The 57,671-nt window shown below is 64.6% G+C and carries 47 protein-coding genes and 1 riboswitch (1 of these 48 running past the window's edge); of the genes, 28 read left to right on the top strand and 19 right to left on the bottom strand.

Translation table 11 applies throughout. The features are described from left to right. The 7 genes from FJ471_RS11590 to ftsH form a co-directional block, all read left to right on the top strand. Nucleotides 1-1,147 carry the 3' portion of an energy transducer TonB gene (locus tag FJ471_RS11590; protein ID WP_140803288.1) on the top strand. 8 nt of this gene lie to the left of the window's left edge, so the window shows 1,147 of its 1,155 coding nt (coding positions 9-1,155); its start codon lies off the left edge, out of view; it ends in the stop codon at nucleotides 1,145-1,147. A 39-nt stretch (nucleotides 1,148-1,186) separates the two neighbouring features. After that, nucleotides 1,187-2,500, top strand: a complete 1,314-nt coding sequence (gene tolB, locus FJ471_RS11585) for a Tol-Pal system beta propeller repeat protein TolB (protein WP_140803287.1) — start codon at nucleotides 1,187-1,189, stop codon at nucleotides 2,498-2,500. A gap of 26 nt (nucleotides 2,501-2,526) precedes the next feature. Continuing rightward, the gene (locus FJ471_RS11580; protein ID WP_140803286.1) at nucleotides 2,527-2,904 is read left to right on the top strand and encodes a four helix bundle protein; all 378 of its coding nucleotides are present in this window, start codon (nucleotides 2,527-2,529) and stop codon (nucleotides 2,902-2,904) included. Between the two features lie 223 nt (nucleotides 2,905-3,127). Next, a complete protein-coding gene (pal, locus tag FJ471_RS11575; RefSeq protein WP_140803285.1) occupies nucleotides 3,128-3,634 on the top strand; it encodes a peptidoglycan-associated lipoprotein Pal in 507 nt (168 codons plus the stop codon). 210 nt (nucleotides 3,635-3,844) lie between these two features. Beyond that, the gene (gene ybgF, locus FJ471_RS11570; protein ID WP_140803284.1) at nucleotides 3,845-4,981 is read left to right on the top strand and encodes a tol-pal system protein YbgF; all 1,137 of its coding nucleotides are present in this window, start codon (nucleotides 3,845-3,847) and stop codon (nucleotides 4,979-4,981) included. A gap of 74 nt (nucleotides 4,982-5,055) precedes the next feature. Further along, on the top strand, nucleotides 5,056-6,369 hold the full coding sequence (tilS, locus tag FJ471_RS11565) for a tRNA lysidine(34) synthetase TilS (RefSeq protein WP_246684691.1): 1,314 nt from the start codon (nucleotides 5,056-5,058) through the stop codon (nucleotides 6,367-6,369). A 104-nt stretch (nucleotides 6,370-6,473) separates the two neighbouring features. Beyond that, entirely contained in the window at nucleotides 6,474-8,408 is a 1,935-nt protein-coding gene (gene ftsH / locus FJ471_RS11560) for an ATP-dependent zinc metalloprotease FtsH (protein WP_140803283.1), read from the top strand. 201 nt (nucleotides 8,409-8,609) lie between these two features. Here ftsH and FJ471_RS11555 read toward each other — a convergent pair whose 3' ends face one another. Next, nucleotides 8,610-9,068, bottom strand: coding sequence for a hypothetical protein (locus FJ471_RS11555; protein ID WP_140803282.1), 459 nt, complete (start codon nucleotides 9,066-9,068; stop codon nucleotides 8,610-8,612). Between the two features lie 239 nt (nucleotides 9,069-9,307). Beyond that, on the bottom strand, nucleotides 9,308-9,988 hold the full coding sequence (locus tag FJ471_RS11550; protein ID WP_140803281.1) for a hypothetical protein: 681 nt from the start codon (nucleotides 9,986-9,988) through the stop codon (nucleotides 9,308-9,310). A 373-nt stretch (nucleotides 9,989-10,361) separates the two neighbouring features. Between FJ471_RS11550 and glmM the strand changes: the two genes are divergently transcribed. The 5 genes from glmM (at nucleotide 10,362) to serA (ending at nucleotide 16,803) form a co-directional block, all read left to right on the top strand. Continuing rightward, nucleotides 10,362-11,714, top strand: coding sequence for a phosphoglucosamine mutase (gene glmM / locus FJ471_RS11545; protein ID WP_140803280.1), 1,353 nt, complete (start codon nucleotides 10,362-10,364; stop codon nucleotides 11,712-11,714). Between the two features lie 218 nt (nucleotides 11,715-11,932). Next, on the top strand, nucleotides 11,933-12,778 hold the full coding sequence (locus FJ471_RS11540; RefSeq protein ID WP_140803279.1) for an outer membrane protein: 846 nt from the start codon (nucleotides 11,933-11,935) through the stop codon (nucleotides 12,776-12,778). A 201-nt stretch (nucleotides 12,779-12,979) separates the two neighbouring features. Continuing rightward, the gene (locus FJ471_RS11535) at nucleotides 12,980-13,765 is read left to right on the top strand and encodes an outer membrane protein (protein ID WP_140803278.1); all 786 of its coding nucleotides are present in this window, start codon (nucleotides 12,980-12,982) and stop codon (nucleotides 13,763-13,765) included. A 195-nt stretch (nucleotides 13,766-13,960) separates the two neighbouring features. Further along, a complete protein-coding gene (locus tag FJ471_RS11530) occupies nucleotides 13,961-15,136 on the top strand; it encodes a phosphoserine transaminase (protein WP_140803277.1) in 1,176 nt (391 codons plus the stop codon). A 65-nt stretch (nucleotides 15,137-15,201) separates the two neighbouring features. Continuing rightward, on the top strand, nucleotides 15,202-16,803 hold the full coding sequence (serA, locus tag FJ471_RS11525) for a phosphoglycerate dehydrogenase (protein ID WP_140803276.1): 1,602 nt from the start codon (nucleotides 15,202-15,204) through the stop codon (nucleotides 16,801-16,803). Between the two features lie 79 nt (nucleotides 16,804-16,882). Here serA and FJ471_RS11520 read toward each other — a convergent pair whose 3' ends face one another. Continuing rightward, entirely contained in the window at nucleotides 16,883-17,308 is a 426-nt protein-coding gene (locus FJ471_RS11520) for an SH3 domain-containing protein (protein ID WP_140803275.1), read from the bottom strand. 162 nt (nucleotides 17,309-17,470) lie between these two features. Continuing rightward, on the bottom strand, nucleotides 17,471-18,370 hold the full coding sequence (locus FJ471_RS11515; protein WP_140803274.1) for a DMT family transporter: 900 nt from the start codon (nucleotides 18,368-18,370) through the stop codon (nucleotides 17,471-17,473). A gap of 300 nt (nucleotides 18,371-18,670) precedes the next feature. Here FJ471_RS11515 and FJ471_RS11510 point away from each other — a divergent pair, with 300 nt between their 5' ends. Both FJ471_RS11510 and FJ471_RS11505 read left to right on the top strand, forming a co-directional pair. Next, the gene (locus FJ471_RS11510) at nucleotides 18,671-19,969 is read left to right on the top strand and encodes an adenylosuccinate synthase (RefSeq protein WP_140803273.1); all 1,299 of its coding nucleotides are present in this window, start codon (nucleotides 18,671-18,673) and stop codon (nucleotides 19,967-19,969) included. A 70-nt stretch (nucleotides 19,970-20,039) separates the two neighbouring features. Continuing rightward, the gene (locus FJ471_RS11505) at nucleotides 20,040-21,833 is read left to right on the top strand and encodes a hypothetical protein (RefSeq protein WP_140803272.1); all 1,794 of its coding nucleotides are present in this window, start codon (nucleotides 20,040-20,042) and stop codon (nucleotides 21,831-21,833) included. 16 nt (nucleotides 21,834-21,849) lie between these two features. Here the strand turns inward: FJ471_RS11505 and FJ471_RS11500 are convergent, their stop codons facing one another. The 4 genes from FJ471_RS11500 to FJ471_RS11485 all read right to left on the bottom strand — a co-directional run bounded on the left by FJ471_RS11500 (nucleotide 21,850) and on the right by FJ471_RS11485 (nucleotide 24,891). Beyond that, the gene (locus FJ471_RS11500) at nucleotides 21,850-22,032 is read right to left on the bottom strand and encodes a CcdB family protein (RefSeq protein ID WP_246684693.1); all 183 of its coding nucleotides are present in this window, start codon (nucleotides 22,030-22,032) and stop codon (nucleotides 21,850-21,852) included. A gap of 91 nt (nucleotides 22,033-22,123) precedes the next feature. After that, a complete protein-coding gene (locus tag FJ471_RS11495; RefSeq protein WP_140803271.1) occupies nucleotides 22,124-22,366 on the bottom strand; it encodes a type II toxin-antitoxin system CcdA family antitoxin in 243 nt (80 codons plus the stop codon). Nucleotides 22,367-22,421: 55 nt separating this feature from the next. Then, entirely contained in the window at nucleotides 22,422-24,236 is a 1,815-nt protein-coding gene (locus FJ471_RS11490) for an ABC-F family ATP-binding cassette domain-containing protein (RefSeq protein WP_140803270.1), read from the bottom strand. Nucleotides 24,237-24,246: 10 nt separating this feature from the next. Further along, nucleotides 24,247-24,891, bottom strand: a complete 645-nt coding sequence (locus FJ471_RS11485) for a thiamine diphosphokinase (protein WP_140803269.1) — start codon at nucleotides 24,889-24,891, stop codon at nucleotides 24,247-24,249. 133 nt (nucleotides 24,892-25,024) lie between these two features. Then, a riboswitch (TPP riboswitch) is annotated at nucleotides 25,025-25,130 on the top strand. 43 nt (nucleotides 25,131-25,173) lie between these two features. On the opposite strand from FJ471_RS11485, the gene thiB reads away from it, so the two are divergent. The 4 genes from thiB (at nucleotide 25,174) to FJ471_RS11460 (ending at nucleotide 30,426) form a co-directional block, all read left to right on the top strand. After that, entirely contained in the window at nucleotides 25,174-26,184 is a 1,011-nt protein-coding gene (thiB, locus tag FJ471_RS11480; protein ID WP_140803268.1) for a thiamine ABC transporter substrate binding subunit, read from the top strand. Between the two features lie 224 nt (nucleotides 26,185-26,408). Next, on the top strand, nucleotides 26,409-28,028 hold the full coding sequence (thiP, locus tag FJ471_RS11470; protein ID WP_140803267.1) for a thiamine/thiamine pyrophosphate ABC transporter permease: 1,620 nt from the start codon (nucleotides 26,409-26,411) through the stop codon (nucleotides 28,026-28,028). Next, entirely contained in the window at nucleotides 28,025-28,807 is a 783-nt protein-coding gene (gene thiQ, locus FJ471_RS11465; protein WP_140803266.1) for a thiamine ABC transporter ATP-binding protein, read from the top strand. The genes thiP and thiQ overlap by 4 nt, the downstream gene beginning before the upstream one ends. A gap of 152 nt (nucleotides 28,808-28,959) precedes the next feature. Beyond that, on the top strand, nucleotides 28,960-30,426 hold the full coding sequence (locus FJ471_RS11460) for a M48 family metalloprotease (protein ID WP_140803265.1): 1,467 nt from the start codon (nucleotides 28,960-28,962) through the stop codon (nucleotides 30,424-30,426). A 65-nt stretch (nucleotides 30,427-30,491) separates the two neighbouring features. Here the strand turns inward: FJ471_RS11460 and FJ471_RS11455 are convergent, their stop codons facing one another. Then, nucleotides 30,492-32,447 carry a caspase family protein gene (locus FJ471_RS11455; protein WP_246684690.1) on the bottom strand — a complete coding sequence of 652 codons (1,956 nt, stop codon included), beginning with the start codon at nucleotides 32,445-32,447 and terminating at the stop codon, nucleotides 30,492-30,494. 182 nt (nucleotides 32,448-32,629) lie between these two features. Beyond that, nucleotides 32,630-33,493 carry an RNA polymerase factor sigma-32 gene (locus FJ471_RS11450; protein ID WP_140803263.1) on the bottom strand — a complete coding sequence of 288 codons (864 nt, stop codon included), beginning with the start codon at nucleotides 33,491-33,493 and terminating at the stop codon, nucleotides 32,630-32,632. Between the two features lie 302 nt (nucleotides 33,494-33,795). Between FJ471_RS11450 and FJ471_RS11445 the strand changes: the two genes are divergently transcribed. From FJ471_RS11445 to FJ471_RS11435, 3 genes are all read left to right on the top strand, one after another. Beyond that, nucleotides 33,796-34,569: an amino acid ABC transporter substrate-binding protein gene (locus FJ471_RS11445; protein ID WP_140803262.1), complete on the top strand. Its 774-nt coding sequence runs from the start codon at nucleotides 33,796-33,798 to the stop codon at nucleotides 34,567-34,569. A 162-nt stretch (nucleotides 34,570-34,731) separates the two neighbouring features. Next, nucleotides 34,732-35,412: an ABC transporter permease subunit gene (locus FJ471_RS11440; protein ID WP_140803261.1), complete on the top strand. Its 681-nt coding sequence runs from the start codon at nucleotides 34,732-34,734 to the stop codon at nucleotides 35,410-35,412. Beyond that, on the top strand, nucleotides 35,409-36,185 hold the full coding sequence (locus tag FJ471_RS11435; protein ID WP_140803260.1) for an amino acid ABC transporter ATP-binding protein: 777 nt from the start codon (nucleotides 35,409-35,411) through the stop codon (nucleotides 36,183-36,185). The genes FJ471_RS11440 and FJ471_RS11435 overlap by 4 nt, the downstream gene beginning before the upstream one ends. Nucleotides 36,186-36,252: 67 nt before the next feature. Here FJ471_RS11435 and FJ471_RS11430 read toward each other — a convergent pair whose 3' ends face one another. From FJ471_RS11430 to FJ471_RS11405, 6 genes are all read right to left on the bottom strand, one after another. Further along, nucleotides 36,253-36,834 carry a CarD family transcriptional regulator gene (locus tag FJ471_RS11430; RefSeq protein WP_140803259.1) on the bottom strand — a complete coding sequence of 194 codons (582 nt, stop codon included), beginning with the start codon at nucleotides 36,832-36,834 and terminating at the stop codon, nucleotides 36,253-36,255. A 374-nt stretch (nucleotides 36,835-37,208) separates the two neighbouring features. Beyond that, nucleotides 37,209-37,547, bottom strand: a complete 339-nt coding sequence (gene fdxA, locus FJ471_RS11425) for a ferredoxin FdxA (RefSeq protein ID WP_112101550.1) — start codon at nucleotides 37,545-37,547, stop codon at nucleotides 37,209-37,211. 147 nt (nucleotides 37,548-37,694) lie between these two features. Beyond that, the gene (locus FJ471_RS11420; protein ID WP_140803258.1) at nucleotides 37,695-38,081 is read right to left on the bottom strand and encodes an RNA-binding S4 domain-containing protein; all 387 of its coding nucleotides are present in this window, start codon (nucleotides 38,079-38,081) and stop codon (nucleotides 37,695-37,697) included. Nucleotides 38,082-38,172: 91 nt separating this feature from the next. Next, entirely contained in the window at nucleotides 38,173-41,637 is a 3,465-nt protein-coding gene (locus FJ471_RS11415; protein ID WP_140803305.1) for a helicase-related protein, read from the bottom strand. Nucleotides 41,638-42,336: 699 nt separating this feature from the next. Continuing rightward, nucleotides 42,337-43,062 (bottom strand): acetoacetyl-CoA reductase, encoded by a 726-nt coding sequence (gene phbB, locus FJ471_RS11410; RefSeq protein WP_140803257.1) that lies wholly within the window; start codon nucleotides 43,060-43,062, stop codon nucleotides 42,337-42,339. Nucleotides 43,063-43,186: 124 nt separating this feature from the next. After that, a complete protein-coding gene (locus FJ471_RS11405) occupies nucleotides 43,187-44,371 on the bottom strand; it encodes an acetyl-CoA C-acetyltransferase (RefSeq protein ID WP_140803256.1) in 1,185 nt (394 codons plus the stop codon). A 306-nt stretch (nucleotides 44,372-44,677) separates the two neighbouring features. Between FJ471_RS11405 and phaR the strand changes: the two genes are divergently transcribed. Further along, complete coding sequence (gene phaR / locus FJ471_RS11400; RefSeq protein WP_140803255.1) at nucleotides 44,678-45,271, top strand: polyhydroxyalkanoate synthesis repressor PhaR; 594 nt, start codon at nucleotides 44,678-44,680, stop codon at nucleotides 45,269-45,271. A gap of 253 nt (nucleotides 45,272-45,524) precedes the next feature. Here the strand turns inward: phaR and FJ471_RS11395 are convergent, their stop codons facing one another. Further along, nucleotides 45,525-46,679 carry a citrate synthase gene (locus tag FJ471_RS11395; RefSeq protein WP_140803254.1) on the bottom strand — a complete coding sequence of 385 codons (1,155 nt, stop codon included), beginning with the start codon at nucleotides 46,677-46,679 and terminating at the stop codon, nucleotides 45,525-45,527. Nucleotides 46,680-46,768: 89 nt separating this feature from the next. Here FJ471_RS11395 and FJ471_RS11390 point away from each other — a divergent pair, with 89 nt between their 5' ends. Both FJ471_RS11390 and FJ471_RS11385 read left to right on the top strand, forming a co-directional pair. Next, nucleotides 46,769-47,854, top strand: coding sequence for a citrate synthase/methylcitrate synthase (locus FJ471_RS11390; protein ID WP_140803253.1), 1,086 nt, complete (start codon nucleotides 46,769-46,771; stop codon nucleotides 47,852-47,854). 167 nt (nucleotides 47,855-48,021) lie between these two features. Further along, entirely contained in the window at nucleotides 48,022-49,152 is a 1,131-nt protein-coding gene (locus FJ471_RS11385) for a patatin-like phospholipase family protein (RefSeq protein WP_140803252.1), read from the top strand. Between the two features lie 83 nt (nucleotides 49,153-49,235). Here the strand turns inward: FJ471_RS11385 and FJ471_RS11380 are convergent, their stop codons facing one another. Continuing rightward, complete coding sequence (locus tag FJ471_RS11380) at nucleotides 49,236-50,120, bottom strand: AraC family transcriptional regulator (RefSeq protein ID WP_140803251.1); 885 nt, start codon at nucleotides 50,118-50,120, stop codon at nucleotides 49,236-49,238. A gap of 307 nt (nucleotides 50,121-50,427) precedes the next feature. Between FJ471_RS11380 and FJ471_RS11375 the strand changes: the two genes are divergently transcribed. The 4 genes from FJ471_RS11375 (at nucleotide 50,428) to FJ471_RS11360 (ending at nucleotide 56,913) form a co-directional block, all read left to right on the top strand. After that, nucleotides 50,428-51,849, top strand: a complete 1,422-nt coding sequence (locus tag FJ471_RS11375; protein WP_140803250.1) for a coniferyl aldehyde dehydrogenase — start codon at nucleotides 50,428-50,430, stop codon at nucleotides 51,847-51,849. A 354-nt stretch (nucleotides 51,850-52,203) separates the two neighbouring features. Then, nucleotides 52,204-53,406: an efflux RND transporter periplasmic adaptor subunit gene (locus FJ471_RS11370; protein WP_140803249.1), complete on the top strand. Its 1,203-nt coding sequence runs from the start codon at nucleotides 52,204-52,206 to the stop codon at nucleotides 53,404-53,406. Between the two features lie 74 nt (nucleotides 53,407-53,480). Further along, nucleotides 53,481-56,657: an efflux RND transporter permease subunit gene (locus FJ471_RS11365; RefSeq protein WP_140803248.1), complete on the top strand. Its 3,177-nt coding sequence runs from the start codon at nucleotides 53,481-53,483 to the stop codon at nucleotides 56,655-56,657. 97 nt (nucleotides 56,658-56,754) lie between these two features. After that, entirely contained in the window at nucleotides 56,755-56,913 is a 159-nt protein-coding gene (locus tag FJ471_RS11360; protein ID WP_140803247.1) for a DUF3309 family protein, read from the top strand. Here FJ471_RS11360 and FJ471_RS11355 read toward each other — a convergent pair. Then, nucleotides 56,914-57,671: NAD-dependent epimerase/dehydratase family protein (locus FJ471_RS11355; protein ID WP_140803246.1), on the bottom strand; the 758-nt coding region annotated here is incomplete at its 5' end.

Here is a 57,671-nt window from a genome sequence, read left to right as displayed (position 1 = left end):
CGGTCTCACCTCTTCGGTGATCTTGCACGCGGTGGCGCTGGCCTTCGGGCTGTTCACGCTGTCGTCGCCGCCGGCGATGCCTGCCTCCGACGTGGAGTCGGTGGCGGTCGACATCGTGCCGATGGAGGCGATCGCACAGACGCTGCAGGGCGACAAGAAGTCGGTGATGCATGACAAGCCGGCGCCTGTTCCGACGAAGCGCCCGGATGTCGTTCCCGATGCCCAGAAAGTCGGCGAGAACACCGTCGACACCGACAAGCCGGTGACGGACGAAGCCAAGCCGAAGCCAGTCGACAAGACGGCGGCGCCGCCGCCCGCGCCGACGCCGGTCGAGAAGCCGGCGGTCGAGGACGTGCCGAAGCCGCAGGAGAAGCCGAAGCCGACCCCGGCGACCGAGGTCGCGCCGACGCCGACGCCGAAGGAAGAGGTCAAGCCCGAGCCGGTCAAGCAGACGGAGCCCAAGCCGACGCCGGCCAAGCAACCGGCGCCGACTCCGCCGAAGGACACAACCGCCGCTATCCCGAAGGAAGAGGTGAAGCCGGACGCGGTGGCCGAGGCGATCTCGCAGGATCAGCCCACGGATGAGGCGAAGCTGCCGGATTCAGCACCCGCGCCGGAAGCGCGGCCGAAGCCGCAGCCGGCCCAGGCCGAGAGCGCCAAGGCGCCGGATCGCAAGGACGCCGACAAGCCGGTAAAGGAAGCGTCTTCCAAGAAGAAATCGGACGAGAAGCAGTTCAACGCCGACGAGATAACGGCCCTGCTCGACAAGCAGAAGCCATCCGGCGGCGGCGCCAAGCGCTCGACCCAGCAGGCCTCGCTCGGCGGCGAAAAGGATCAGGGCCAGAAGCTCTCCAGGTCGGAGCAAGGAGCGCTGGAGGACCAGCTCGGTGGTTGCTGGACGCTACCGGTCGGCCTCGAAGGATCCGAGGACTTCACCGTGGTCATCCGTTTCAACCTGAACGCCTCCGGCAAGCTGGAGGGCCGCCCGACCGTCGAAAAGTCCAGCGGCAACCCTCAATTCGACGCCAGCGCGGTTCGCGCCGTGCAGAAATGCGATGTCGCCGGGCTGCAGGTTCCCGCCGGCAAGCAAGACATCTGGTCCGACGTTCGCGTCAACTTCGATCCAAGGGCGATGCTTGGCCTGTAGCCTGAGCACCCAAAAAATCAGCAAGAGAAGCGAGAAGACATGAAATCCATCCTCAAGCCGCTCCTGATGGTCGCCGCAATGGCGGTAGGCATAATTTCCGTCGCCACCTTGCCTGCTCGGGCAACCCTCGAGCTCAACGTCAACAAAGGCAATGTCGAGCCGATGCCGATCGCCATCCCCGACTTTCAGGGAGGACTTGGGCCACAGATATCGGAAATCGTAGCCGCCGATCTGAAACGGTCAGGACTGTTCGCGCCGATCGACAAGGCCGCCTTCGTCGAAAAGATCACGAATCCGGATGCCCAGCCCCGTTTCGACGACTGGAAAGTCATCAATGCGCAGGCGCTGGTCACCGGCAGCGTGAGCAAGGAGGCGGATGGCCGCATCCGCGCCCAGTACCGGCTGTGGGATATCTTTGGCAACACGCAGCTGGCCGGCGAGCAGTTTTTCGCCAACGACGCCAATCAACGCCGTGTCGCGCACATCATCGCCGATGCGATCTATGAGAAGATCACCGGCGAGAAAGGCTATTTCGATACCCGCGTCGTCTTCGTCGACGAATCCGGCGCCAAGAACGCGCGCAAGAAGCGCCTCGCCATCATGGACCAGGACGGCGCCAATGTGCGCTATCTGTCCGACGGCCGCGCTATCGTCCTGACGCCGCGCTTCTCGCCGAACCGGCAGGAAATCACCTATATGTCCTATGAGAGCGGACAGCCGAAAGTGTATCTCCTGCAGATCGAAACCGGGCAGCGCGAGCTGGTCGGCAATTTCCCGGGCATGACGTTCGCGCCGCGCTTTTCGCCCGATGGCCAGAAGGTGATCATGAGCCTGCTGCGCGACGACGGCAATTCCAACATCTTCGCGATGGACCTGAGGAGCCGGTCGACCACGCGGCTGACCGATTCGACCGCCATCGACACCTCGCCCTCCTATTCGCCGGATGGCTCGCAGGTCGTCTTCACCTCCGACCGCGGCGGCGGCAGCGGCCGCTCGCAGATCTACGTCATGGGCGCGGACGGCTCCAACCCGCACCGCATCTCCTTCGGCGACGGCGTCTATTCGACGCCGGTCTGGTCGCCGCGCGGCGACCTCATCGCCTTCACCAAGCAGAGCGGCGGCGAATTCCAGATCGGCGTCATGAAGACCGACGGCTCGGGCGAGCGCATCCTGTCCTCCGGCTTCCAGCAGGAGGGCCCGACCTGGGCGCCGAACGGCCGCGTGCTGATGTTCTTCCGCGACGCCGGCGGTGGACCCAAGCTGATCTCGGTCGATCTCACCGGCCGCAACGAGCAGCAGATCCCGACCGCGAACTACGCTTCGGATCCGGCTTGGTCGCCGCTTCTTGAGTAGGAACTGAAGAACTCGGGAACTGGGGAATGGAGAAGCCAGGGCGCTTCGTTGAGCGCGGGCGAGACTTGGAAGTCTACAAACGCGCTTACGCAGTCTCTCTCGATGTGCATAGAGCCACCCTTACTTTTCCAAAAATTGAGCAATACGCGCTAGCTGATCAATTGCGTCGCTCGAGTAAAGGCATATGTGCCAATCTGGCTGAGGGATTTGCCAAGCAAAGCCACTCCAAAGCTGAATTCGCTCGCTTCGTTTCGATGGCGATTGGATCATGCAGCGAAGCGGAGACGTGGATATCTTACGCGTTTGACCTTCAATACATCTCACGGCCCCAACTCGACGCTTGGCGACAGTCCTATGCCCAAATCCATGGGATGCTCGTGAGTCTTCGAGAGAAGCTGGCTTGATCCCCTTTTCTTCAGTTCCTCAGTTCTTCAGTTCCTCAATTCCTCTTTTTTTCATGTTTTGGCCGCATTTCCGCCTACGGTCCGCACGCAATGTGAGCCCGACAAAAACGGCCGAGGACGGCGGCTCGAAACCAAACATTAACCGTGTTTCTTGAATGCCGGTTAACCCAAACGTGGTTACTGGGTGATCAACGAAATCACTTATATGCGAAGGAGAGGCGGCATGGGCCGTATCGCAGCACTTACCAGAAACCCGGCGATGATCGCGCTCGTGGCGGCTCTCGCCATCACCGGCTGCGCGTCGAAGAAGACCCCGAACAGCGCGGCCGATCTCGGCCTCAACGGTGCCGGCGCCGCGACGCCAGGCTCGGCGCAGGACTTCACCGTCAACATCGGCGACCGCATCTTCTTCGATACCGATTCCGCGTCGATCCGCGCCGATGCGCAGACCACGCTGGGGCGCCAGGCGCAGTGGCTCAACCAGTATCGCCAGTATGCGATCGTCATCGAAGGCCATGCCGACGAACGCGGCACGCGTGAGTACAATCTGGCGCTGGGCGCCCGCCGCGCCGCCGCCACGCGCGACTTCCTGGTTTCCAAGGGCGTCCCCGCCAGTCGCCTGAAGACGATTTCCTACGGCAAGGAGCGTCCGGTCGCGGTCTGCGACGACATCTCCTGCTGGTCGCAGAACCGCCGCGCCGTCACCACGCTTTCCGGCGCCGGCTCCTGATCGATTTTCGCCAAGGGCGCCAGGCGGCCCCGGCGGCAAAAATACAACATCCCAAAATGAAAGGCGGCCTCAGGGCCGCCTTTTTCATTTGCAACGGCTTGAAACAAAATTTGGCCGAAGTCTCGCGTCCTGCTATGAGCGCGAGGGCGCTTCCTCCCACTGTTTGATTTGGAAAGGCGCATCAGGCCAACACCCACCGCGAGAGACAGAATGCATTTCAGAACGGTCCTGAGCGGCACGCTTGCGCTGCTGCTCGTATCAAGCCTCCCGAGCCTTGCCGCCTCGGCCGACAGCGCCGCGCGGGCCTCCGACGCCGGGTTCACCTTCCATCTGCCGACGCTCGGCATCTTCGGCGACAAGAAGAAGCCGGAGCAGGCGCAGCTCGCCCAGGACAGCAGCGGCGGCATGACGGGGCTGGAGGACCAGCTTCGCCAGATGAACGGCAAGATCGAGGAGCTCAACTTCCAGATCCTGCAGATGCAGGAACAGATGCGCAAGCAGCAGGAAGACAACGAGTTCCGCTTCCAGCAGCTCGAAGGTGGTTCGCAAGGCGGCGCCAAGCCGGCCGGGCAGAAGAAATCGGAGGCCGCGCCCCAGGACGGGAACGGCAATGACGGCAACACCAATCTCGGCGATGCCGGCACCGACAACAGCGTCGCCCAGGCCCCGGCGACGCAGGCGCCGGCCGACGCGGGCGGGCAAAATGGCGGCGGCAAGAGCGTCGGCGACGTCATCGTGGAATCGCAGACCGGCGATCCCGGCAAGCTGATCACCGGCGCGCCGCCGAAGGATTTCGGCACCATCACCGTCGACAAGAACGGCAATGTCGTCAATGCCGAGACCGGTTCGCAGGCCAGCGCGCCGGCGGAAGCCCCGGCGGCCACCGCAAACGCTCCTTCCGCCGAGACGCCGGCCAAGAAGAACAAGGCCGGCGACACGCAAGTCGCCGCCCTGCCGTCGACCAACGATCCCGACGAGCTCTACCGCAACTCCTACCAGTTCATCCTGTCGGGCGATTACCCGACCGCCGAACAGGGTTTTCGCGATCATATTTCGCGCTTCCCCAAGGACGCCAAGGCGGCGGATGCGCATTACTGGCTGGGCGAGTCGCTGCTCGGCCAGCAGAAATACCGTGACGCGGCCGAGATCTTCCTCGCCGCCAGCAAGGAATACCCGAAGGCCAAGAAGGCGCCCGACATGCTGCTCAAGCTCGGCGTTTCGCTGGTCGGCCTGAAGCAAAACGACGTGGCCTGCGCCACCTTCAGCGAGATCGGCAAGCGCTATCCCGACGTTTCCGGCGCGCTCAAGGAACGCATCAAGCAGGAAAAGGCGCTGGCGGCGTGCTGACGCCCGATACCAAAGCTCACTTTTCAGACCACCTTTTCTCCGACCTAGACTTTTCGACCGGCGCCGTTGCAGCCGTGTCCGGCGGCAGCGACTCGACCGCCCTGCTTATTCTCCTCAAGGATTACTTCGATCGGACCGCATCGGGCGCCAGGCTGCTCGCGGTGACCGTCGATCATGGCCTAAGGCCAGGTTCGGCCGTCGAGGCGCGGCAGGTTGCCCGTTTCTGCGCCGAGCGCGGCATCGCGCATCGCATTCTCGCCTGGCACGGCGACAAGCCCGCGACCGGTCTGCCGGCCGCCGCGCGCGAGGCGCGCTACAGGCTGCTTGCCGAAGCGGCCGATGCCGAAGGCATCAAGCTGATCCTGACCGGCCACACCGCCGACGACCAGGCCGAGACGGTGCTGATGCGGCAGGCGCGCGACGATGAAGGCCGGGGCCTCGCCGGCATAGCGCCCGCCACGCTGCACGACTGGCGAACATGGATCGTGCGGCCGCTACTCGGCATAAGGCGCGCGGCGCTGCGCGAGATGCTGCGGGCTCGCGACATTGGCTGGATCGAGGACCCGACCAATGAAGATGCCCGCTTCGAGCGGCCGCGCGTGCGGGCAAAGCTCGCGCACGGCGAGGGCGAACAGCGTATCGCCGAAGCGCTGGCGAAAGCAGGACAGGCGGCCGGTGAGCGCCACGACATCGGCCACCGCGCCGCCGTGCTCATCGACGCCTTTGCCGGCAGACCGGTTCCGGGCCTCATTCGCCTGGATCGCGAATTCTCCGCGCATGCGGATGGCGAGGCGGCCATCTATGCGCTCCGCATCCTTTTGGCCGCGGTCGGCGGCACGTCCTTTGTCGCCGACGAGGCGCGCTGCGCCGCGCTGTTTTCCCGACTGCGATCGGCGCCGCTTTGCGCCACATTGTCGCGGACGGTGGTCGATGCGCGGCGAACCGGCATTTTCCTTCGCCGCGAAAACCGCAACCTGCCCGCGCCCGCGCCACTGGTAGACGAAGAGCTTTGGGATGGCCGGCGGCGCGTCACTTTGGACGCACGCATCAATTTGAAAGACTGGCCGGGCGGCTTGGTGATCGCGCCGCTTGGGTCCGCTGCCGCTCGGCAAGCGCCCTTGAGCGAAGATATTCCACCAAGCCTGTCACGCGCGGCGCTTGCCGCGGAACCTTCGCTGTGGTCCGGCGCCGAACGCCTTGGTTTTGCTGGCGGCAATGCCGGCTTGCAATCGGTCTCGATCGTTCCGGCGGTGGCCCCTTTTGCGCGCTTCCTGCCGTCCTTCGACCTCGAGCCGGCTGCCGCCGTGGCGGCGCTTGTCGGCGCGCCGCCGTTGCCGGCGCCGCCATTCCACGGCCATGATGGCGGGCGAGGGTGGGCGAAAGCTTAACCGATACGTGCTGTTCTGCTTGGCAAGGGGAGGCGCTCTCCCTATGTTAGGCCCAAGCTTCTCCATCATCGCGGGTCCGTGCGCGGACCCCAACGGGACAATAGATGAATCCGAATTATCGCAACCTCGCGCTCTGGGCGATCATAGCGGTCCTGCTCATCGCCCTGTTCAATCTTTTCCAGACGCCCCAGACGCGCGGTGCCACGACGGATATCGCCTATTCGCAGTTCCTGCAGGACGTCGCCTCCGGCCGGGTCAAGAGCGTGACCATCGCCGGCGCCCGCATCTTCGGCAACTACACGGACAACGCCAACGGCTTCCAGACCTATTCGCCCGGCGATCCGTCGCTGGTCTCCAGGCTGCAGGACAAGAACGTCACCATCACCGCCAAGCCTGAAACCGACGGCTCCAATTCGCTGTTCGGCTACCTGATCTCGTGGCTGCCGATGATCCTGATCCTCGGCGTGTGGATATTCTTCATGCGCCAGATGCAGTCCGGTTCCGGAAGAGCGATGGGCTTCGGCAAGTCGAAGGCCAAGCTTCTGACCGAGGCGCATGGCCGCGTCACCTTCCAGGACGTCGCCGGCGTCGACGAGGCCAAGGAAGACCTCGAAGAGATCGTCGAGTTCCTGCGCGATCCGCAGAAGTTCCAGCGCCTCGGCGGCAAGATCCCGCGCGGCGTGCTCCTGGTCGGCCCGCCCGGCACCGGCAAGACGCTGCTCGCCCGCTCCGTCGCCGGCGAGGCCAACGTGCCGTTCTTCACCATTTCCGGCTCGGACTTCGTCGAGATGTTCGTCGGCGTCGGCGCAAGCCGCGTGCGCGACATGTTCGACCAGGCCAAGAAGAACGCGCCCTGCATCATCTTCATCGACGAAATCGACGCCGTCGGCCGTCATCGCGGCGCCGGCCTCGGCGGCGGCAATGACGAACGCGAGCAGACGCTGAACCAGCTGCTGGTCGAAATGGACGGTTTCGAATCCAACGAGTCGATCATCCTGATCGCCGCCACCAACCGGCCCGACGTTCTCGACCCGGCGCTGCTCAGGCCCGGCCGTTTCGACCGCCAGGTGGTGGTGCCGAACCCCGATATCGTCGGCCGCGAGAAGATCCTCAAGGTGCATGTGCGCAACGTGCCGCTGGCGCCCAATGTCGATCTCAAGGTTGTCGCGCGCGGCACGCCGGGCTTCTCCGGCGCCGACCTGATGAACCTCGTCAACGAATCCGCGCTGATGGCGGCGCGCCGCAACAAGCGCCTCGTCACCATGGCCGAGTTCGAGGACGCCAAGGACAAGATCATGATGGGCGCGGAGCGCCGCTCGTCGGCGATGACCCAGGCCGAGAAGGAGCTGACCGCCTATCACGAGGCCGGCCACGCCATCCTGGCGCTCAACGTGCCGTCGGCCGATCCGCTGCACAAGGCGACCATCATCCCGCGCGGCCGCGCGCTTGGCATGGTCATGCAGCTGCCGGAAGGCGACCGCTATTCGATGAGCTACAAATACATGGTCTCGCGGCTTGCGATCATGATGGGCGGCCGCGTCGCCGAGGAGTTCAAGTTCGGCAAGGAGAACATCACCTCGGGCGCCTCCTCCGATATCGAGCAGGCGACCAAGCTGGCGCGCGCCATGGTCACGCGCTGGGGCTTCTCCGACAAGCTCGGCCATGTCGCCTATGGCGACAACCAGGAAGAAGTCTTCCTCGGGCATTCGGTGGCGCGCACGCAGAACATCTCGGAAGAGACGGCGCAGATCATCGACGCCGAGGTGCGGCGGCTGATCGACGACGCCTATTCGACGGCGAAGGCGATCCTGACCAAGAAGAAGAAGGAGTGGATCGCGCTGGCCGAGGGGCTGCTCGAATACGAGACGCTGTCCGGTGACGAGATCAAGCAGCTGATTGCGGGCAACAAGCCCGCCCGCGATCTTGGCGACGACACTCCGCCCAGCCGCGGCTCGGCCGTGCCGAAGGCCGGCACGGGCGGCCGCCGCAAGAAGGGCTCCGAGCCTGAAGGCGGCATGGAGCCGCAGCCACAGGGCTGAGGTTGGTGCGCGGGAGACTGATCGAGAAACGCCGCGGCTTGGTCCGCGGCGTTTTTGTTTGGCAATTGGAGACAAGGCAAGACTTCCCTCGTCCCCGACGCCCAGCTATCGCCCGACCGCTGATCCTCGGACACGGCCGAGAATGATGGCTCAACGTCTGCGGGAAAAACGGTGAACGGCTCTATCCGCCGTATTCGATTTTTATGATTCAGCTTTCAGCCGCGCATTGCAGAGGCTGTAGTAACCGCCGCCCTTCTGGATCCAGCGAAGGCCGTTCAACGTACCCGCCTCCTTGTTGTCGTGGTAACCCTGCAGGCAGGTCTTCATCCGGGCCTTCGCGGGTTTTTCGGTCTTGAACTCGGCGGCGAGGATAGTCGGGAATGTCACACCCGCCGGCGCTACAGTGGGGGCGACCGCCGCACTGGTTTCCTTTTTCTGCTGCTCCTCGGTTTTGACCGTATCCGCGCTGACACTCTCCGCGGCGGACGTCGCGCATTTCTCCTTGCGGAAAGCGGCCCAGTCCATGCCGTTCAGAGTGCCGCCTTCCTTGGCTGTCCGATAGGTCTCGCCGCATTCCTTCATCGTTAGTGCGCTTGCAGGCGTGGCATTCCAAGAGACCAATGCCGTCACAGCCAACGCCGCCAATTTCAAACTGAACATAAGACCCTCCTGATTGATAATAAGTTCGATGTCTTTTTGTATACTGTTTGTTCCCTATATGTTCAACAAGAATCTTTGCAAACTACCGATAGGCCTAGTGGTGGGAGTGTGGGCGAATCGATGATGCCGACAAGTCCCGCGATATGCAGATGCGGGCAAGGCCGCGGCGTTTTCGCGCGCAACAAAAGGCCCGCGCATCTTGCGATGCGCGGGCCTTTTCTCTTCGAATAATTAGGCGATCAGCTCTTCAGCTTGGCATTGCACAGGCTATAGAAGCCGCCGCCCTTCTGGATCCACTTCAGGCCGTTCAGCGTGTTGGCATCCTTGTTGGCGTAGTACTGCTCGAGGCAGGTATGCATGCGGCCCTTGGCCGGGGTCTCGGTGGCGAATTTCGGCGAAATCGCCTTCGGGAAGCTCACGCCCTTCGGCGCGGCGACGCTCGGCTTGGCCGGTTCGCTGGTGTAGGTCGCTTCCGTCGGAGCCGGCACGGTGTCGTCATCGTCGGCGCCGGCGCCGCACTCGGCCTTGCGGAAGTCGTTCCACTTCATGCCCTTCAGCGTGCCGCCAGCTTTTGCAGCCTGGTATTTGGCGCTGCATTCCTTGGAGCTCAGGCCCTTGGCCGCGTCGTCGGTAGTGGCGGCGGCCGCCTTCGTCTTCTTGGCAGGCTTGGTGTCGGCGGCCTTCGTATCGGTCGCCGCCTTGGCATCAGTGGCGGCCTTGGTGTCGGTCGCGGCGGAAGCGTCGCTGCCGCACTGCGCCTTGCGGAACTGGTTCCAGGTCTGGCCGGAAAGCGTTCCCGCATCCTTGGCCGCGTTATACTTGGTGCTGCACTCGGCCATGGTCAGCGCGTTGGCCGGCGCCGCCAGGAACAAGGTTGCGACGGCGATCCCCGTCAAAGCTGCAAGTCTATGAATAAGCATGGCGTTTTCTCCCTTGCTGCCGCCAATAAGTGTCCCTATGCCAAATCAATAACGCTCAATGTCCGGTTGCGCCAGATGCTTCCGGCACGGGCGCCGTCACAAAGTGTGTTGCTCCCGATAAGGTGATGAATTGCTTGCCGGTTCGCTGCTACGCCGCCGAGGTTCTCCGTGCGAATGCATGACGAAAAGCTGCCCCCTGGCAGGCATACTAGCCCCACAGCGAGAAGATGTGTTAGGCCCTAGGATCATTTGCATCGCCCGCGACAATGATTTTCTAAGGATTGGTAATATATAATCATGAAATTTGATGATCGGATGCGGCCCAATTGTGGCAATACGGGCGGCTGAAAAACCGACGGGGACTGTAAGGCACATGGCAGGTCAGTATTTCGGCACCGACGGTATCCGCGGACGCGCCAACAAATTTCCGATGACGGCCGAGGTCGCCATGCGCGTCGGCATGGCCGCCGGACTCTCCTTCCAGCGCGGCAATCACCGTCATCGCGTCGTGCTCGGCAAGGACACGCGGCTTTCCGGCTACATGATCGAGAACGCCATGGTTGCGGGCCTGTGCGCCGCCGGCATGGACGTGTTCCTGCTCGGCCCCATACCGACGCCCGCCGTCGCCATGCTGGTGCGGTCGCTGCGCGCCGACATCGGCGTGATGATCTCGGCCTCGCACAATCCTTACTACGACAACGGCATCAAGCTCTTCGGTCCCGACGGCTACAAGCTTTCCGACGAGATCGAGGAACGCATCGAAGGCATGCTCGACAAGGACATCGAGCTGGCGCTTGCCGATTCCGATGGGCTCGGCCGCGCCAAGCGCGTCGACGGCGTGCATGACCGCTATATCGAATTCGCCAAGCGCACGCTGCCGCGCTCGATGTCGCTTTCGGGCCTGAGGATCGTCGTCGACTGCGCGAACGGCGCGTCCTACAAGGTGGCGCCCGAGGCGCTGTGGGAACTCGGCGCCGAGGTGGTGGCGATCAATGTCGAGCCGAACGGCTTCAACATCAACAAGGAATGCGGCTCGACCCATCCGGCCGGCCTGCAGAAGAAGGTGCACGAGGTGCGCGCCGACATCGGCATCGCGCTCGACGGCGACGCCGACCGCGTCGTCATCGTCGACGAGAACGGAGCGATCGTCGACGGCGACCAGATCATGGCGCTGATCGCCGAATCCTGGCACCAGAGCGGACGGCTGGCCGGCGGCGGCGTCGTCTCCACCGTGATGTCCAATCTCGGCCTGGAACGCTTCCTCGGCGACATGAAGCTGCAGCTGCACCGGACCAAGGTCGGCGACCGCTATGTGGTCGAGCACATGCGCGCGCACGGCTTGAATGTCGGCGGCGAGCAATCCGGCCACATCGTGCTTTCCGATTTCTCGACCACCGGCGACGGCCTGGTCTCGGCGTTGCAGGTACTGGCCTGCATCAAGCGGCAGAACCGCCCGGTCAGCGAGCTGTCGAAGAAGTTCGAGCCGGTACCGCAGCTCTTGAAGAATGTGCGCATCTCCGGCGGCAAGCCGCTGGAGGAAGCGCCGGTCAAGGCGGCGATCGAGGAAGGACGCAACCGGCTCGGCACGTCCGGCCGCCTCGTCATCCGGCCCTCCGGCACCGAGCCGCTCATCCGCGTCATGGCCGAGGGCGACGATCCGCAACTGGTCGAAGCGGTCGTCAACGACATCGTCGGCATCCTTCAGGACACCCGCAGCGCCGCCTGATCCCGTCGCCGGCGTTACGCAACGTCTTCAAGCCCGCCGCAAGGCGGGCTTTTTCGTTGCCGGACGGGCCGTCGGACAACGGCGTTCCATCTAAAATTGTATAGATTCGTGGTTAATCAGTACGGTTAAACGGCTTTTAACCTTTGCAATTCATTATCCAAACCCGAGGTCAATCAACTTCGGGCGATGTCGTCCCGAGGCTTCTTAGGGGTGACAGAATGTTCAAGACAGCAAGAATGGCATTGCTTGCCGCGCTGTTCGCGGGCTTGGCCGGACCGCTCTTCGCGGCCGACCTCCCCGAACCGCAAATCGAAGAGGCGCCGCCTCCGGTCGTCGAACAGCAGCCGATCGATGTCGGCGGCTGGTATATCCGCGGCGACATCGACTATCACAAGTCGACCGTGCGCGGCATCGACTACATGACTTACGCCATCGTTCCGGGCCCCTGCGGGGTTGGGTGCGCGGTCGAACCGGGCAGCAAGAGTTTCGATTTCGGCAAGCTGAAGGGCGGCTTCTCGCTCGGTGGCGGTGTCGGCTACAAGATCAACGACTACTTCCGCACGGACGTGACCGCCGATTACTGGTTCAGCTCGAACTTCAACGGCCAGACCTCTGATCTCGTCTCGACCTCGACCGAAGTGTCGAAGATGAGCGCGCTGCTGCTGTTGGCCAATGCCTATGTCGATATCGGCACCTGGCATGGCATCACGCCCTATGTCGGCGCCGGCATCGGCGGCGCTCACGTCAAGTGGGACACGGTCCACGATCCGAACACCACCGAGACCAATCCGGGCTCCTCCAACTGGCGCTTTGCCTACGCTCTCATGGCCGGCGCTTCCTACTGCCTGACCGACAAGGTGATCCTCGACGCCGGCTACCGCTTCAGCCACATCCAGGGCGGCCGCATGTTCGACTGGGATGCGAGCAGCGCCGGACCGGGCTTCGATCGCGGCATCAACACCCACGAGGTGCGCGGCGGCCTGCGCTACCAGTTCGGCGGCAACAATGGCTGCGCCGCGCCGGTGGCCTACCAGCCGGAACCGGAACCGATCTACACCAAGTAATTGCCTTCATTATCCCGAAATTCGTCAGCCGCCCGGCGCCAGCCGGGCGGTTTTCATTTATGCGGCGTCGGTAAATATCGATCGAAATCAATTCGGTAACCGGCTGTTATCCTTAACCGCCACTTAACCACTATGGTTAACAATGGCTCCTTGAAACGGCGCCCGCGTTCGCGGCTGCGCCAATCTCGGGAGCCGGGGACCATGACATCCAGATCGCGTATCGCGTCAGCGCTTGCCGCAACCATCCTGTTGCCGATGACGCCGGCGCTGGCGGCGGACTACGATCCGCCGGTCTATGCCGACCAGGCGCCGGACTACCAGCCGGTCGAGGTCGGCTCGGGCTGGTACCTGCGCGGCGATGTCTCCTATCTGGCGCAGAAGAGCTTCAAAAACGGGGATTTCACCTTCCCGTCGACGATCGCCAGCGAAAACTTCGGCGAGAGCGAGGACGCCTATTTCGCGAGCGTCGGCTTCGGGTATCATTTCAACGACTATCTCCGCGCCGATCTCAACCTTGGCTACCTGCCCGGCAACAAAGCCAGCTTCAGCTATGATGACACAGCGACCGTGGTAGGGCCGGCAACGGCGACCGTGGGAGACGGAAGCCTCAAGAACTATGCCTTCTCAGGCATATTGAACGGCTATGTCGACCTTGGAACATATGTCGGCGTCACGCCCTATATCGGCGCAGGTGTCGGCATCGTTCAAAGCAAATACAGCCTTTCGGCGAACTATTTCACCGACAACGGCGATGCAAGCGACGACTTCTCTCAGCGCAGCAGCAAAACAAAATATTCGCTGGCATACACATTGAACGCCGGCCTTGCCTACCAGGTCTCCAAGAATGTCCTGATCGATCTCGGCTATCAGTATTTCTCCGCGCCGGATGCCGAATATGTGACCGCCGGAAGCCTGAATTCCTTCCCTGTCCACAAAGGCATCAGCAACCATCAGATCAAGCTTGGCCTGCGTTACGATCTCTGGTGAGCCACGCAGGCTGAGAGGTTTCCACGGCGGATCCTGAGGGGCCCGCCGTTTTCGTTTCGGATCGAGCACCAGTCATAGGGAATATCCTGACAGCGACAAAAACTTTGTTCTTGACGCCGAAGGTCTAAGCGCATATCGCCGTCCGTGGGCCACCCCTCCCCAACGAGGGGCCACTATCTGGAAGGATAGACCACGATGACGACGCTTACCAAGCCCGGACTCCGTCCGGCAAACCCCAATTTCTCTTCAGGTCCCTGCGCAAAACGCCCCGGCTGGTCGGTCGAGGCGCTCAAAGCCGCCGCGCTCGGACGCTCCCATCGCGCCAAGATCGGCAAGAGCAAGCTCGAGCAGGCTATCGAGCTGACGCGCGAAATTCTCAAGGTTCCAGCGAACTACCGCATCGGCATCGTGCCGGCGTCGGACACCGGCGCGGTCGAGATGGCGCTGTGGTCGCTGCTCGGCGAGCGCGGCGTCGACATGGTCGCCTGGGAGAGCTTCGGCTCCGGCTGGGTGACCGATGTCGTCAAGCAGCTCAAGCTCGCCGACATGCGCAAGTTCGAGGCCGGCTACGGCCAGTTGCCCGACCTGACGCAGGTCGACTTCGACCGCGACGTCGTCTTCACCTGGAACGGCACGACCTCGGGCGTGCGCGTGCCGAACGGTGATTTCATTCCCGCAAACCGCAAGGGCCTGACCATCTGCGACGCGACCTCGGCCGCCTTCGCGCAACGGCTCGATTTCGAAAAGCTCGATGTCGTGACCTTCTCCTGGCAGAAGGCGCTGGGCGGCGAGGGGGCGCATGGCATGCTGATCCTCAGCCCGCGTGCGGTCGAGCGGCTGGAGACTTACAAGCCGACCTGGCCGCTGCCGAAGATCTTCCGCCTGACCTCGGGCGGCAAGCTGATCGAAGGCATCTTCAAGGGCGAGACCATCAACACGCCGTCGATGCTTTGCGTCGAGGATTATCTCGACGCGCTCCGCTGGGCGAAGTCGATCGGCGGGCTCGAGGCGCTGATCGCCCGCGCGGACGCCAATGCCGCGGTGCTCGACCGGTTCGCCGGCAAGTCGGCGTGGCTCGGCCATCTCGCCGTCGATCCGGCGACGCGCTCGAACACGTCCGTGTGCCTTTCCTTCACCGACCCTGACGTGGCGGCGCTCGATGCCGACGGACAGGCGACCTTCGCCAAGGGCATCGTGTCTTCGCTCGACAAGGAAGGCGTCGCCTACGACATCGGTTCCTATCGCGATGCGCCGCCCGGCCTGCGCATCTGGTGCGGCGCCACCGTCGAGACCGCCGATCTCGAAGCGCTGCTGCCCTGGCTCGACTGGGCCTTCGCCACGCAGAAGGCGTCGCTCAAGGCAGCGGCCTGAAATCCGTGGCGGCCTCCGGCCGCCACCATTTTCCGACACATCCAATCCCCTTCAAGGAGGCCGTGATGGCGCCCCGCGTTCTCGTTTCGGATAAACTTTCCACCACCGCCGTGCAGATCTTCAAGGATCGCGGCATCGACGTCGACTACTTGCCCGATCTCGGCAAGGACAAGGAAAAGCTGCTCGAAGTGATCGGCCAGTATGACGGCCTCGCCATCCGCTCGGCGACCAAGGTCACCGAGAAGCTGATCAATGCCGCCGGCAAGCTCAAGGTCGTCGGCCGCGCCGGTATCGGCGTCGACAATGTCGATATCCCGGCCGCCAGCCGCAAGGGTATCATCGTGATGAACACGCCCTTCGGCAACTCGATCACTACCGCCGAGCACGCGGTGGCGATGATCTTCGCGCTGGCGCGACAGATACCGGAGGCCAATGCCTCGACCCATGCCGGCAAGTGGGAAAAGAACCGCTTCATGGGCGTCGAGATCACCAGCAAGACGCTGGGCGTGATCGGCTGCGGCAATATCGGCTCGATCGTCGCCACGCGCGGCGTCGGCCTGAAGATGCATGTGATCGCCTTCGATCCGTTCCTGTCGGACAGCCGCGCCGAGGAGCTCGGCGTCCAGAAGGTCGAGCTCGACGAGCTCTTCGCCCGCGCCGATTTCATCACCTTGCACACGCCGCTGACCGACAAGACGCGCAGCATCATCGATGCGGCCGCGATCGCCAAGATGAAGGACGGCGTGCGCATCATCAATTGCGCCCGCGGCGGGCTGGTCGTCGAGGCCGATCTGGTCGCGGCGCTGAAGAGCGGCAAGGTGGGCGGCGCCGGCGTCGACGTTTTCGAGGTCGAGCCGGCCGAGCAGAATGAGCTGTTCGGCATGGAGAATGTCGTGGCCACGCCGCATCTCGGCGCCTCGACCACCGAGGCGCAGGAGAATGTCGCGCTGCAGGTCGCCGAGCAGATGAGCGACTATCTGATCAAGGGTGCGGTCTCCAACGCCATCAACATGCCTTCGATCACCGCCGAGGAGGCGCCGCGGCTGAAACCCTTCGTCAAGCTTGCCGAAGTGCTCGGCGCCTTTGTCGGGCAGGTCACCGAGGATCCGATCAAGGAGGTCGAGATCCTGTTCGACGGCTCGACCGCGACGATGAATACGCGCGCGCTGGTGAGCGCTGCCCTTGCCGGCCTGATCAGGCCGCAGGTCTCGGACGTCAACATGGTGTCGGCGCCGATCATGGTGAAGGAGCGCGGCATCATCGTCGCCGAGGTCAAGCGCGACAAGTCGGGCGTATTCGACGGCTACATCAAGCTCACCGTCACGACCGAGCACAGGACACGCTCGATCGCCGGCACCTGCTTCTCCGACGGCAAGCCGCGCTTCATCCAGATCAAGGGCATCAATCTCGATGCCGAGGTCGGCCAGCACATGCTCTACACGACCAATGCCGACGCGCCGGGCATCATCGGCCTTCTCGGCACCGTGTGCGGCGAGAACGGCGTCAACATCGCCAACTTCCAGCTCGGCCGCAACCGGCCGGGCGGCGACGCGATCGCGCTGCTTTATCTCGACGCGCCCTTCCCGGAAAAAGTGCTGGAGCAGGTGCGCGCCCACAAGTCGATCGACTCGGCGAAGCGGCTTCGCTTCGACGTCGGCGGCGAGTGAACGTACTGGTCGATTGAAATCGAAACGCCCCGCCTGCGTCAGCAGCGGGGCGTTTCAATTCGTCAGGCCTTGATCGAGCTCACTTGCAGGGGAAGCCGGGCGCGATCTTGCATTGCGGCTTGTGAGGCCTTGGCGGCTTGGGCGGGCGCGGCCGGTGCGGCTTATGCGACCAGTGCGGCCTATGCGGACGGTAATGCGGCGGGCGAATGACGATTTGCGGCTGCACGATCACCGGCCGCACGACGTGGGAGCGTTCGAGATAGCTCGCGCTCGCCCAGCCATGGATACCGGCGGCGCGGATCGAGCACCAGCTGTCCTCGCAATGGTAGAGCTCGACCCTGTGGCCGGCCGGCAAGGTCGCGATCCTGGCATAATGCCCGCCCGGGCCGCTGCGGACGTTCAGCGACGTCGTGGTGTGGGCGACGGTGGCCGCCGACGCCGGTGCTGAAAGGGCGGCAAGGCCGACGAAAGCGCCGATCAGCGCCAAAAAAATCCGGAAATTCATGGTCCCCTCTCTGGTCGATGAAAATAGCAACGCGGTTGCGGCATTTGTCCGCTGAAAGTTGAGAGAGTCAATGCCGCCGCAGTCTCTGGTAGAGCGAAAATATCAATATCCTTAATGGGATAGCCGTTTCTAATGACTGCTTGGCTTATGATGCGACAGATATCATCCAGTCTGCAGCGCTGCTCTGCTGCCGCTGTATTCGGCAAGAGCAATGCCGCCGAGGACAAGCGCCAGCGCGAAAGCCTGATAGGTCTGAAACCGCTCGCCGACGATCAGCACCGAAAGCAGCGTGCCGAAGATCGGCACCAGGTTGATGAACAGGCCGGCGCGGTTGGCGCCGATCAATTCGTTACCCTTGATGTAGAGGACCTGCGAGACGACCGAAGCGCCAAGCGCCGTATAAAGCGTGAGCGCCCATCCATGCGCATCCGGCACGATGACGCGGCCGGCCACGATCTCCCAGACAAAGAAGGGCACGGATGTCAGCAGCGCGGCGATCGAAAGCGCCAGCATGAAACTCTGCCAGCGGATTAGCGGCTTGAGGCGCAGTCCCACCGAATAGAGGCTGTAGCAAAGCACCGCGACGAGCATGATGGCGTCGCCGAAATTGAGATCGAGCTTCAGCAACTGGCCGAGCTCGCCATGGCTGGCGGTCAGCGCGACGCCGACGATGGTAAGCGCGACGCCGACGATCTGCAGAGGCTGCACGCGCAGCCGGAAGAACATGAAATTGGCAAGGATGATGACGATCGGGATGGCCGCCTGCTCGATCGAAACGTTGATGGCGGTGGTGTAGTTGAGCGCCGTGTAGAAGATGACGTTGAAGATGGTGAAGCCGCAGGCGCCGAGGCCGGCAAGCAGCCGCCAGTGGCTGCGCACCTCGGGCCAATCCTCGCGCAGCGTCCGCCAGCCGACGGGCAGCAGGATCAGCACCGCCATGACCCAGCGCAGGAACACCAGCGTCATTGGCGAGACATGGCCGACGGCAAGCTTGCCCGCCACCGAATTGCCGCCCCACAAGAGCATGGTCGACAGAAGGAACAGATAGGCGGCTCGGTGCATGGAGAATCCGGCCCTGCAGGTATTCGAGGGTTCAGGCCGGCCTAGAGCGGCGGCGGCGGCAAGTAAATGATGCGAAAGCCGGAATTTGTTGTGCCTGGATCAGGCGGGACGTCACGCCGGCAGCGCCATTTGATCCGATACTTGGCTGGAACATAGTCTTTTGCGAAAGCCTGTATCCGTTTTTGGGGGATCGCGCCAAGGATGGTTTCGGCGGCAAAGAAAGGGTCGCGCCGGCCGGCGCTTGACGCTATAGAGGCTGTCGTTTCAGGCCGCCCGCGCGGCATTTCAAGGGAAAAGAACATGGCCAATGTGGTGGTCGTCGGCTCGCAGTGGGGCGACGAAGGCAAGGGCAAGATCGTCGACTGGCTGTCGGAACGGGCCGATGTGGTCGTGCGCTTCCAGGGCGGCCACAATGCCGGCCACACGCTGGTCGTCGACGGCAAGGTTTACAAGCTGTCGCTGCTGCCCTCGGGCGTGGTGCGGGAGGGCAAGCTTTCGATCATCGGCAATGGCGTGGTGTTCGATCCGCATGCCTTCGTCGCCGAAGCCAAGAAGCTCAAGGAGCAGGGCGTGGAGGTCACGCCGGAGCGCCTGAAAATAGCCGAAAACACCGCGCTTATCCTGTCGCTGCACCGGGAGTTGGACGGGTTCCGCGAAGATGCCGCCTCGAATTCCGGGACCAAGATTGGCACGACCCGCCGCGGCATCGGCCCCGCCTACGAGGACAAGGTGGGCCGGCGCGCGGTGCGGGTGATGGATTTGGCGGATTTGGAAACGCTCCCCTTGAAGGTCGACAGGCTGCTGACGCACCACAACGCGCTGCGCCGCGGGCTTGGCCATGCGGAAGCGACGCATGAGGCGATCATGCAGGAGCTGACCTCGGTGGCCGACGAGATCCTGCCTTACATGGACCGCGTCTGGAAGGTGCTCGACGACAAGCGTCGTGCCGGCGAGCGCATCCTGTTCGAGGGCGCGCAGGGTACGCTGCTCGACATCGACCACGGCACCTATCCCTTCGTCACCTCGTCCAACACCGTGGCCGGGCAGGCGGCCGCCGGCGCGGGCGTCGGCCCCGGCGTCATCGGCTATGTGCTCGGCATCACCAAGGCCTACACGACGCGCGTCGGCGAAGGGCCGTTCCCGACCGAGCAGAAGAACGAGATCGGCGAGTTCCTCGGCACGCGCGGCCACGAGTTCGGCGTCGTCACCGGCCGCAAGCGCCGCTGCGGCTGGTTCGACGCCGTGCTGGTGCGCCAGGCCGTCGCCGTCAACGGCATCAAGGGCATCGCTCTGACCAAGCTCGACGTGCTCGACGGGCTGGACGAGATCAAGGTCTGCACGGGCTACAGGCTCGACGGCGAGACGATCGATTACCTGCCGGCCAGCCAGGGCGCGCAAGCGCGCGTCGAGCCCATCTACGAGACGCTCGAAGGCTGGAAGGGAACCACGGCCGGCGCAAGGAGCTGGAACGATTTGCCGGCCCAAGCCGTCAAATATGTCCGCTATATCGAGGAGTTGATCGGCGCCCCGGTGGCACTGCTCTCCACCAGCCCCGAGCGGGACGACACGATACTTGTGACCGATCCGTTTCAAGACTAGTTTCACAGCCCTTCCCGGCGCTACGGCTGATTTGCGGCCGGGCGGGAAAAGAATGCAGGTCACCTGACGCATGGCAGATTTCGTTAGTGTTCTGAAAAAGCAGCTCGACAAGAAGGGCGATCCTTCGTTCGAGGTGCGCAAGCAGATATACGATGGTGCCCGCGCGGTGCTGGCGAAGACGCTCGCCGAGTATTCCCCGCCGCTCGCCCCCGACGTCGTCAGCAAGCAGAAGCGCTCGCTGGAGGATGCCATTTCCAGCGTCGAGCGCGACTATGTCAAACGCGCTCCGGCCGAGGATCCGCTGGCGGAGCTGGAGCATATTTTCTCCTCCATCGACCGCAACAAGAACCAGCCGAGCCATTCCCGCCAGCCGGCGGCGCCCGTGCCCGCCAAGCCGGATCCGTTCAAATCCGAACCGTTCAAGCCGGCGGCGCCCGCCAGGACGGAACCGAGTTGGCAAAGCACGCCGAAGGCGGGCCCCGCGCCGCAAAATCCTGCGGTAGCCGAGCCAGCCTGGAAGACCACGGCCAGGACGGAGCCTGGTTGGCAGACTGCGCCAAAGGCGGAGCCCGCGTGGCAGAAGGCCCCGCCACCGCAGATGCCTTCGCCGCGCGAGGACGATGTCGGCCTTGCAAGCATGGACGCCGCCGATGCCGATGACGGCAGCGACGTCTTTGCCAATGACGAGCAACCGGCGGCCGATACCTTCCAGCGTCTGCGACCACAGCGGCAGGCGCGCAAGCGCGGCTATGGCGGCTTGATCGCCGCCGTCATCGCGCTGTTGGTGCTGGCCGGCGGCGGCTACGGCATATGGCTGAACAAGAATGCGTTCGGCTCACTCTTCGGTCTTGGCGGCAGCGGCAATAAGACGGTCTCGACCGAGCCGCTGGTCAAGCCGGCCCCAGACAAGCCGGCGACCGAGACGTCGGCGGCGCCGGCCCCGGCTGCTGCCGGTGGGTCCGCGGACACGACCAAGTTCACGCAACGCTTGTCGCCCGAGGGCAAGGAGACCGATCCCGGTCCGGCCGGCGGACAGGCGACGATCGGCGAGGGTGAATCCGTCGCGGCGCTGACCTCGCGGCCGCTGGCGGCGCCAGCAACGACCCCGCCCGCCGCGGCCACGCAAACGCCCGAAGCGCCCGCGGCGGGAGCGGCACCTGCGGCCGACGCGGCCAATCCGACGCCGCCCGCGGCCGGAACCGCACCGCCGGCGGCTGATGCGGCCACGCCGCCCGCTGCCGGGACAACACCGCCAGCCGCAGCTGCGACACCGGCTGCGCCGGCGCCAGCGACAGCCGAGGCGACCGTGCCGGTCGGGCAGAAAGCGATCTTCTATGAGGAGCGCACCAGCACTCAGCAAGGCACGGCCGAGCCCGGCAGCATCGTCTGGTCGCTGGTGCAGGAATCGCCCGGCGGCGACCTGCCGCCGGAGCCGGCGATCCGCGCCGAGGCGACGATTCCCGGCAAGAATATCCAGCTGCGCATGACGATCCGGCGCAACACCGACCAGACGCTGCCGGCCAGCCACATCATCGAGATGATCTTCCTGACGCCGAAAGACTTCGACGGCGGAGGCGTCGACGGCCTTCTGCGCATCGCCATGAAGAGCTCGGAGCAGGACGCCGGCAGCCCGCTGATCGGCCTCCCGGCCAAGATCGGCGACGGCTTCTTCCTCGTCGCGCTCAACGACAACAAGGCCGACCAGGACGCCAACCTGACGCTGCTTCGGGGCCAGGACTGGATCGACGTACCGGTGGTCTACAAGACCGGACGCCGCGCGCTGCTCACCATGGAAAAGGGCATCCCGGGCGAGAAGGTGTTCGACGAGGCGCTGAAGGCCTGGGCGGCAAAGACGTCGGGTTGAGGACGGTTTCGCCGGTTTAGAAACCCTGGAACAGCATATCAAGCGCCGCGACGATCTCGTCATGGTGTCTCGCAAGACTTCCTTCTGCCGTCCGCAGTTCGGAAGCCGTCACAGCTGAAATGAATTGAGTGACCATTACATGGTCTCTGCCATCGATTCTGAAGATTGGGTTCAGCCTACGGGCCGGTAACGGTGCAATGTCGGGCGGCAGAAGCGGAACGACGACGTTGGTATCGAGGTGCTCCAGTAACCGCCGCTTCCCAGGTTCTGGTAGAAATCATAGCGGGCCATCAAAACAGCCGGTGCTTGGCCAAAGGCAGGCCGTTGCGCTTGACGTCTTCGTTCGAGCTTTCGAGCGCTTCCTTATTCTCCTCCTGCCAGCGGCGCGTCTTTTCGGCAGAAATTGCCTTCGCGATTCCCTGCTCGGCAGCACGGGACATGTTGATGCCTAATGCCTTGGCCTCCTCGATCAGTCTGGAATCAATCGAGGTGTTGACCGATTTGCGTTGTGGTTTTGTCGTTGATCGGAGCATGGCATACCTCTTTATGCGCATAGGATAAGCGCATATCTGCATGCGGGCAAACCAGTCACCCCTCCATCTCCTCGCGCAGCATTTCCAACTCCAGCCACTCTTCCTCGAGTGCTGCAAGCGTCGTGCGCTCCTTGTCGAGCGCGGCGATGGTCTTCTGGAACGAGGCCGGGTCGCGTTCGTAGAAGGCGGGGTCGGCGATGTTGTTCTCAAGCCTGGCGATCGAGGCGGTCACCGCATCGATCTTCTTCGGCAGCGAGTCCAATGCGAATTTCTGCTTGAAGGAGAGTTTCTTCGCCGGACCCTTGGGCGCGACTAGTTCGGCTTTCGGCGCAGCCTCGCCCGCCTCAGTCTTCGACCTCGCCTTGCGGTCCTCCAGCTTGGAGCCGCCGCGTTGCGCCAGCATGTCGGAATAGCCGCCGGCATATTCGATCCAGCGTGCGCTGCCGTCCGGCGCGATCACGCTGGTGACGGTGCGGTCGAGGAAATCGCGGTCGTGGCTGACCAGGATCACGGTTCCGGCAAAGCCGGCGACCAGTTCCTGAAGCAGTTCCAGCGTCTCCATATCGAGATCGTTGGTCGGCTCGTCGAGCACCAGCAGGTTCGCCGGCCGCGCCAGCACGCGCGCCAGCAACAGCCGCGCGCGCTCGCCGCCGGAAAGCTCGCGCACCGGCGTGCGCGCCTGCTCCGGCTTGAACAGGAAATCCTTCATGTAGGAGACGACGTGGCGCTGTTCGCCATTGACGACGAGGTTCTCGCCGCGGCCGTCGGTCAGGTAATGCGCCAGCGTCTCCTGCGGGTCGACCGCCTCGCGCTTCTGGTCGAGCGTCGCGATCTCCAGATTGACGCCGAGCCGTACGGTGCCGGCATCCGGCGCCAGCTCGCCGGTCAGCATCTTCAAAAGCGTCGTCTTGCCGGCGCCGTTCGGGCCGACCAGGCCGACGCGGTCGCCGCGCTGGATACGCGTCGAGAAACCCTTGACCACGGTGAGGTCGCCAAAGCTCTTGTCGATGCCCTTGGCCTCGATCACCAGCTTGCCGGATTCGGTGGCGTCGCTCGCCACCATGGTGGCGGTGCCTTCGGCGCCGCGATGGCTGCGAAAGCGCTGGCGCATCGTCTGCAACTCGCCGAGGCGGCGCATGTTGCGCTTGCGCCTGGCGGTCACGCCATAGCGCAGCCAATGCTCCTCGCGCACGATCTGGCGGCCGAGCTTGTGCTGCTCGCGCTCTTCCTCCTCCAGCACCTGGTCGCGCCATTCCTCGAAATGGGCAAAGCCCTTGTCCAGCCGCCGGGTCTGGCCGCGGTCGAGCCAGACGGTGGCGCGCGTGACGCGCTCGAGAAAGCGGCGGTCGTGCGAGATCAGGATCACCGCCGAAGAGGTGCGGGCAAGCTCTTCTTCCAGCCACTCGATCACAGAAAGATCGAGATGGTTGGTCGGCTCGTCGAGCAGCAGGATATCGGGTTCGGGCGCCATGACGCGGGCAAGGGCGGCGCGGCGCGCCTCGCCGCCGGACAAGTCGTTCGGCCGCTCCTCGCCGGTCAGCCCGAGATGTTCCATCAGATAGGTCGCGCGGTGCGGATCGTCGGCCGGGCCGAGGCCGGCCTCGACATAGGAGCGCACGTCGGCGAAGCCATCCATGTCAGGCATCTGCGGCAGGTAGCGGACCGTGGCCGAAGGCTGGCGGAACACCTCGCCGTCCTGCGGCTCTATCATGCCGGCGGCGATCTTGAGCAAGGTCGACTTGCCCGAGCCGTTGCGGCCGACCAGCGCGATCTTCTCGCCGGCGGACGCGCTGAGCGCCGCGCCGTCGAGCAGCGGCGTGCCGCCGAAGGTCAGTTTAATGCCGTCGAGATTGAGGAGTGGCGGCGCCATGTCTGGAATGTCAGCTTTCAGGAAGAGGATAGGGGTGGGCCAGGAGCAGCGCCCGGCCGCGTTCCAGCGCGATGCCAAGCTGCCCCTTGACCTCGTTTGATATAGTGAGCGAGGAGCCGAACGCCACCTCGACGCGGTCGAGCGGCCACTTGGCGCCGGTGACCGTCAGGCCGGCGAGCTCTGAGAAGCCGAGCACCGAAAACAAGGTGCCGTCCTCATAGTCGAAGCCGGCTTTGCCCGGCAAAACGGGAATGCCTTCCTGCGCGCCGCTGGTCAGCAGAACTTGCGTGCCCGCCTCGGCCAGCCGCACGGCGAGCGCCAGGTGCAGGAAAGCATGGTCGGCGCGCTTGCCGCCGAAGGCGCCGGCCAGAACCAGGCTGGTGGCGCCGCGCCGGAGCGCTTCCGCGATGGCGAGCTCGCCGTCGGTCATGTCCTTCTCTGCCGGAAAGATCTTTCGCGGAACGGCGGCGAGGTCATCCGGCAGGTTCGCCGGCACCGAATCGAAATCGCCGACCCAAAGTTCCGGCATGAGGCCAAGCATGCGGGCATGGCCGATGCCGGCATCGGCGGCGATGACGCGCGAACCCTCGATCTGGTGTTCGAGCCGGGGCGTGCGGATAAGTTCGCCGCCAAGCAGGATGGTGAATGTGCCCATGGCCGTGGCCCTTACCAGCCCTCCAGGCGAAACGGAAGCCGGACGGCCCGCGCTTCGGTGGCGCCCGCCCCGGAACATTAGCTGCCCGGCAAACTTCCGCTTGCACGCCGCTTCGGCCGGGCCTATCTGTCGAAACGCTCTAACGGGGTGCCGGACGTGATCCGGCTGAGAGGCGATCAAGCCAACCCGCTGAACCTGATCCGGTTTGTACCGGCGGAGGGATTAGACGTTTCGGACCATCCGGCGCCTCAATTCCTTGTCACTCGAACGAAGGAGGCGCCGATGCGCGCAATGCTGTCCAATCTCATTCTCGCTACCGGTCTCGTGTCGCTTCTGGCAGGCGTCGTGCCTGCCGAGGCGAAAGACAAGCTCACCGTCTATACCTATGAGAGCTTCACCGCCGATTGGGGGCCTGGGCCGGCCGTCAAGAAGGAGTTCGAGGCCGAATGCGGCTGCGATCTCGAATTCGTCTCGGTGGCCGATGGCGTCGCGCTGCTCAACCGCGTCAAGCTCGAGGGCGCCGGCACCAAGGCCGACATCGTGCTCGGCCTCGACACCAACCTGACCGCCGACGCCAAGGCGAGCGGCTTGTTCGCGCCGCATGGCGAAGTCTCCGGCATCAACGTGCCCGGCGGCTGGAGCGACGATACCTTTGTCCCGTTTGACTACGGCTATTTCGCCGTTGTGTACGACACGGAGAAACTGAAAAACCCGCCGAAGAGCTTGAAGGAGCTGGTCGAGGGCGCCGGCACGGACAAGATCGTCATCCAGGATCCGCGCACCTCGACGCCCGGCCTCGGGCTGCTTTTGTGGGTGAAGTCGGTCTATGGCGACAAGGCGCCCGAGGCCTGGGCCAAGCTCAAGACGAAGGTGCTGACGGTGACGCCAGGCTGGAGCGAGGCCTATGGCCTGTTCACCAAGGGCGAGGCGCCGATGGTGCTCTCCTACACCACCTCGCCGGCCTACCACATGGTGGCCGAGAACACCGAGCGCTACCAGGCGGCCTCCTTCGAGGAGGGCGAATACCTGCAGATCGAAGTCGCCGGCATCACCACGACGGGCGCGAAGAACCCGCTGGCGCAAAAATTCATTGCCTTCATGACCGGGCCGAAATTCCAGGACGTCATTCCGGAGACCAACTGGATGTTCCCGGCCGGCAAGACCGATAAGCCGCTCAACCCGGCCTTCGACAAGCTGGTCAAGCCGACCAAGGCCCTGCTGTTCAGCCCGGAGGAAGTCGCCGCCAACCGCAAGGCCTGGGTGGGTGAGTGGCTGGCGGTGATGAGCAAGTAGGGCTGTAATGCTTGCGCCAAGGCCCCCCTCTCTGTCCTGCCGGACATCTCCCCCTCAAGGGGGGAGATTGGCAGCTTTGGCGCCTTGCTCAATCCTGCGGCATTGGAGATTGGCGAAAGCCCGAGTGACGTCTGATCTCCCCCCTAGAGGGGGAGATGGCCGGCAGGCCAGAGAGGGGGGCGAAGGAACTCGGCGCTCGTTAGCTCGAACTCAAATGGCGCAGCGTGCGACACGCGCCCTCTGACTCCCGCATCACTGCCGGCGCCGTCGCGCTTGCGGCCATCGCCTTGCTCATCGGCGGCGCCTTCGCCGGTCTCGCCGTCGAAGGCGCGCAGGATCTCTCCGGCGCTGTCGCCGCCTTCGACAGCTACCTCTTCCGCGTCGCTCGCTTCACACTGTGGCAAGCGGCTCTCTCGACGCTCCTATCGGTCGGCCCCGCGCTGCTGGTGGCGCGTGCTCTGTCGAGGCATCCGGCCTTTCCCGGACGCCGCCTGATTCTGCAATTGTTCACCGTGCCGCTGGCATTGCCGGCGATTGTCGCCGCGCTCGGCATATTGGCGCTCTACGGTCGGGCGGGATATTTTGCCGGCGTCTTCGCCGGGCTTGGCGGCGGGGAGTGGCCAGGGATCTACGGTCTCTCCGGCATCCTGGTCGCCCATGTCTTCTTCAACCTGCCCCTGGCGACGCGCCTGTTCCTGGAGGCGCTGGGCACCATTCCCACCGACCAGTGGCGGCTGGCGAGCCAGCTCGGCATGGGTGCCCGGCCGGCCTTCCGGCTGATCGAATGGCCGGTGCTGCGCGCGGCCCTGCCGGGGATCGCCGGGCTGGTCTTCATGCTCTGCATCACGTCCTTCACCATCGTGCTGACGCTGGGCGGCGGTCCGGCCGCGACGACGCTGGAGGTCGCCATCTACCAGGCGCTGCGGTTCGATTTCGATCCGGCCCGCGCCGTGGTGCTGACGCTGCTGCAGATCGCGCTCACCTTCATCGTGGTCGTCGCGCTGACGCGGCTCGGCGCCAACACGGTCGGCGACGCCAATCTTCCGGTGGCGCCGCGCCGCTACCTTTCGGCGGGCCGAATGGAGAGTGCGCTGAACGCCGGCCTCATCGCGCTTGCCCTGCTGTTCGTTGCGGGACCGATGCTGGCGACCGTGCTTTCAGGTCTGGAGGCCGATCTCGGCCGGCTGGCGGGTGAGGAGGCGGTGCGCCGCGCGACGCTCACCAGCGCGGGCCTCGCGCTGCTTGCGGCGCTGCTCAGCGTGACGTTGTCGCTGGCGCTGATCGCGGCGCGGCGCGCGCTGTCCCTGCGGCGCCGGGCAGGTGGCGCGATGGGCCTGCTCGAACATGCCGCCGACACCGGCGCCGGCTTCGTGCTCGTCGTGCCGCCGATCGTGCTTGGCGCCGGCTGGTTCCTGGCGCTGCGCCATGTCACCGATGTCTTTGCCATCGCGCCGGTCATGGTCGTTGCCGTCAACGCGGTGATGGCGATGCCCTTCGCGATCCGCGCCATTCGCCCGGCCTATGACGCGGCGAGCGAGCGTCACGAGCGGCTTTGCCTGGCGCTCGGCATATCCGGCTGGAACCGGCTCAGCCTGATCGACTGGCCGTCGCTCAGGCGGCCCTTGGCCACCGGCTTCGCCTTCGCCATGGCGCTGTCGCTCGGCGATCTCGGCGTGATCGCGCTGTTCGGGAGCGATTCCGTGCAGACCTTGCCCTATCTGCTTTTGGCGCGCATGGGCAGCTACCGGACAGCCGACGCCGCGGGGCTTGCCTTGCTGCTCGGCCTCGTCTGCCTGATGCTGGTGGTCGCCGCCGACTGGCTCGGGCGGGAAGGAAAGTCATGACGACGAGCAACGGCACCGCGCAGAAAGGCCTGGCTGTCCGGCTGGATGGCGTCTCGTTCAGCTATGGCGAGGCGTCCTTCCGCTTCGATGCCGAATTCGCCGACGGCAGGATCACAGCCATCATGGGGCCGAGCGGCTCCGGCAAGTCGACGCTGCTCAATCTGATAGCCGGCTTCGAGGTGCCCGATGCAGGCAAGGTGCTGATCGGCGGCACCGATCTCGGCACCGCGCCGCCTTCGGCGCGGCCGGTGTCGATGGTGTTCCAGGAAAACAATTTGTTTGCGCATCTTTCCGTCGAAGCCAATGTCGGGCTCGGCCGCTCGCCGTCGCTCAAGCTCGGCGATGCCGATCGTATTGCCGTCGCCGAGGCACTGGCGCGTGTCGGTCTTGCCGGCAAGGAAAAGCGGCTGCCGCGCGAGCTTTCCGGCGGCGAGCGGCAACGCGTGGCGCTGGCGCGGGTGCTGCTGCGCGACCGGCCCGTTCTGCTGCTCGACGAACCTTTCGCGTCGCTCGGCCCGGCGCTGCGCGACGACATGCTCGACCTTGTCGCCGGCATCCATGCCGAGCGCAAGATGACGGTGCTTTTCGTCACGCATCAGCCCGAAGATGCGCGCCGCATCGGCCAGGACGTCGCATTTCTCGATGAAGGCACGATCGCGGCGACGGGCCCGGCCGAGGATTTCTTCGATCGGTCTGGACCGGACGCCTTCCGGCGCTATATCGGCGATCGAGGCGGCACCGTTGCCGGATCACAACATATTGCCCGGAAGCGGACATAATTTACGGCCAAACCGGCAACGGGTGATCCGGCGTTTGCTTGCCTTGTCCGGGGGAGTGTGGCTAGGTCCGCCATGCTGGTCCGGCTGGGCCGTGATTTGCCGAAAGATTTCGAAAGGAAGCCGATCTGTCGACCGGCGCTGAGAGGGTTTGGATGAGGCCGCTGGCACGATTTTTCGCGCTGGCAAGCGTCGTGGCGCTGGCCAGCTGCCAGATGTTCACGCCGCCGGACGTGCAGGAATCGGGCTTCCAGCCTTCCGACAAGCCGATCACCGTCGACAATGTCGTCGCCAACGCCAAGCTCGCCGACATGGCGAAGGCGCAGCATCCGCGGATTCTCGCCACCTATGGCGGCGAATATTCCGATCCCAGGCTCGAACGCATGGTGGCCAAGGTCGTCGGCAATCTGACGGTGGTGTCGGCGAACCCGACCCAGACCTATCGCATCACCATCCTGAACTCGCCCAACGTCAACGCCTTCGCGCTGCCGGGCGGCTATCTCTATGTGACGCGCGGCCTGCTGGCGCTGGCCAACGATTCCTCCGAGCTTGCCGCCGTCATCGCGCATGAGATGGGTCACGTCACCGCCAATCATGGCCTGCAGCGGCAGCAGCTCGAAGCGGAGGAGGGCCTGGCGACCAAGGTTGTTTCCGATGTGCTCGGCGACAGTCCGACCGCCAAGGCGGCACTGATCCGCGGCAAGCTGAGGCTGGCGCAATTCTCGCGCAACCAGGAACTGCAGGCCGACGCCATCGGCATCAAGTCGATCGGCGAGGCGGGCTATGATCCCTATGCCGCCGGCCGCTTCCTGCAGTCGATGTCGGCCTATACCGATTTCCGCTCGGTCAGCGGCGCCACCGACGCCAGCCTCGACTTCCTGGCGACGCACCCCAACACGCCCCAGCGCATCGAGCTGGCGCAGCGCCTTGCGCGCAATTTCGGCCCGCCCGGCGTAGGCACGCGCGACCGCGACGCATTTCTGGCCGGCATAGACGGGCTGCTCTACGGCGACACGCCTGAAGAAGGCTATGTGCGCGGCCAGACCTTCATGCACCCCAATCTCGGCGTCTCCTTCACGGTGCCGGACGGCTTCGTCATCGACAATACGGCGGCCGCGGTCACCGCGACCGGGCCTGGCGACATCGCCGTCCGTTTCGACGGCGTGGCTATCAACAAGTCCGTATCGCTCACCGATTACATCCGCAGCGGCTGGGTGGCGGGTCTCGAGGACGCCAGCGTGCGCCAGGAAACGGTCAATGGCAACGAGGCGGCGATGGCGCATGCCAGCGCGCAAGGCTGGCAGTTCGACATCGCCGTGATCCGCGCCGGCGGGCAGGTCTACAGGCTGCTGACGGCCGCGCCCTCGGCCAGCACCGCGTTGGACCCGGTCGCGCGCTCGGTCAGCGGTTCCTTCCGCGTGCTGAGCCCTGCCGAGAAGGCGGCGCTGAAGCCGCTGCATATCCGCGTCGTCACCGTCCAGGCAGGGCAGACCATGGGCTCGCTCGCCGCGCAAATGGTCGGCGTCGACCGCAAGCTCGACCTGTTCCGGGTGCTCAACGCCATGTCGCCCGGTGCCAGCGTATCGGCCGGCGACAAGGTCAAGATCGTCACCGACAAATAGAGACTCGGGGCCAACCCGGCGCCGTGGGCGATCTGAACTATCGCCCGGGCCGGGGGCCGTTGTCTTCACAAGCCGTCACTACCGGTGTCGCCACCGTCACCACCGCCGGTATTGCCATCGCTGGCGTGGCTGGCGCCGCCAGTCCAGGATGTTCTCCCGGTTTCGGTCGGTATCGGCTTGACCTTTGGTGCTCCCGGAATTGTCCGTGTGATGGTCTTCGGTTTCGACACGGGCACGCGGATCACCTTTATCTTCGTGATGACCTTCGGCGGTACCTTGCACGCCATGACCACGGGCGTGCTGCGCGTGGGAAGACCGAGAATGCCCATCGAGTACGCGTCCTGCCGCTCCATGCCCGCTTTGAGGAAAGCCAGGGCGCGTGCCGGGTCGGCGGGCACGCCGTTGCGGCCTTCCTTGAAGATCAGAGCAAGCTCCTTCATGGCATCGACATGTCCCATGGCCGCTGCCTGGAGCAGGAGGTCCAGTCCCTTGCCGGTATCGCGCTCGACGCCGAGGCCATTGAACAAAGCGCGTCCCCAGGCGGCCATGGCGTAGGGGTCTCCCTTGTCCGACGCCTTCGAATAGAGGTCGGTCGCCTTCGATGTCTCGACAGCCGTCCCTGTTCCGGACGGGGCGATGGAGCCGAGCGCGAAGAGGGCGCGGATATGTCCCTTGTCCGCGGCCTCCTGGATCGCCTGCCTGGCCTCGTCGACCCTGCCCGACGCCAGCAGCACCCGCCCCAGTTCGTAACGGAAGCGCGCAATGTCGGGATAGGCCTTCACCGCCGCCTCGCAGGCCTCGAGAGCCCCGCCGCCGATCTCGTTCGGCAACCGGCCCGGGACGACGCCCTGCAGGTCGAGCGGTTCGCCGGCAGCCTGGTCGCAAGGATCGACGTCCGGCGACAGCTTCATCGTCGCCTGCTTTGCGGCGTTGCCGACGCGGATCTGGAAGCCGACCTCGATGGGAGCGGACGAGCCGATCTGCGGCTCGTAGCGCAATTTATCGACCTCGGCGGCCATCAGGCTCGATTGCGGCGAAAGCACGCGATCGGGCAGGGACAGCGTCCCGGTCGCCGGGTAGTTCGCAAGCTCGAGGCTGACCCCGGCATCCTTGGCCGGAAGATCCAGTTTCAGCGGAACCGGGCCGACGCCGACCGGGATGCGGATGTCGCGACTTCCAATCGCTTCGGCGGCATCGGCAACCTGGATTCCGCGCTCGGTTGCCTGCTGGTCCTGCTGCGCGGCGGGCGGCGACGGTGCTGGTTGCTCCGCCCCGCGCATCAGCACGACATCGTCGATCAGCGAGGAGTTCTCCCACGGGACCTGCTTGCCGTTGGTGGCCTTGACCACATCGCGGCGCACGGCCGCCATGACCGAGCTTATCTCCTGGTCCGGAGCCAGGGCGCGGCGGGAAAAGGACGACGAGAACGGACTGAGGTCGCCGGCGCCGTCATAGGCGACGGCGCCCGGTTCGGTGGCAAAGGCAATCAGCGTGTTCTGCGAACCCGTTACCTGCGCAAGTCCGCTGTCGCCGGCGACGATCAACTGGTCGCGCAGCCAATAGTCCTTGCGCGGGAAAGGGTTGTTGCGACAGGCATCGAGGATGATCATCTGGATCTTCGATCTCGAGCGCAGCTGCCGCAATATGTCGTTGACCTTGATGGCCTGGACTTCCATGTCGGCCGCGTCCTTCAGCGACGCATCGACTGGGATCAGGAAATTCTCGCCGCCGATCTGGAAGCCGTGCCCCGAATAGTAGACGACCGCCAGGTCGGCGCCGTCGGCGGCCGCCAGGTAGTTGCGGAACCGCTCCTCGAACTGAAGCCTGGTCAGGTCCTTGGCGGTGAACACCTCGAAGCCGGCCAGCCGGAATGTCTTCGACACATCGTCGGCGTCCTTGTCCGGGTTCTTGAGGGCCGGGATTTCGCGGTATTCGGAATTGCCGATGACAAGGGCAACTCTTCGATCGGCGCGCGCCTCGAATGTCGTGAAGCCCACGAGGATCAAGGCTGCAAGGAGCACGCAGCATCGCAGCATGGCAAATCCCCCATATGTTGTGATCTGGAGGTGTCAAAAAGGCCGATTGGGGCGCGATGGTCTGTTAAAGAGCTCACAAATCATAGGTATTATCGAGGAAATTTGCCCGACGGCGACATATTCTTATTTAATAAATTTCTTATCCTTGATTTTTGCACGCATTAACTTCAGGCGGCTTCCGCCAAAAATTCCGGATTCTGCTTCACCAGTGCCAGCTTCAGCTTTTCCATGGCGCGGGCTTCGATCTGACGGACGCGCTCCTTGGAGATGCCGAGCTGTTCGCCGAGCGATTCCAGCGTGGCGCCGTCGTCGCTAAGCCTGCGCTCCTCGATGATGCGGAGCTCGCGGGGGTTGAGCGCGCCGAGCGCGCTCTTCAGCCAGACGGCACGGCGCTGGACATCGATCCTTTCGCCGACGATCTCGTCGGGAAGCGGATCCTCCGAGACCAGGAAGTCCATCCGCTCGGCGGCGCCGTTCTCGTCGGCCAAAGGCGCATTGAGCGAGCTGTCGGGTGAGGACAGGCGTGAATCCATCATCGCCACGTCGGCTTCCGGAACGCCGAGCGCGGCCGAGACCTCGCGGTAGAGCGTGGCATTGGAGAGCGGCTCGGCGCCGTTGGCCAGCCGTGCGCGTAAACGGCGCAGATTGAAGAACAGCGCCTTCTGCGCCGAGCTGGTGCCGCCGCGCACGATCGACCAGTTGCGCAAGATGTAGTCCTGCATGGAGGCGCGGATCCACCAGGTGGCGTATGTGGAAAAGCGTACTTCCCGCGCGGGCTCGAAACGCGCCGCGGCCTCGAGCAGGCCGACATGGCCTTCCTGGATCAGATCGCCGAGCGGCAGGCCGTAGTGTCGGAATTTCGAGGCCATGGAGATCACCAGCCGCATATGGGCGACGGTGATCCGGTGCAGCGCGTGCTGATCGTTCTCTTCCTTCCAGCGGAGCGCAAGGACGTGCTCCTCGTCGCGCTCGAGATAGGGAGCCCTCATTGCCGCCCGGACCAGTGTCCGTCCTGCCGCGTCCTGGATCATGCCGGCTCCTGTTGGCGGTGATTGGTACGGTTGAAAAGACGCCGCCGCGCCCTACAACAGCCATGCAACGTGTCAGGCGTATGGATGGTTCCGCCGCCCGCGGGGGGCAGATGTTGCCGACGGGAACATTTTGTTATTGGCCGGGAAAAGCCGTTTGGCGGATTCTCGAGCTGATTTGAGAACCAGATTTCTGGTAGAGACGATTTTTGAAATCTGGTTCCTTATTTAGCGACCTTCTATCTGTCAGTTTCCGGGTCTCACAATCGCGCCGGGGGCACCGGTCAAAACGGGATCACATAAAAATGAAATGGCTTAAGTCGCTTCTTGTCGCCGGAACGCTGCAGGTTCTGGCGGTCACCGCCGGCCATGCCGGCGCCAATCTCGACCAGATCAAGCAGGCCGGCGTGCTCAAGGTCGGCACCGAAGGCACCTACGCGCCCTTCACCTATCACGACGAATCCAACGCGCTGGTCGGCTTCGACGTCGAGATCGCCAAGGCCATCGGCGACAAGCTCGGCGTCAAGGTCGAGTTCCTCGAGGGCAAGTGGGACGGGCTGATCGCCGGCCTCGACGCCAACCGCTACGACGCCGTCATCAACGAGGTCGGCATCACCGATGCGCGCAAGGCCAAATATGATTTCTCCGATCCCTACATCGCCTCGAAGGCGGTGCTGATCGTGCGCGGCGACAACACCGACATCAAGACCTTCGCCGACCTCAAGGGCAAGAAGTCGGCGCAGTCGCTGACCTCCAATTTCGGCAAGCTCGCCGAATCCAACGGCGCCGAGCTCGTCGGCACCGACGGCTTCGACCAGTCGATCCAGCTGCTGCTCACCGGCCGCGCCGACGCCACGATCAACGACAGCCTGTCCTTCCTCGATTTCAAGAAGCACAAGCCGGACGCCAATGTGAAGATCGCCGCGCAGGAAGAGAATGCCGACTATTCCGGCGTCATCGTGCGCAAGGGCGATCCGGAACTGGTCGCCGCCATCAACAAGGCGCTGGCCGACATCAAGGCCGACGGCACCTACCAGAAGATCGCCGACAAATATTTCGGCCAGGACGTTTCGAAGTAAGGCAATCGTCCTTCGTTCTAAAAATGGCGGGTCGTCAAAGACGGCCCGCCATTTTTTGCACGATATTCATGCGCCGGCGTCTTTGACGGCTCGCCGGTTTTTGCGTGATAGTCAGTTCATACGGGGGAACGCGCCGCCGTATCTGGAAGGGAGAAGCGCTCCGTGCCGCACTGGCTGCAATTGATGCTGGAATCGTTGCCTACGCTGTTATGGGCGGCGTTGATCTTCACCGTGCCGCTGACGCTCCTGTCCTTCGCGCTCGGGCTCATCGCCGGGCTTGCGACGGCGCTGATCCGGCTGTTCGGGCCGAAGCCGCTGGTCGCGCTGGTGCGCTTCTATGTCTGGATCTTTCGCGGCACGCCGCTGCTCGTTCAGTTGTTCCTGATCTTCTACGGCCTGCCGTCGGTCGGCATCCTGCTCGATGCCTTTCCGGCCGCGCTGATCGGCTTCACGCTCAACATCGGCGCCTACACGTCGGAGATCATCCGCGCCGTCATCGGCTCGGTGCCGAAGGGGCAGTGGGAGGCTTCCTATTCGATCGGCATGACCTGGAGCCAGGCGATGCGGCGCACGATCCTGCCGCAGGCGGGCCGCGTCGCGGTGCCGCCGCTCTCCAACACCTTCATCTCGCTGGTCAAGGATACCTCGCTGGCGGCGGCGATCACCGTGCCCGAGATGTTCCAGGCCGCGCAGCGCATCGTCGCCACCACCTATGAGCCGCTGATCCTCTATGTCGAGGCGGCGGCGCTCTATCTCGCGCTGAGCTCGGTGCTGTCGGCGCTGCAGGCGCGGCTGGAGGTGCGGCTCAACCGCTATGGCGGGTTCCTGGAGGCCAATTCATGATCGGCCTCACCGACATCGAAAAGCGCTTCGGCGACAATCTGGTGCTGAAAGGCGTCACCGTCAGCCTTGCCGAGGGCTCCGTGACCGCGCTGGTCGGTCCTTCCGGCGGCGGCAAAAGCACGCTCTTGCGCTGCATCAACCTCCTGGAGATCCCGACGTCCGGATCGTTGCGCATCGGCGACGAGACGCTTGCGTTCCATCCGGGCGGCAAGGTCCCGACCAAGGACATCCAGCGCATCCGCCTGCAGACCGGCATGGTGTTCCAGAATTTCCAGCTCTTTCCGCACCGCACGGCGATCGAGAATGTCATGGAAGGGCTGGTGACGGTGCTGAAATGGCCCGAGCCAAGAGCGCGCGAGCGGGCGATGGCGCTGCTCGAAAAGGTCGGCATGGCGCACAAGGCGGATGCCTGGCCGGCGACGCTGTCGGGCGGCGAGCAGCAGCGCGTGGCGATCGCCCGGGCGCTGGCGCCGTCGCCGCGCGTGCTGCTTTGCGACGAGCCGACCTCGGCGCTCGATCCGGAGCTGGCGCAGGAAGTGGTCGACGTGCTCGGGCAGCTTGCCCGCGAAGGTACGACCATGGTGATGGCCACGCATGACCTGCGGCTCGCCTCCAAGATCGCGCAGGAGGTCGTCTTCCTCGATGCCGGCTCGATCGTCGAGAAAGGCCCGGCCTCGGTCGTGTTCGACAATCCGGAGCGCGAGCGGACCAAACGCTTCATTGCCTCGCTCAGGCAGGAGGAGGCGCAGAAGGAAGCCGGCGGCGGGGCGTAGAGTTGGGCACCAGAGACAAAAAACCCGGCGCGAGGCCGGGTTTTTCATACGCTTGGAGCGAAAAAGCTCAGGCAGCTTCTTCCTGTTCGGATTCTTCGTTGTCGGCCTTGGCGCCGCGCTTCGGACCCTTGTTGAGGTTGACCTCGATGAGGCGCACTGCCTCGGTCTCCGACATGCGGTTCACAGCGGCGATCTCGCGGGCCATGCGGTCGAGCGCGGCTTCATAGAGCTGACGCTCGGAATAGGACTGCTCCGGCTGGTTGTCGGCGCGATAGAGGTCGCGCACCACTTCCGAGATCGAGATCAGGTCGCCGGAATTGATCTTGGCGTCATATTCCTGGGCACGGCGCGACCACATGGTGCGCTTGACGCGGGCGCGGCCCTGCACGACCTTCAGCGCGCGGTCGACATAGTCTTCTTCCGACAGCTTGCGCATGCCGATCGAGGTCGCCTTGGCGACCGGCACCTTGAGCCGCATCTTGTCCTTCTGAAAGTCGATGACGAACAGTTCCAGCTTGTGGCCTGCCACTTCCTGCTCGTCGATCGCCACGATCTGGCCGACGCCATGCGCCGGGTAGACGATGAACTCGCCGGTCTTGAAACCGTGACGGGCCGCGGTGGACTTCTTCTGCGGGGTGATCGTTGCCATTACGCCCTGAACTCCTTGGTTGTAGCGCCGGCATGGCGGCGCCGGCTGAACTCGTGTGACCGGCGGTGGCCGATCATTAGCCGCACAACAGGTGAACCCACCGGAAAAGCCGAGACCAGCAAAGCGCACGAATGCGGCCGCCTGTCCCAGATTGCTCTGGTTCGGGTTTGAGAAGCTCACCTTTCAGTGATTTGGGGCGTTAGCGCCATAAATCGACGTTGTGTCACCGGCATGTTTCGCTGATGTAACACAAAAAGTCGGAAGAATCAAGGTTTTGCTGCGTTCGCTAACGCCGAGCGACACCGCTTCCTGTCAAGACAGTAATTGTATCGGCCATGTTACGCCGCGTCACGCTGGCGCTATCTGCGATTATGTCAATCGCCTTCGCCGGGCTCCGCAGAGAAATATTTCTCGAACTTTCCGGTCTCGCCGTCGAAGGTCTTGGCGTCAGCCGGCGGCTCTTTCTTGGCGGTGATGTTGGGCCATTTCTCGGCATATTCGGAATTGACCTGCAACCATTTGTCGAGACCGCCCTCGGTGTCCGGCTTGATCGCGTCGGCCGGGCATTCGGGCTCACAGACGCCGCAGTCGATGCACTCGTCGGGGTGGATGACGAGCATGTTCTCGCCTTCGTAGAAACAGTCGACCGGACAGACCTCGATGCAGTCCATGTATTTGCATTTGATGCAATTGTCGGTCACGACATAGGTCATTGCAGGCTCCGGAACGTCCCATTTTGCTGGGCTTTTTGGCTGAGGTAACGCCTTTGCCCGCCGCTTGCAAGGGCAGGGCTTGCTGGCCGGGCCGGCGTTGCGGAAACGAATTGTCGCGGTTCGCTGCGCCGAGGGTCCCTTATAATCTCAATCGTCGCCGAGCAGCCGGTCGGTCTGCCGGCGCTCGCGTTTGGTCGGGCGACCGCTGCCGGCCTCGCGCAAGGCCGGAATGGCGTCCGGAACGGCCTCGCCTTTGGGTGTCGGCGCCGGCGACATGTCCTCATAAAGCAGCCGCGCCTCCTCGGCCGGGCCTCGCCGCGTGCCGCAGTTCAAGACTTTCCAGACGAGGATACGGCCTTCCAAGGTGATGGTCAGCACGTCGCCGGGCTTCACCATATCCGAGGCCTGCGCTGCTTTGTCGCGATTGATGCGGACGCGCCCGGCGACGGCGATTTTCGCCGCCAGGGACCGCGATTTCACCGCGCGCGAGAAGAACAGCCATTTGTCGATGCGCTGGCGGCCTTCTCCAACCATCGCGGCTAGCTCTGTTGGAGCATGATCTCGCCCGAAAACCGGTTCCCACTTTTCGCTGACGCGGTCCTTCGGTTCGGGATCATGCTCTAGCCTACTTCTTCAGCTGGTCGCGCAAGGCGGCAAGCTTGGCGAAGGGCGAATCCGGATCGAAGCGCTGCGGGCGCTCTTCGCGCGGCTTGCCCTGGAACGCCGGCTTGCCACCCTGGTTAGCCTTGCCGTCCTGCCTGTTGCCCTTCCAGTCGGGCCGGCCCTCGCGGCGGGCCCCCTCGTGGCGATCCGGGCGCTCGCCTTGCGGCCTGCCTTCGCGCCGTTCACCACCCTCGCGGCGGTCGCCCGTCTCCGGCCTCGGCTTGTATTTCGAGCGGTCGAAGCGCGGCTTGCCCGCACCGTCGCTGCGTTGCTCGCGGCGGCCTTCATGGGCCGGACGATCGCCGGGCTGGCCGCTTGCGGCGCCTGCCTGGCCGTCGCGCGCGGGTTGTCCACCACGCGGGCGATTGTCACGGCGGTTGTCCTGGCGATGGCGCGGACGCTGGTGGTCGAAACGCGCCTGGCGCCACAGGAGTACGGGCTTTGGTTCCTCAGCCTCCGTCGGGGTTTCGCCGGCAGCGGCTTCGCTACCTTCACCCTCGTGCGGAGGGTCAGCGCGCAGCGCCGGGGCGGGGGGAGCGCCGGCGGTATCAGTGCTCTCTGCATGGTCGGCGCTATCGCCTGCGTCGCCTTGCGCCGCGACCTCTTCCACTGAGGAGGGGGAGGGAAGGGCGTCGGCGCTTTCAGCCGACTCGGGCGCTGCCGTGGTGTCCACCGCCGCAGTGTCCTCCACAACGGGAGCTTCTTCCGTGACCTCGGCCGGAACTTCTGCCGGCTCTTCCGCGGCAGGTTCGGCTGCCGCTTCCACGACGGCTTCAGCCGAAGCTTCGGCGACAGCTTCAACGGCGGCCGGCTCCGAACCCTCGGCCGGTGTCTCAGCAATCGTGTCCGTCGTCGCAACTTCAGCCGCCGCCTGCGCGGCGCGGGCCGCCTCTTCGGCGGCGAGCTTGGCCTCGGCCGCTTCGCGGGCGGCGTTGTCCTGGGCTTCGAGCTTCGCCTTCACTTCGGCGGCGGGCTTCGGCTCGGCGCGATAGCCGAGACCTTTGAGGATCTCTTCCATGTCGTCGGCGGTGGCGCCGAGGATCGACATCATCGGTGGCGTCACCATGAAGGCATGGCCGTCATAGGCGCCGTCCGGACGCTGGCCGAGGCCGGGCTTCCAGTTGGTCGCCGGGCGGATGAGGTCGGCAAGCCGCTCGAGGATATCGATGCGCACGGCGCGGCGGCCGAGATTGCGATAGCCGGCGAGCTTGTAGAAGGTCTTGTCGAAGGCCGGGTCGATGACCACCGAGGTGCGGCCGGAGGCGAGCGCATGCACCACGTCGCCGAAGCCCGGCTTGTCCTTGCCGTCGTTCTTCAGCGCCCAGAGCAAGGTCACCAGACCGGCCGGCGCAGGCTTGATCAACGCCGGCACGAAGACATGGTAGGCGCCGAAGCGCACGCCGAGGCGGCGAAGTGCGGCGCGGCCCTCCTGGTCGAGCGACTTCATCTCCTCCGCGATGTCACGGCGATTGATCAGGCCGAAATGCTCGACCAGTTGGAAGGCGATGCCGCGCGCGATGCCGGTGAGCTGGTCGGCGTTCTTCAAATCGACCAGCGGCTTCAAAAGCTGTTCGACCTGGAAATTGACGAAACGCTCGGCGCGCGCCGCGACCTTGTCGCGGGCCGGGCCGGTCAGCTGCTCGTCGGCAAGCAGGACAAGGCGCGGCTTCAGCGCCTCGTCGCCGGCGACCAGCGTGCCGATCGGCGCGCCGATCCAGCGCAGGACGCCGTCCGAGCCCAAAGCCAGGTCGCCATTGGCGCAGGCGGCAAAGCGCTCGGCGCGCGCCTCGAACTCGGCTGCGAGCGCCTTCTGGGCAGCTGTGCGCACCGCTTTGGCGTCCTCGCCGCCGGCGCTTTGGTCGGCGGTGAAGCGGAACCCTTGCAATTCGCCGACATGATGGCCCTCGACGAGGACGGTTCCGGTTGGACTGATTTCGGCTTCAGGCATGGTATTTTCTCTAAGGCGCCGCATGAGGACGGAAGTCCTGCGGTCTACGAAGCGTTTCGTCAACCGCTCATGCAGCGCATCCGACAATCTGTCTTCGATTTCGCGCGTCTTTTCCTGCCAGTGTAGCTGATCGGCCAGCCAGCCCGGTCGGTTGGAGACGAAAGTCCAGGTGCGGATCTGCGCGATCCGGTGCGACAGCGTGTCGATATCGCCTTCCGTCGTGTCGGCGCGCCGCACCTGCTCGGCCATGTAATTCTCATCGACATGGCCATGGCGCGCAAGGTCCATATAGATCGAGGCGATGAGGTCGGCATGCTGGGCCGGCGCGATCTTGCGGTAGTCAGGCAGCGCACAGGCTTCCCAGAGCAGCGCCACGCGCTCCTTGCCGGAGGCCAAAGCGCGGATGTCGCCGTCGCGCGACAGATGCTCCAGCGCCTGCGCATCCACGGCCGGCAGCGCGCGGGTCAGCCCCTCGACCGGCGCATTGGTCTCGATCGAGCGCTTCAGCGCATCGAGGCTGGAAAAGTCGAAATCGGCGGTGCGCCATTGCAGCACCTTCACCGGGTCGAAGTCATGCCCCTCGATCTTGGCGATCAGATCCTCGTCGAACGGGTCGACCTGGCCGGTGACGCCGAACGTGCCGTCGCGCAGGTGGCGGCCGGCGCGGCCGGCGATCTGGCCAAGCTCGGCAGCGGTCAGGTTGCGATATTGGTAACCGTCGAATTTGCGGTTCTGGGCGAAGGCGACATGGTCGAGGTCGAGGTTCAGTCCCATGCCGATGGCGTCGGTGGCGATGAGATAGTCGACGTCGCCGGACTGGAAGATCTCCACCTGCGCATTGCGGGTGCGCGGCGAAAGCGCGCCGAGCACGACGGCGGCGCCGCCCTGCTGCCGACGGATCAGCTCGGCGATCGCGTAGACCTCGTCGGCGGAGAAGGCGACGATCGCCGTGCGCCGCGGCAGCCGGGTGAGCTTCTTCGAGCCGGCATAGGCAAGGTGCGACAGCCGCGGCCGCGTCACCACCGACACGCCCTTCAGCAGGCGCTGCAGGATGCCATGCATGGTGGCGGCGCCAAGAAGCAGCGTCTCCTGGCGGCCGCGCAGATGCAGGATGCGGTCGGTGAAGATGTGGCCGCGCTCGAGATCGCCGGCGAGCTGCACCTCGTCGATGGCGACGAAGGCGGCGTCGGTTTCGCGCGGCATCGCCTCGACGGTGCAGACCGAATATCTTGCGCCGGCAGGCACGATCTTCTCCTCGCCGGTGATCAGCGCCACCTTGTGGGCGCCGACCTTCTCGCAGACCCGGGCATAAACCTCGCGGGCGAGCAGCCTCAGCGGCAGGCCGATGATGCCTGTCTCATGCGCGACCATGCGCTCGATGGCGAGATGGGTCTTGCCGGTGTTGGTAGGACCCAGCACGGCCGTCACGTCGCGGCCCGAGAGGATCAGCGGCTGGGAATGTTTCGGCTGGATGTTCATCGGCTCGGAAATAAGGTTTCTGCCGCTTGTAGTCTGAAGCACGGCGATGCCGCCGCGTGTGACAGGCGACACATAGGGACTTCGGGCGGGAAGCGAAAGCGGAATGTTCCTTTGGGGGGCAGGTCGAGTCGGCGGAGCGTTCAAAATCGGCTGCTTGTTAACGGCTGGAACGAGTCTGGAACGAATCAGCGACGAATCGCTGACTCGCTCTGATTCAGGTTTTGTTCACGGCTATATGTGGATTTTTTTACGTCGAGTCGCACCACATGCTGAATCTGGGAATTGGCCCGATTCATGCCTAGCCTCCAGTGAACCCGAGTCAGTGTTAACTTTTGCCGGGGAACCATCGAGGCCGACCTGAGGGTCGCTCTCAAGGTTATGAAATTGTTGACTTTTCTTAATCGCTTTTAACGAATTGGGTAACGCTTTCGCCCTTCGTCGTTAACTTTTCGGCCAAAGCCAGAACGAATCGGCGACGAATCAGAGATGCGCGAAGTTTCCTGGTTTGTTCACCCCTAGATATGGTGTTATCCACAGCTTGCCCACCGAGGATTCACAGCTTGTTGGAGGAGTTACGCACAAGGGCGACTACCGCCGTTAACCTTTGCGTGCCGAATTGAGGCAAGGTGTCGCGCCGGCCTTGCCGGCGGATCAAAAAGGCGGCTCCGTTGCCGGAGCCGCCTTGGCCTTGTTGGGGTATCAGGCGAAGTACTGGCCGCCATTGGCGGTGATGGTCGAGCCGGTGATGAAGCCGGCTTCGTCGGAGGCCAGGAAGACGACGCAGCGCGCGATCTCTTCCGGTTCGCCGAGGCGGCCGACCGGGATCTGCGGGATGATGCGCTCGTTGAGCACCTTCTCGTCGATCGCCTTGACCATTTCGGTCGCGATATAGCCGGGGCAGATGACGTTGACGGTAATGCCCGCGCGAGCACCTTCCTGGGCAAGAGCCTTACTGAAGCCGATGTCGCCGGCCTTGGCGGCGGAGTAGTTGACCTGGCCGGCCTGGCCTTTCTGGCCGTTGATCGAGGAAATGGTGATGACGCGGCCGAACTTGCGGTCGCGCATGCCGCTCCACAAAGGATGCGTCATGTTGAAGACGCCGGACAGGTTGGTGTCGACCACTTCCCTCCACTGCGCCGGCGTCATCTTGTGGAACATGGCGTCGCGGGTAATGCCGGCATTGTTGACCAGCACGGAGACCGGACCGAGATCGGCCTCGATCTGCTTGATGCCGGCGGCGCAGGCCTCGTAGTCGGCGACGGACCATTTGTAGACCGGGATGCCGGTCTCAGCCTTGAATTTCTGCGCCGCCTCGTCATTGCCGGCATAGTTCGCCGCGACCGAATAGCCGGCGTTCTTCAAGGCGACCGATATCGCAGCACCAATGCCGCGCGATCCGCCGGTGACGATTGCTACCTTGGTCATGCATTCCCTCCCTTTGGTCGGGAGTGAATAGGGAGTAGCGAATAGCGAGTAGGGACCTAATGTCCCGCCAAGCCGACGCCGTTCTTCCCTATTCGCTACTCCCTATTCACTACTCACTTCTCTTTCAGAGCGCTTCCACGCACATGGCGACGCCCATGCCGCCGCCGATGCACAGCGTGGCGAGGCCCTTCTTGGCGCCGCGGCGGCGCATCTCGTAGACCAGCGTGTTGAAGACGCGGGCGCCCGAAGCGCCGATCGGATGGCCGATGGCGATGGCGCCGCCATTGACGTTGACGATCGCGGGATCCCAGCCCATGCCCTTGTTGACGGCACAGGCCTGCGCGGCGAAGGCCTCGTTGGCCTCGACGAGATCGAGATCCTTGACCGACCAGCCGGCCTTTTCCAACGCCCGCTTCGAGGCCGGAATAGGCCCCGTGCCCATGATAGACGGATCGACGCCGGCGGTCGCCCAGGAGGCGATGCGCACCAGCGGGGTGATGCCGCGCCTTGCAGCCTCGGCCTCGGTCATCAGCAGCGCGCCGCCCGCGCCGTCGTTGATGCCGGACGCGTTGGCGGCGGTGACCGTGCCGTCCTTGTCGAAAGCGGGTTTCAGCTTGGTCATGGCGTCGAGCGTCGCGCCGTGACGGATATACTCGTCCTGGTCGACGATGGTGTCGCCCTTCTTGCCCTTGATGGTGAAGGCGACGATCTCGTCCTTGAACCTGCCGGCCTTCTGCGCGGCCTCGGCCTTGTTCTGCGAGGCCAGCGCGAACTCGTCCTGGCTTTCGCGGGTGATCTGGAACTGGCGGGCGACATTCTCGGCGGTGTTGCCCATGTGGTAGCCGTTGAAGGCATCCCACAGGCCGTCCTTGATCATGGTGTCGATCATCTTGTAGTCGCCCATCTTAACGCCGGCGCGCAGATGCTCGGCATGCGGCGACAGCGACATCGACTCCTGGCCGCCGGCGATGATCACCTTGGCGTCGCCGGTGGCGATCTGCTGCATGCCGAGCGCGATGGCGCGCAGGCCCGAGCCGCAAACCTGGTTGAGGCCCCAGGCCGTGGTCTCCTTCGGCAGGCCGGCATTGATCGAGGCCTGGCGAGCCGGGTTCTGGCCTTGAGCGGCGGTCAGCACCTGGCCGAGGATGACCTCGTCGACTTCCGCCGCGTCGACGTTCGCTCGCGCCAGCAGTTCCCTGATGACGACGGCGCCGAGCTCATGCGCCGGCGTCGCGGCGAAACTGCCGTTGAAGGAGCCGACCGCGGTGCGGGCGGCGCTGGCGACGACGATTGAATTGGAAGCGGACATTTTCTTCTCCAGACTTCGAGGTGTCGTATTTTCGAGATCGCTTTAGGACTTTCTTGCCCGTTCGAAACTCCGAGTCAAACCGGAAATGGGCATGGCCGCCATGCGCGACAAGCAGAGCGCGCGCCAGTCGCGGTAACGTGACGTTGGCCATGCAGCGGATTTTGCAAATGACTGTGCAGCATTAATTGATGCCGCAGTGCACAAACCGCTTGGAATTGTGACGCTTTTGCGCGTATCCTCGTTAAAGGGCGCAATCGTTACCGGCCGCTTACTCCTAAAGGTGCCGGTGTCCTGGGGAGGATACGGATGGCCGCAAAAGACGACCCGATCGTCATCAAGAAGTATGCCAATCGCCGGCTCTACAACACCGGCACAAGCACCTATGTGACGCTCGAAGACTTGGCCGAGATGGTCAAGAAGGGCGAGGAGTTCACGGTCCAGGACGCAAAGACCGGCGACGACATCACGCATCCGGTGCTGACGCAGATCATCTTCGAGCTCGAGAACAAGGATGGGCAGAACATGCTGCCGATCCCGTTCCTGCGGCAGCTCATAGCCTTCTACGGCGATCAGATGCAGATGATCGTGCCGAGCTTCCTCGAACAGTCGATGATCGCCTTCTCCAAGGAGCAGGAGCGGTTTCGCGAGCAGCTGAAGGGCAGCTTCGGCAAGACGCCGATCGACATGATGAAGACGCCGATGAAGGCGCTCGAGGAACAGACGCGCCGCAATGTCGAGATGTTCCAGAACGCCATGCGCATGTTCACGCCGTTCCCGCCAGCGGGCTCCAATTCAACGCCGGCTGCCGAATCAGTGAAGAAGGAAGAGAAAGGCGACGATCTGCAGGAGCTCAAGGCGCAGATCGCGGCCATGCAACGCAAGCTGGACACAATGTCCTGACGGGCTTCGTTTGGTGGCAGTCGCTAGCGTTTGAGATTGGCCGCAAACGCCATCCCTTCGTCATCCTCGGGCTTGACCCGAGGATCCATTCCGTGACCGACGCCGTAGGGCGCAACGGTGCAGAATTCTGTAATCGTTGCAGCGCCTTAGCGTCACAGAATGGATCCAGGGTTTCTGCGCGCGTCGCTTCGCTCCTTGCTTCGCCCTGGAATGACGATTTGAGACGCGTTTCGGCTAATCCCAGTCGTCTGCGTTAGAAGCGCCCGTCAGCCTCTTTCGGCCCATCATAGCGGGCGCGGGGCCTGATTTGCCTGTTGCTGGTCACCTGCTCGACGGCGTGCGCCGTCCAGCCGACGCTGCGGCCGAGCGCGAACAGACGGAACGGCGCATCGGCCGGCAGGCGCAGGCTGCGCGTCATCGCGGCCAGGGCGAAATCGATGTTGGGATGCAGGCCGGTCGCGTCGAGAACCGCCTTGCGCAGCCGCAGCAGCCCGTCGTCGATCCTGAAACCGGAGAACAGGCCCTCGGCGCGCGGGTCGCCTTCCGGATAGAGCGGATGGCCGAAGCCGGGCAGCGGCCGGTCATGCGCCAGCCAGCGGGCGATCGCCTCGTCCGGACCCAGCCGCTCCGCATCCTCGACCAGCGCGATCGCCGCGGCACCCGCGCCGCCATGGCGCGGGCCGGTGAGCGTCGCAAGGCCGGCGAGCAGGCAGGCGGCGATCGGCGCGCCGGTGGAGGCAGCGACTCGGGCCGCGAAGGTCGAGGCGTTGAGCTCGTGATCGGCCAAAAGCACCAGCGCCTTGCGGATGAGGTCGGCGCCAGCGCCCTCGACCGACCAGCCCTGCGCCAGCCTTGCATGCACAGGGTCGGAACCCGGCGTCGCGCCAAGCGCCGTGGCCAGAGCGCTGGTGGCGGCGGCGCCGTCCTGCTGCAGCATGGCCGGCCTGCGGCCGAGCGAGGGCCAGCCTTCGGCGGCCAGTGCCGAAAGCCTGGCGAAGGCGGTCGGCGTGCCACTTTGCCGGGCAGCTGACGGCGTCAGCGAAGCGAAGGACACCGGGCGGTCGGAAGCCCACAGCAATTCGGCGGTTTCCTCGAGCGTCGCCGTCGCCGAAAGCTCCACCGCGTCCCTGCCGCGATAGACGAGGCGGCCATGCAGCACCGTCGAGATGGAGGTGGCGATCGCCGGCTCGCCCCAGGCGATGGCGCTTTCGGCGATCGCCTGCGGGCTCCTTCCGCGGTCGCGGCGCGTGGCGATGGCTGCGATGTCGTCGGCGCGGTACTGGCTGCGGCGCGGGTCGGCGTCGTCCGGCTTCATGCCGATACGGCCGCGGCTGACATAGGCATAAAGCGTCTGCGGCCGGACGTTCAGCCGCTCCAGCGCTTGCTCCCGCGTCAACCATTCCGTCATTTGCCGCCTTACATTGATTATCTTGATCAAGATTGATGCATTGATTGCGCAGCATTAATTGCAATGCGCAAAAGGTCAAGGAGACGATCATGGCGAATGGGCTCGATGATGTTGTTGCGGCCGACACGGTGCTTTCCGATGTCGACGGTGTGGGCGGGCACCTTACCATCCGCGGCCATTCGCTGATGGAGCTCGCCGGCCGCTGGCGCTACGCACAGGTGGTACGGCTGCTGTTCGACGGCTTCTTCGACGACCTTCCAGGCGATGCCGAACTGGAGAAGGCGATCGGCAAGGCGCGGGTGGAAGTGTTCGATCGTGTGCGGCCGATGCTTGCCCGCCTGGCGCCGCTCGACATCTACAGCGGCATGCGGGCCGGCATGGCCATCCTGCCGGAGGGTGACGGGCTTGCCGACGCGCTTCGGCTGATCGCGGCACCGGCGGTGCTGACGCCGGCCCTGCTGCGCCTTGGCCGGGGCGAGGCGCCGATCGCCCCCGACGAAAACGCCGATCACGCCGGCGATATGCTGCGGATGCTCTCCGACACCGCCTCGCCGGCGCTTGCCAAGGCCTTGGACAGCTATCTGGTGACGGTCTGCGACCACGGGCTCAACGCCTCGACTTTCGCGACCCGGGTGGTTGCGTCGACACAGGCCGGGTTGACTTCAGCGATCCTGGCCGGGCTCGGCGCGCTGAAAGGCCCGCTGCATGGCGGCGCGCCGGGGCCGGTGATCGAGATGCTGGACGCCATCGAGGCCAGCGGCGATGCCGCTGCCTGGCTGCGCAACGAGATCGCGCAAGGCCGGCGCATCATGGGTTTCGGCCATCGCATCTACCGCGTGCGCGACCCGCGCGCCGACGCGCTGAAGGCCGTCGTGCGGCAGCTCGGTTCCCGCAACGAGACCGGAAGCCGGCTGGCCTTCGCCGAGACGGTGGAACAGACGGCGCTGGAGGTGCTTCGCATCGCCAAGCCGCAACGCTCGATCCAGACCAATGTCGAGTTCTACACCGCGCTTCTGCTCGAAGCGGTCGGTTTCCCGAAGGAGGCGTTCTCCAACGTCTTTGCCGCGGGCCGCGTCGCCGGCTGGATCGCGCATGCGCGCGAGCAGCAGGCCACCGGGCGATTGATCAGGCCGCAGTCGCGGTATGTCGGGCCCGTGCCCGATCTGGTGGCCTGAGAAGCCGTTCCTCGCCCCAGTGGGGCGAGGAAAATCCCATGATCACGCTTGTGTGTTCGTGTTCTTGCCTTGGTTCGTCCTTATATGCTGCACTGCAACATAGACAGGCGGAAGCTGCCCCTCGCGATGACGCAAGGGCAGGCCGGCGCATCGAGACAAGGAACGCCATGGCGAAGAACGGCAAGGCGGAGGAAAAGAAGAAGATCAACGTCGCCCTCCAGGGCGGCGGCTCGCACGGCGCCTTTTCCTGGGGCGTGCTCGACCGGCTGCTGGAGGACGGGCGGCTCGATATCGCTGCGGTGTCCGGCACCAGCGCGGGCGCCATGAACGCGGTGGCGCTGGCCGACGGATTTGTCCGGGGCGGCGTGGAAGGCGCGCGAGAAAAGCTCGACGATTTCTGGCGGGCGGTGGCCTCGAAGGGCCGTTTCAGCCCTGTGCAGCGCATGCCCTGGGACGTCGTCTGGGGCAACTGGTCGATCGAGAACACGCCCGGCTACGTCTTCTTCGACACGATGTCGCGGGTGTTCTCGCCCTATGTCGCCAATCCGCTCGGCCTCAACCCGCTGCGCGACGTGGTGGCGAAGGAGATCGACTTCGACAATGTGCGCGCCTGCAAGTCGATGGAGCTGTTCATCTCGGCGACCAATGTCGAGACCGGGCAATTGCGCGTCTTCTCCGACGGCGAGATCGACCTCGATACGGTGATGGCCTCGGCCTGCCTGCCGCAACTGTTCCAGGCGGTCGAGATCAAGGGCGTGCCCTATTGGGACGGCGGCTATGGCGGCAACCCGGCGCTCTATCCGTTCTTCAAGACGGCGGCGACCGAGGACGTGCTCCTGGTGCAGATCAACCCAGTGGTGCGCGAAGGCACGCCTAAGAGCGCCAACGAGATCCAGAACCGCATCGACGAGATCACCTTCAACGCCGGTCTGCTGCGTGAATTCCGCTCGATCGCCTTCGTCAAGGAACTGATCGCGGCCGGGCGCCTGCCGCATGGCGAATATCGCGACATCCGCATGCACCGCATCGATGCCGACGAGGCGTTCAAGGACCTCTCCGCCTCGTCCAAGGTCAATGCCGAATGGGCTTTCATCGCCTATCTGCGCGATCTCGGCCGCAGTGCGGCCAGCGACTGGCTGGAGGAGAATTACGACGCCGTCGGCCAGCGGGCCACGCTCGACCTTTCGGGCGAGCTCGACGACGGTTTCAAGCCGCTGCGCGGTCCCGCGCCCGGGCGCCGCGTCAAGGAATTCCTCGCCGCGCGCGTCAAGCCGGAATCCGCGCGGCGGCGCGCCTAACTGCAGGGCAAGGCCGAGACCGGGCGGACGACGGCCGGTCCGTTTTGCGACCGGGGCAGACAGGCCGCCGTTGCAGGGCGACGCTATTTCAGCGGCAAAAAGAGTTCGATGACGATCTCGGGCACCGACAGTTCCGGAAGGAAGGACAGCCGTCGCCGGCAATAGATCGGGAAGTCGCGCGCCTCCTCGCCGCTGGCCGGAAGCCATTCGCGATAAAGGTAGAGTGCAGCCGGCTCCAGATTGTTGGTGTTGCCGGGGTAGTGCAGCACGGCGCAGCGTCCGCCGGGGATCACGCCGGCCTTCATCTGCTTGTCGTCCGCCGCGATCGGCTGGTCGGTGCCGACGCAAATGTCCATGCTGTAGTCGACCGCGACGGCGGGGCATCTTTCGGACCGGAAGACGTTGAAGGTCGGGCTCGTGTCGGGCGACAGGCCGGCTGCCTTGCGCCAGGCGATGAAGCGCTGGATGGTGTCGCCGAGCGTTGCCCGATCCCCGCGATGTTCCATGATCGCCACCGGGGTGGGCGGCACGTCGCGGATCGTCACGTCGTCATCGGTGAAAATTATCTGCATGAGCTTTCTCCTCGCGTTGTCGAGAGGCCCGAAGGCCATCAGCCACGACCCCCAGTCGGGAGATTTCCGGAACGACGAAGGCGACTGCCCGCACCGCTGACGAAAGGCGCGGGCGAACGCATCCGGTGCGTCGTAACCGGCATCCATCGCTATATCCGTGACGCTTTCGGCGTCCGCGTAGCCCAGCCGGGATGAAGCGCGCTTCATGCGGGCGAGCTGGACATAGCGATGCACGGGCAGCCCGAAGGTCGCCGTGAACTGCCGGTGGAAATGATATTTCGAATAGGCCGCGACGCCGCTCAGCGCGTCCAGGTCCAGATCGTCGTCGAGATGCCGGTCTATGTGATCCAGCACCCGCCGCATCCGGGCATGGTGGTTTTGAACTGCCGCCTTCATAGTTTTATTCTCCGTGGCAGCACCAGCTAAGCCGCGCGGACGTGAGGCGCTCGACCGATCTTGCGGTTTTTGTCACGAGCCACGCACCATCGCCAAGGACCGTTCACGCGCGCCCAATCGATATATGACCGGCGAAAAGGGCCGTTTGCGGACCGATCGCTTCCGATGTCGATGACGGGCGCCAAACGGCATGTTCGAAGCGCCCGGATCGGGGCGATGGCCGGAGCATTCCCCTGCTGAACCGGGGCGATGCTGGATTCGGTTGTCCGGGCGATGTAACTTACCTGAACGTAAAGGGGAGGTAGCGATGCTGCAGACCAGACAGAACGCTCTCGGGGTCAGGTTTGAAGCGCAGTGCAGGGCCTTCGAGAAGGAGCCGTTCCCGACGCTCGACATGCGTAAGGACCGGCTGACCCGCCTGCTGGCGCTCACCGAAAAGCACGAGGCCGAGATATGTGCTGCGATCGACAGCGATTTCTCGGCACGCTCGGCTGAGGAAACCCGGCTTGCCGAACTGTTCGTCGTGCGCGCCGGCATCAGGCATGCGCTGTCGCATCTGAGCGCCTGGATGCGCGAGCGGCATGTCGCCACCAGCCTGCCGTTCCTGCCGGGACGCAACCGCCTGTTGCCGCAGCCGCTCGGCGTCGTCGGCATCGTCTCGCCGTGGAACTATCCGTTCCAGCTCGCCATCGCGCCGGCGACCGCGGCAATCGCCGCCGGCAACCGCGTTATGATCAAGCCGTCGGAGCTGACGCCGCAGTTTTCGGATTTGCTCGCCAGCCTGGTCGAAAAATATTTCGCCGCCGACGAGGTCAGCGTGATGGTCGGCGATGCGGAGGTCGGCAAGGCGTTCGTGTCGCTGCCGTTCGACCATCTCCTGTTCACGGGCTCGACGGCCGTCGGCCGCCAGGTGGCGCTGGCCGCCGCGGCCAATCTGACGCCGATGACGCTCGAGCTCGGCGGCAAGTCGCCGGCGATCTTCGATGCGTCCTGCGATCTCGACGCCGCCGTCGCCAGCGTCGCCTATGGCAAGCTGCTCAATGCCGGCCAGACCTGCATCGCGCCGGACTATCTCATGGTGCCGCAAGGCCAAGGCGCGGCGATCGCGGCCAAGTTCGCCGCGGCAATCGCCAAGCTCTATCCGCGCCTCGGCGACAATCGCGACTACACGGCGATCGTCAGCGAGCGGCACCACCGGCGGCTGGGCGACATGGTCGCCGAGGCACGCGACAGCGGCGCCGACATCACCGAGGTCAATCCTGGGAATGAGAAACTCGGCGTCACCGACCGCAAGATGGCGCCCGTGCTGGTGCGCAACGCCGGCGAGAATCTGCGGCTGATGCGCGAGGAAATCTTCGGGCCGGTGCTGCCGATCGTCGAATATGGCACGGTCGACGAGGCCATCGAGCATGTGAACCGGGGCGAGCGTCCGCTGGCGCTCTACTGGTTCGGCAGCGACAGCGCCAACCGCCAGAAAGTCATGCGGGAAACCGTATCCGGCGGCGTCACGATCAATGACTGCATGCTGCATCTGGTGCAGGAACGGCAGCCCTTCGGCGGTGTCGGCGAGAGCGGCACCGGCGCCTATCACGGCGAATGGGGGTTCCGCACCTTCAGCAAGGAAAAGCCGATCTTCATCCAGTCGAAGCTCAGCGCCGGCGGCCTGCTGCGCCCGCCTTACGGCAGGACGTTCGAGCGTCTCTTCCGGTTGCTCAACCTCATCACTTGACAGCTTCAACCGGAGCATCGCGGGCGTAACCTCGCTCCAACCGGGCGATAGTCGCTGCCCACGCCAGATTTTTCGCATCATGCTGACGGCTGTTGCCAGTAACCTCGGGGAAACTGTCGACGCGCCCGCAAAAGCGCCAGCCGGCTTGCAGAAAAGCCCGCATTTGTCGAGGTACAGTGTTGCACGCCGCAATGTTCCCGCAACTTTTCCGACTATATTGCGCCGCAACTTTCAGGTAGAAGGCGCGCTTCGCCGTTCACGGCAAATTGAACTGGACCCTGCGCGCACCCATATCGGCCGCGCGCCCGAGTCGGGAGCGCCGACCTCGCCAGGTCCTGCAACGGAAAAATGACGATGCCGAAGATCAGGTTTCACAAGCTTGCAGCCATTGTCGTGCTCATCGGGTTCGCGGCCTGGATGGGGACGGGCGAGTTCTCGTCCGTCGGCAGCGCCGCGGACAAGTCGGTTGCCACCGACAAGTCGGTCACCACCGACAAGCCTGCTGACGCCGCCAAGCCGGCGCAGCCCGACCGCGCCAAGCCGAGCACGGCGCAGGCCGAGCCCAAGGCCGCGCCGCGCACTGTCGCGGTGGTGACGCCGCCGCGCAAGACATTCGCGCGGGCGATACGGATCTCGGGTCTCACCGAAGCCGACAAGCGCGCGGTGCTTGCAACGCGCGTCAACGGCGTCATCGACAAGCTGCCGGTCAAGCAGGGCGACCACGTCAAGACCGGCGACCTGGTGCTGATGCTCGCGGCCGAGGAAAAAATCTCGATGGTCGACAACGCCAAGCAGCTTGTGGTGCAGCGCAAGGCCGAGCTCGACGCCGCCGAGCGGCTGGCCAAGACCGGCAATCTGCCGAAGCTGCAGCTCGACACCGCCCGTTCCAACCTGACGCTGGCGCAGTCGCAGCTCGACACCGCGCAGGCCGAGCTCGACCGCAACGAGGTCAAGGCGCCGTTCGACGGTGTCATCGACCGCATTCCGGTGGAGCTCGGCAGCTCGGTGATGCAGGGTGGCGAGGTGGCGACGATCCTGAAGCTCGATCCGGTGATCGCGCGCGGCGAGATCAGCGAGCGCGACCTGCGCTACGTCAAGATCGGCGACGAGGCCGATGTGCGCCTGGTCAACGACCAGAAGGTCACCGGCACCGTGCGCTATATCAGCCGCGATGCCTCGGCGCAGACCCGCACCTTCCGTGTCGAGGTGGCGATCCCCAATGGCGATGGCTCCATCCCCGCCGGGATGACGGCCGAGATCACGCTCAGCGCCGAGCCGACCAACGCGGTGATGCTGCCGCGCTCGGTGGTGACGTTGGGCGACAAGGGCGACCTCGGCATCCGCGCCGTCGGCAAGGACGACAAGGTGGCCTTCTTCCCGATCGACCTCGTCGACGATACGCCGCATGGCCTGGTGCTGGGCGGCATTCCGGAAGATGCGCGCATCATCGTCGCCGGCCAGGAGCTGGTGAAGGAAGGCGATCTGGTGAAGCCCGTCGAGGCCGACCAGGCGACCATCAACAAGCTGATCGGCGAAGCCACCGCCGGCACGCAGTAAAGCACGACGCGGCGCGCGCCGGGCCCTTGCCCGGCGGCAGCCGGTTCGCAGCCCGAAAACAACAGGCCGAAGTCATGGATATCGTCAGACTCGCCATCAACAACGCCCGCCTCACGATATCGGCGCTGCTGTTCCTGCTTGTCGCGGGTTGGGTCGCCTATCAGTCGACGCCGAAGGAAGCGGAGCCCGACGTTCCGATTCCGATGATGTATGTCAGCCTGATCTATCAGGGCATCTCGCCGGAGGATTCCGAGCGGCTGCTGCTGAGGCCGATGGAGAGCAAGCTCAAGAGCCTCAAGGGGCTCAAGGAGATGCGCTCGGCCGCCTTCCAGGGCGGCGGCTACGTGCTGGTCGAGTTCCAGCCGCAGACCGATCTGGCGACGGCGCTGCAGGATACGCGCAGCAAGGTGCAGGACGCCAAGGCCGACCTGCCGCAGGCGGCCGAGGAACCGACGGTCAACGAGGTCAACGTCTCGGAGTTCCCGGTTCTGGTCGTAACACTTTCCGGCGACGTGCCGGAGCGCGTGCTGACGGCTGCCGCGCGCGAGCTGCGCGACCGAATCGAGGAAGTGCCTGGCGTGCTCGAAGGCTCGCTGCAAGGCGCGCGCGACGACCTCGTCGAGGTCGTCGTCGACCCGGTCAAGCTGTCCTCCTACGGGCTGCAGCTCGACCAGGTGATCCAGGGCGTCGCCTCCTCCAACAGCCTTGTCGCGGCCGGCAATCTCGAGGGCTCTGAAGGCAAATACGCGGTCAAGGTGCCGTCGCTGATCGAGACGCCGGAAGATGTCGCCAACCTGCCGGTCGTCGCCACGCCCAATGCCGTGGTGCAGGCCAAGGACATCGCGACCATACGCTCGACCTTCAAGGATGCCGAGACGGTCACCCGCCTCGACGGCAGACCGGCCATCGCCATCGAAGTGAAGAAGCGCATCGGCGCCAACCTGATCGACACGCTTACCCATGTCCGGGAGGTGTCGGACAATTTCATCAAGACGATGCCGGAAGGCATGCATGTCACCTACACGCAGGACAAGTCCGTCTTCGTCAACCAGCTGCTGGGCGATCTGCAGAACCATGTGATGATCGCCGTTATCCTGGTGTTCATCGTCATCCTCTACGCGCTGTCGGGACGGGCCTCGCTGCTCATCGGTCTTGCCATCCCGTCATCGTTCCTGATGGGCATCCTGCTGCTTGCCATGATGGGCTACACGATCAACATGATCGTGCTGTTCAGCCTCATCCTGGCGGTCGGCATGCTGGTGGACGACGCCATCATCGTCACCGAATTCGCCGAACGGCGCATGAGCGAGGGCATGCCGAAGGCGGACGCCTTCGCGCTGGCGGCCAAGCGCATGGCCGGGCCGGTCATCGCGGCGACGATGACGCGCATCGCCGCCTTCTCGCCGCTGCTGTTCTGGCCGGGCATCATCGGCGATTTCATGAAGTATATGCCGATCACGCTGATCGTGACGCTGTCGGCCTCGATGCTCTACGCGCTGGTGTTCGCGCCGACGCTGGGCGCGATCTTCGCCAAGGCGCCGGAGCATCACGAGGAGGGCAACCGCGACGGCTGGTACATGGCCGTGGTCAAGCAGGCGGTGCGCTTCCCGATCACCGTCATCCTGCTCACCGTCGCCCTTTTGGTCGGCGTCGGCTTCGCCTATTCGAAATATGGCGCCGGCGTCGAGTTCTTCCCCAGTGTCGAGCCGGACTACGGGCTACTCTACGTGCACGCGCGCGGCAATCTCTCGCTGGCCGAAATGGACGCTGCGACCAAGACGGCGGAAAACCGGCTGCTCGGCTGGCCAGGCGTGAAGTCGGTCTATACGCGCGTCGGCAAGACGCAAGGCGGCGGCCAGGACATCCCGGAGGACGTGGTTGGCGTCATCCAGTACGAGTTCGTCGACTGGCGCGAGCGCAAGTCCGCCAACCAGATCCTCGACGACCTGCGCGGCGTGATGGCCGGCATTCCCGGCGTCGACGTCGAAGTGCGCGTGCCCGAAGCCGGCCCGCCGACCGGCAAGCCGATCCAGATCCGGCTGTCGGCCGTCGATCCGGCCGGACTCGACGACAAGGCGCGGGCGGTCGCGGCACGCATCGCAAAGATCCCCAATGTCATCGACATTTCGGACGGCCTGCCGCCGCCCGGTGTCGACTGGGCGATCGAGGTCGATCGCGCCAAGGCGGCGCAATACGGCATCAGCCCGACTTCGGTCGGCACGGTGGTGCAACTGGTGACCAACGGCCTCAAGCTGTCGGAATACCGGCCCGCCGGCGCCGACGACGCGGTCGACATCCGGCTGCGCCTGCCCGAAGACCGGCGCACGCTGTCGACGCTCGACGAGCTCAGGGTGCAGACCTCGCAAGGCTCGGTGCCGATCTCCAACTTCGTCGTGCGCAAGCCCGAGCCGACCGTCGGCGTGCTCAACCGCATCGACGGCGCGCGCACCGTGGTGGTGCAGGCCAATGTCAGCGGCGGCGCGCAGGTCGCGGCGGTGCAGGAACAGGTCACCAAGGCCGTCGCCGACATGGATCTCGGCAGCGGCATCCGCTGGAAGCTCGCCGGCTCCAACGAGGACAGCGCGGAAGCCAGCGCCTTCCTCGGCAAGGCCTTTGGCGCGGCGATCTTCCTGATCTTCCTGGTGCTGCTCGCGCAGTTCAACAAGTTCACCAGCGTGTGGCTTGTCTTGTCCTGCGTGGTCATGGCGACGATCGGCGTGTTCCTCGGATTGCTTTTGACAGGCGAGGCCTTCGGCATCGTCATGTCGGGCATCGGCGTCATCGCGCTGGCCGGCGTGGTGGTGAACAACAACATCGTGCTCATCGACACCTACGACCGGTTGCGCGAGGAAGGCTGGGACAAGATGGACGCGGTGCTGCAGACTTGCCGCGAGCGTGCCCGTCCGGTGGTGCTGACGGCGGTGTCGGCCATTCTCGGCGTGCTGCCGATCGCCTTCGGGCTCGGTCTCGAAATCTTCCATCACGAGACGACGATCAACGCGCCGTCGACGCAATGGTGGATATCGCTGTCCTCGGCGATCGTCTTCGGCCTGTCCTTCGCCACGCTGCTGACGCTGGTGGTGACGCCGTCGATGCTGATGGTGTTTACCCGCGCCAAGGTGAAACCCGGCCAGCGACGCAACTGGTTCAGCCGCCTGTTCCGGCGCGGCAAAGGCAAGGTCACGACCGACGAGCCGGCCCAGGAAGTCGGCGCCGGGCCGGCGGAGGCCTTCCCGAAAGCCGCGGAATAGAGCGGTTTCACAACTCCAACGACAAAAGCCGCCCGGGAACAACCGGGCGGCTTTTTGCATTGTCCCCTCAAGTTAGGTTAAACGGCGAGGGCTTCTCATGACCATCACGACACTTCTCGTAATCATCCTGGTTCTGATCCTGATCGGCGCCGTGCCGGCCTGGCCGCATTCGCGCTCCTGGGGCTACGGGCCGTCCGGCATCGTCGGCGTCGTCCTGATCGTGCTGCTGATCCTTTTGTTGATGGGCAGGATCTGATCAGACGGCCAACCGCGACGGCTCCACGGCGATGCCGATATCCTGCATGGCTTCCTTCACCGCCTGGTCGAGCGGGGTGTGCGGGATTTCGCCGATCACCTCCTCCAGCCGCGTCGAGACCAGCCGGTGCGCTTCGAAGCGCAGATAGGACATCGAGACGATCTCGCGCCACATGGCCACGAACGGGCTGCCGGCGCGCAGCACCCACCAGGGCATGAAGGAGAGCTTCAGCTTGCGGCCGAGCGCCTTCTCGGCCGCGGCCTTCATGTCGAGGTCGGTGATGGCGTGGCCGGGGAAGTTGATCGCCTCGTAGTAGCCCGTTTTGTCGAGGTTCTTCGCCAGGCCGACGAAGCCGACGGCGAAGTCCGGCAGGTAGGCCCATTCATGCGTCAGGTCGGCCGGGCCGGGCGCGGTGTAGACGCCTTTCTCCATCTTGGCGGCGACGACGAGGTCGAACCAGGAGCCGCTGCCGGTGCCGCCGAAGAAGTCGCCTGCCCTGAGCACAATGGTGCGCACCCGGCCGGCTTCGGCCTCGCCGCGGAAAAGGTCCTCCATGGCGCAGCGGATGCGGCCCTTCTCGGTGGTCGCATGGAATGGCGTCTGCTCGGTGATCACCTGCGGCATTGGCGAGCCGTAATTATAGACGGTGCCTGGGAAGAGATGCAGCGCGTTGTTCGCCCGGCAGGCGGCCATGACGTTTTCGGCCATCGGCATGCACTTGCCCCAGTCGGTGTAGATCGGGGTCAGGCCATTGAAGA

It is taken from the genome of Mesorhizobium sp. B2-7-1 (genome assembly GCF_006440735.1).
In the GTDB taxonomy this organism is placed as follows: Bacteria; Pseudomonadota; Alphaproteobacteria; order Rhizobiales; family Rhizobiaceae; genus Mesorhizobium.
This window is presented reverse-complemented; position numbering and strand designations above follow the sequence as displayed.

Bases quoted from the DNA above. Each gene is read 5' to 3' on its own strand.
- tolB (WP_140803287.1), top strand. From the start codon at position 1,187: ATGAAATCCATCCTCAAGCCGCTCCTGATGGTCGCCGCAATGGCGGTA.
- FJ471_RS11580 (WP_140803286.1), top strand. From the start codon at position 2,527: ATGGAGAAGCCAGGGCGCTTCGTTGAGCGCGGGCGAGACTTGGAAGTC.
- pal (WP_140803285.1), top strand. From the start codon at position 3,128: ATGGGCCGTATCGCAGCACTTACCAGAAACCCGGCGATGATCGCGCTC.
- ybgF (WP_140803284.1), top strand. From the start codon at position 3,845: ATGCATTTCAGAACGGTCCTGAGCGGCACGCTTGCGCTGCTGCTCGTA.
- ftsH (WP_140803283.1), top strand. From the start codon at position 6,474: ATGAATCCGAATTATCGCAACCTCGCGCTCTGGGCGATCATAGCGGTC.
- FJ471_RS11555 (WP_140803282.1), bottom strand. From the start codon at position 9,068: ATGTTCAGTTTGAAATTGGCGGCGTTGGCTGTGACGGCATTGGTCTCT.
- FJ471_RS11550 (WP_140803281.1), bottom strand. From the start codon at position 9,988: ATGCTTATTCATAGACTTGCAGCTTTGACGGGGATCGCCGTCGCAACC.
- glmM (WP_140803280.1), top strand. From the start codon at position 10,362: ATGGCAGGTCAGTATTTCGGCACCGACGGTATCCGCGGACGCGCCAAC.
- FJ471_RS11540 (WP_140803279.1), top strand. From the start codon at position 11,933: ATGTTCAAGACAGCAAGAATGGCATTGCTTGCCGCGCTGTTCGCGGGC.
- FJ471_RS11535 (WP_140803278.1), top strand. From the start codon at position 12,980: ATGACATCCAGATCGCGTATCGCGTCAGCGCTTGCCGCAACCATCCTG.
- FJ471_RS11530 (WP_140803277.1), top strand. From the start codon at position 13,961: ATGACGACGCTTACCAAGCCCGGACTCCGTCCGGCAAACCCCAATTTC.
- serA (WP_140803276.1), top strand. From the start codon at position 15,202: ATGGCGCCCCGCGTTCTCGTTTCGGATAAACTTTCCACCACCGCCGTG.
- FJ471_RS11520 (WP_140803275.1), bottom strand. From the start codon at position 17,308: ATGAATTTCCGGATTTTTTTGGCGCTGATCGGCGCTTTCGTCGGCCTT.
- FJ471_RS11515 (WP_140803274.1), bottom strand. From the start codon at position 18,370: ATGCACCGAGCCGCCTATCTGTTCCTTCTGTCGACCATGCTCTTGTGG.
- FJ471_RS11510 (WP_140803273.1), top strand. From the start codon at position 18,671: ATGGCCAATGTGGTGGTCGTCGGCTCGCAGTGGGGCGACGAAGGCAAG.
- FJ471_RS11505 (WP_140803272.1), top strand. From the start codon at position 20,040: ATGGCAGATTTCGTTAGTGTTCTGAAAAAGCAGCTCGACAAGAAGGGC.
- FJ471_RS11495 (WP_140803271.1), bottom strand. From the start codon at position 22,366: ATGCTCCGATCAACGACAAAACCACAACGCAAATCGGTCAACACCTCG.
- FJ471_RS11490 (WP_140803270.1), bottom strand. From the start codon at position 24,236: ATGGCGCCGCCACTCCTCAATCTCGACGGCATTAAACTGACCTTCGGC.
- FJ471_RS11485 (WP_140803269.1), bottom strand. From the start codon at position 24,891: ATGGGCACATTCACCATCCTGCTTGGCGGCGAACTTATCCGCACGCCC.
- thiB (WP_140803268.1), top strand. From the start codon at position 25,174: ATGCGCGCAATGCTGTCCAATCTCATTCTCGCTACCGGTCTCGTGTCG.
- thiQ (WP_140803266.1), top strand. From the start codon at position 28,025: ATGACGACGAGCAACGGCACCGCGCAGAAAGGCCTGGCTGTCCGGCTG.
- FJ471_RS11460 (WP_140803265.1), top strand. From the start codon at position 28,960: ATGAGGCCGCTGGCACGATTTTTCGCGCTGGCAAGCGTCGTGGCGCTG.
- FJ471_RS11450 (WP_140803263.1), bottom strand. From the start codon at position 33,493: ATGATCCAGGACGCGGCAGGACGGACACTGGTCCGGGCGGCAATGAGG.
- FJ471_RS11445 (WP_140803262.1), top strand. From the start codon at position 33,796: ATGAAATGGCTTAAGTCGCTTCTTGTCGCCGGAACGCTGCAGGTTCTG.
- FJ471_RS11435 (WP_140803260.1), top strand. From the start codon at position 35,409: ATGATCGGCCTCACCGACATCGAAAAGCGCTTCGGCGACAATCTGGTG.
- FJ471_RS11430 (WP_140803259.1), bottom strand. From the start codon at position 36,834: ATGGCAACGATCACCCCGCAGAAGAAGTCCACCGCGGCCCGTCACGGT.
- fdxA (WP_112101550.1), bottom strand. From the start codon at position 37,547: ATGACCTATGTCGTGACCGACAATTGCATCAAATGCAAATACATGGAC.
- FJ471_RS11420 (WP_140803258.1), bottom strand. From the start codon at position 38,081: ATGGTTGGAGAAGGCCGCCAGCGCATCGACAAATGGCTGTTCTTCTCG.
- FJ471_RS11415 (WP_140803305.1), bottom strand. From the start codon at position 41,637: ATGAACATCCAGCCGAAACATTCCCAGCCGCTGATCCTCTCGGGCCGC.
- phbB (WP_140803257.1), bottom strand. From the start codon at position 43,062: ATGACCAAGGTAGCAATCGTCACCGGCGGATCGCGCGGCATTGGTGCT.
- FJ471_RS11405 (WP_140803256.1), bottom strand. From the start codon at position 44,371: ATGTCCGCTTCCAATTCAATCGTCGTCGCCAGCGCCGCCCGCACCGCG.
- phaR (WP_140803255.1), top strand. From the start codon at position 44,678: ATGGCCGCAAAAGACGACCCGATCGTCATCAAGAAGTATGCCAATCGC.
- FJ471_RS11395 (WP_140803254.1), bottom strand. From the start codon at position 46,679: ATGACGGAATGGTTGACGCGGGAGCAAGCGCTGGAGCGGCTGAACGTC.
- FJ471_RS11390 (WP_140803253.1), top strand. From the start codon at position 46,769: ATGGCGAATGGGCTCGATGATGTTGTTGCGGCCGACACGGTGCTTTCC.
- FJ471_RS11385 (WP_140803252.1), top strand. From the start codon at position 48,022: ATGGCGAAGAACGGCAAGGCGGAGGAAAAGAAGAAGATCAACGTCGCC.
- FJ471_RS11380 (WP_140803251.1), bottom strand. From the start codon at position 50,120: ATGAAGGCGGCAGTTCAAAACCACCATGCCCGGATGCGGCGGGTGCTG.
- FJ471_RS11375 (WP_140803250.1), top strand. From the start codon at position 50,428: ATGCTGCAGACCAGACAGAACGCTCTCGGGGTCAGGTTTGAAGCGCAG.
- FJ471_RS11370 (WP_140803249.1), top strand. From the start codon at position 52,204: ATGCCGAAGATCAGGTTTCACAAGCTTGCAGCCATTGTCGTGCTCATC.
- FJ471_RS11365 (WP_140803248.1), top strand. From the start codon at position 53,481: ATGGATATCGTCAGACTCGCCATCAACAACGCCCGCCTCACGATATCG.
- FJ471_RS11360 (WP_140803247.1), top strand. From the start codon at position 56,755: ATGACCATCACGACACTTCTCGTAATCATCCTGGTTCTGATCCTGATC.